Genomic DNA, 57,671 nt, shown 5'->3' with positions numbered 1-57,671 from the left:
TGAATTTGAGAGCCGCTCAGATTACCTAGACCACGAACTTCAAATCATGAAGCCTCGTCGTTTTGGCCTAAACCTTCCAGGCCGCGATTTCCGCTTTGAACTTGAAGACCTTGTTCCTGCACTTGCTGGCACCATTGGTATCATCGCAATGTATTCTGCAGTAATGATGTCTTGGGCTGATGGCCTCACTCAAGCTTGGGAACACGTAAACCTTGGTAAAGAATTTGCGATTGAAGTAGCTCGTGTAGAAATGCTTATCCCTGCACTGCTGTTCTGTATCCTTGCTTCTGGTTTCTTTAATCCAAAAGCCAACCTTGCCGGTAACCACGGCCCAATGATCCCTCTTATTGGTACCATCGCTCTAGCTGGTGCTCACCCTCTTGCATTGGCTATCCTTATCGGTATTTTCGGTCTAATCCTAAGCTTCCTAAAAGGCGGCTCCAAGCTAGTTAACCTGACTTCAGAAGGTACTGCTGGTGGCTTGCTCATTTTCTTAGGCCTAACCGGTACTATGAGCCAAATCAACTCAATTCAAGCATGGGCGGTTGGTCTTCAATCTTCTACTGTTGAAGCGGGTAGCATGGGTTACGTGGGTCTTATCGTTCTTGCTATTACTATTGCTATTTACGCTTTCCTAGCAAAAGTGAACAAGCGTTGGTTAGCTATCCCAGTCTGTGCGTTTACAGGCCTTGCTATTGCATTAGCATTAGGCGCTGGTTTCGATATCGTGTTCGAAACTGAAATGGGTATTCCAAACCTAAACCCTGTTTACTGGTGGGGTTCGACTTCTGAAGGTTGGATGCTTGGTTTGCCAAACATTGAACACTTTATCGCTTCTTTACCGTTCGCAATTCTTGCAGTAGCAATGTGGTCACCTGATTTCTTAGGCCACCGTATCTTCCAAGAGTTGAACTACCCTAAACGTTCTGAAAAAGTTCTGATGGACGTAGATGACACAATGACTATGTGTTCAGTTCGTCAAATGGTTGGTACTGCAGTGGGTGGTGGTAATATCACTTCTTCTTGGGGTACTTATATGATCCCAGCTGCAATCGCGAAACGTCCCATTCCTGGTGGCGCAATCTTACTTGGTTCGCTATGTATCATTGTTGCAATTCTTGGTTTCCCGATGGACGTTGCGGTATGGCCACCAGTGATGCGTGTTGCGCTACTTGTCGGTGTATCTCTACCTCTACTGGAAGCGGGTATGCAAATGGTTAAGGATTCGAAAGATTCTCAAGCCGCTGGTATCTGTATCTTTGGTTCTGCAGTTGTTAACCCAGTATTAGCTTGGGCGTTAACTATGCTTCTTGATAACAACGGCCTAATTGGTGATAAAGAGCGTGCGAAGCGTCTATCATTTGTAGACAAAATTGTTATCCCAGTTGGCGTTTTAGTTATCTGTCTAGTAGCAATGCTTGCAGTTGGTATGCTAGAGAGTCAGTATGGCCTAACATCTTGGCTATAACCTCTTTTACTATACAAAAGTAGTATTAGGATTAAAAAAAAGTTTGGGTAGCAACCCCTGTTACTCAAATTTTTTCAACTTTTGTTGGTATTTATTGATTTAGTTTAAGGTTTGCAGAAATTTTTTAGCGTAGTCTTAATTACATAGAGTAAAGACAACATATAAAGAGTAGTGACAATATATATAATCATATGAAGCGAATATGCTCATACATATTGTTATTAATAAGAGTGTACTACCCTTACCAGGGGCACTGGCTCAACAGTGTTAATGTACGTGTTTTTTCTACTAAAAAGGTAGGTATGTCATGGCAGAGCAATTTGCTAAAGCTTGGGAAGATTTTGCTGCAGGTGAGTGGCAAAGCGAAGTAAACGTTCGTGATTTCATTCAAAAGAACTACACGCCGTATGAAGGCGACGAGTCTTTCCTAGTTTCTGAGGGTACTGAAGCAACTAACAAGCTTTGGTCTTCGGTAATGGAAGGTATCAAACAGGAAAACGCAACTAAGGCGCCTGTAGATTTCGATACTTCTGTTATCTCTACCATCACAGCTCACGATGCAGGTTACATTGAGAAAGATCTTGAAACTATCGTTGGTCTACAAACTGAGAAACCACTAAAACGTGCCATCATCCCTAACGGTGGTGTACGTATGGTTGAAGGTTCTTGTAAAGCATACGGTGAAACTCTTGACCCAATGGTTTCAAAAATCTACTCAGAATACCGCAAAACACACAATGCTGGCGTTTTCGATATCTACACGCCTGATATCCTAAAATGTCGTAAGTCTGGTGTTCTGACTGGTCTTCCTGATGCATACGGCCGTGGTCGTATCATTGGTGACTACCGTCGCGTAGCTCTATACGGTATCGACTTCCTAATGAAAGACAAGCAAGCTCAATTTGCTTCTCTTCAAGAGCAATTCGAAAACGGCGAAAACCTAGCAGAAACAATGCAACTGCGTGAAGAAATCTCTGAGCAACATCGTGCTCTAGGTCAAATCAAGCAAATGGCAGCTAAATACGGTTTCGATATCTCTGAGCCAGCTCAAACTGCTCAAGAAGCTATTCAGTGGACTTACTTTGGCTACCTAGCTGCTGTTAAGTCTCAAAACGGTGCTGCAATGTCTCTAGGCCGTACTTCGACCTTCCTAGACATCTACATCGAACGTGATATCGCTGCTGGCAAAATCACAGAAGACCAAGCTCAAGAAATGATCGACCACTTCGTAATGAAGCTACGTATGGTTCGTTTCCTACGTACTCCTGAGTACGATGAGCTATTCTCTGGCGACCCTATCTGGGCAACAGAGTCTATGGGCGGTATGGGCATCGACGGTCGTACGCTAGTAACGCGTTCGAACTTCCGTTTCCTTAACTCTCTATACACTATGGGGCCTTCTCCAGAGCCAAACATCACTGTTCTTTGGTCTGAGCAACTACCTGACGGCTTCAAACGTTTCTGTGCGAAGGTATCTATCGATACTTCTTCTATCCAGTACGAAAATGATGACCTAATGCGTCCTGACCTTGATTCTGATGATTACGCTATCGCTTGTTGTGTATCTCCAATGATCGTTGGTAAGCAAATGCAGTTCTTCGGTGCTCGTGCTAACCTTGCGAAAACAATGCTTTACGCAATCAACGGCGGTATGGACGAAAAACTTAAGATGCAAGTTGGTCCTAAAGAATCTCCAATGACTGACGCTGTTCTTGATTACGATAAAGTAATGAACCGTCTAGATCACTTCATGGACTGGTTGGCTAAGCAATACGTGACTGCACTAAACAGCATTCACTACATGCACGACAAGTACAGCTACGAAGCGTCTCTAATGGCTCTTCATGACCGTGACGTTCGTCGTACTATGGCTTGTGGTATTGCTGGTCTATCTGTTGCAGCTGACTCACTGTCTGCAATCAAATTCGCGACTGTTAAACCAATCCGCGACGAAGATGGCATCGCAACTGACTTCGAAATCGAAGGCGATTACCCTAAATACGGTAACAACGACTCTCGTGTAGATGACATTGCTTGTGAACTCGTTTCTACGTTCATGAACAAGATCCGTAAGCTTAAGACTTACCGTAACTCTATCCCTACACAGTCAGTTCTTACTATCACGTCTAACGTGGTATACGGTAAGAAAACAGGTAACACTCCAGACGGTCGTCGTGCTGGCGCTCCTTTCGCTCCTGGTGCTAACCCAATGCACGGTCGTGATGAGAAAGGCGCTGTAGCTTCACTAACGTCTGTCGGTAAACTACCGTTTGCTGACGCACAAGATGGTATCTCTTACACTTTCTCTATCGTGCCAAACGCACTAGGTAAAGAACAAGACAGCCAACGTGCTAACCTTGCAGGCCTAATGGATGGTTACTTCCACCACGAAGCTGGCATTGAAGGTGGTCAACACCTGAACGTGAACGTTCTTAACCGCGAAACTCTTGAAGACGCAGTTAAGCACCCTGAGAAATACCCTCAGCTAACGATTCGTGTTTCTGGTTACGCTGTACGCTTTAACTCTCTGACTACAGAGCAGCAAGCTGACGTAATCGCACGTACATTTACTGAGTCTCTATAAGCTCACGCTCAATAGACAGTAAAAACTATTAGCCTCGCCAATGTGCGGGGCTTTTTTATATCTACCCTAAATCTCATCAATACACCCTCGCCTAAGAAAGATTAGATTGGCCACAAAAAGCGCACTCGCATTCACTTTTTTCTACAAATCCACTCAAACTACGGTACTATTTCTGTTCATCATTTTAGAGTAACTGCTACATGAAATACCTTCGTTATTTACCACTGATTCTCCTCTCTTGTTCATCACTGGCATCTGAACGCTCTACGTTAACTTTTGCGTTAGACAACGATGGTATCTTTGGTGTCGACCAAGACTACACCAACGGCTTATTTCTGGGTTACACATCATCAAGTATTACTCCGTACAATTGGGGGAAACCATTAAGTCTTTCTTATTGGGGCGTAAACTCTCTAGATAAGTGGGAGATCACCATTGGCCACAAAATGTATACCCCTTCTGATATTGAATTGGAAACACCATCAGCCAATGATCGCCCATATGCAGGTTTCCTACACACAGAATTCAACTACATCAGCTTAAATCCGCAGCAAGCCCAACGCTTTAACATCACGTTTGGTACAACGGGTGAACGTGCACTTTCTGAAGACGCTCAAAAGCTAGTCCACTCGATCACGAAATCAGACGAACCTATGGGTTGGGAATATCAAGTTGATAATGAGTACGCCGGTAGTGTGGGGTATCTGAGTCATTTCAACCTAATGCGCAATCAAGCGTTAGTAAACACTGACTTCGAAATCTCTAACGTTTCAGAAATCAACGTGGGTAACTTTAGAAGTGATATTTCAACAGGCTTCATGTTCCGTTGGGGTACAGACTTAGGTGGCAACTTTGGTGCAGCCAACATCACTACAGAAAACCCATTCAAACCGGGCATGATCGGCGCGTCAAACACGGGTTGGTTTACCTATGCTGGCCTTGAAGGTCGTTACCGATTTAACGACCTGACTATCGAAGGCAATCGTTCAGGTGTGGACGAGTATGCGAATAAAAACAACGAAGACCCTGCTATCTACGATGTTACATTAGAGAACATACAAGCGACAGCCGTACTGGGTTTTGCTTGGTATAACCAACACGTTGGTGCATCCTTGGCGCTAACGGCAAAAACGCCTGATTACAAAGAAGCGAAAGAGTCAGTGTACACCACGGGTGGCATCACCATGTTTGCTTTCTTCTAGGTACCATAAGGCCTTTTTTCCTTTACTTTTCCAGTTTAAGAAAGGCAATCATCTTCGTCGATGATTGCCTTTACTTTTAAAGACCTCGTTACCATTTGACCCTATTTTATGTACCGTTTTTGTAATAAAATAAGGGGCATAAATTCCTCTACGAGAATAGCTCATGTCTACAACTGGTCGTATTCACTCATTCGAATCTTGTGGTACTGTCGATGGCCCTGGTATCCGCTTTATTGTGTTTCTTCAGGGCTGCTTAATGCGTTGTATGTACTGCCATAATCGCGACACATGGGATCTTCATGATGGAAAGGAAGTAACGGTCGAAGAGATCATCAACGAAGCAAAATCGTACCGTCATTTCATGAAAGCCTCTGGTGGTGGTATCACCTGTTCAGGTGGTGAGGCAATGTTGCAACCTGAGTTTGTCCGTGACTTTTTCCGCGCTGCTCAAGCTGAAGGTATTCACACTTGTCTCGATACTAATGGCTACATTCGAAAGCACACTGAAGTGATCGATGAAGTTCTAAAAGCCTCAGATTTAGTGATGCTGGATATTAAACATATGCGAGATGAGATTCACCACGACTTCATTGGTGTATCGAATAGACGTACGCTTGATTTTGCACGCTACCTACACAAGATCGGAAAAACCACTTGGATTCGTTACGTGATTGTTCCGGGTTACACCGATACTCCAGAAGATGCTCACCTTTTAGGTGAATTCATTAAAGACATGGATAACATTGAAAAAGTAGAACTACTTCCATATCACAAGCTTGGTGCTCACAAGTGGGAAGCACTTGGCCATGACTACCCTCTTGAAGGTATACAACCTCCAAGTAAAGAGAAAATGGACGAGATTGTAGCCGTACTTAGTCAGTATCATCCAAACGTCAAATACTAATCTAAGCTTACGTTGATAGTGATTTCAAACGCCTCAATTTCGATTGGGGCTTTTTCTTTACAACTTTTGTTTATCAATTAAAAAATCATATTAAATCCGTGTTGAGATCATGTTTCCACTCGTAGGAATGCTGTTACTCTTACTGCAACAAAAGAATACAACATTTAGTTTTTAGTGAGGCTCCTCCCATGGAAATGACCAATGCTCAGCGTCTAATTCTATCGAATCAATACTACTTAATGTCTCAAATGGATCCTGAGAATTCAACTAAATACCAACGTCTACAAACGATTGTAGAGCGCGGTTACGAACTCCAAATGCAAGAGCTTAACAAAGAATTTGGTTGTTTAACTGAAGCAGAGTGTCGTGAAATTATCGACATCATGGAAATGTACCATGCAATGCAAGAGTCGAACAAAATGCTTGCAGAACAAGAGCGTGCTGAAGTAGACCAACGTCGCCTGCAGTTCTTAGGTTTTGATATCGCTTCTGAAGCGCAGATCGTACATTACGTGCGTTTCCTTGTTGATTCTGAAGGTCTTTACCCTCAATTCGACAAAGCCGATCACCGCTTCAATAGCCAAATGCCAATGCTAGAGAAATACCGTCGCATGCTAACAACATGGCGCAACTGCCCTCGTCAGTACCACCTATGTGCAACAGAGCTGTCTCAAATCTTTAGTGCTTAAGCTTAATAGACAACACTAGATAGCAGCGACACCAACTGATTTGCAACATCGATATATACAAAGAAGGGTTACTCAACTGAGTAGCCCTTTTTATTACTTGAATCTTAAATACTAGGCTTGAACCCGCTATTGCTTACTGCCCTACTCATATAATCATTTGAGAATTGATTCCACACTGACGTTTCTCGCGCCTTCCACTTTTCATGTGTTGTCACTGCCATTTATATGGTTGTCTCACATCGGCTGTTTTAACTAAAGATTTTTTCACTGCTTCGACCTATTTAGCAATCAATTTATGATAACGCAGCGCACGATAAAGAGGCTCATTCGAAAAAGAAACATCAAGCTCGATTATACGTCTAATGCACATAAATCCAGTTCAAGAATTGGAAAGCTGCCTAAAATCATAAAACAAACGGCTAGCCCCTCTCGAATGCAAAATAATTTGATTTTGCTCGCTTCAAGTTGCCTATTGCTTTCGCCAAGCTTTCCACACGCAAAATTATAAATAAATACATAATTGTTAAGCAAAATTGTGGAAGCGGGTCTAACCTTAAAATGTAGGAAGAGCCTATTTTTCAATCGCTCGTCAGTTTTGACTGGTTAACAAGGGGAATGTGACTATGAGTATTTTTGACCACTATCAATCACGTTATGAAGCGGCCAAGGAAGAAGAGCTGACATTGCAAGAATTCTTGGGGCTGTGTAGAGACGATAAAAGTGCTTATGCTAACGCTGCTGAGCGCTTACTGCTGGCTATTGGAGAACCGGAGGTGATTGACACAGCTCAAGACCCTCATCTAAGTCGTATTTTCTCCAACAGAGTGATAGCACGTTACCGTGAATTTGAAGATTTTTATGGGATGGAAGACGCGATTGAGCAGATTGTTTCTTACCTAAAGCATGCCGCACAAGGCCTAGAAGAACGTAAACAAATCCTTTACCTACTTGGCCCCGTGGGCGGTGGTAAATCTTCTCTTGCCGAAAAGCTCAAAGCACTAATGCAAAAGTTACCCATCTATGTGTTGTCTGCCAACGGTGAACGAAGCCCTGTGAATGATCACCCCTTCTGCCTATTTGATGTAAACGAAGATGGTGATTTACTGAAGAACGAATACGGCATTGAGCAGCGTTACCTCCGTTCTATTATGTCTCCGTGGGCAGCAAAACGTCTGCACGATTTTGGCGGTGATATTTCCAAATTCAAGGTCATCAAACTACGCCCTTCGATTCTCGATCAAGTAGCGATCGCGAAGACAGAGCCAGGTGATGAAAATAATCAAGATATCTCATCTCTTGTTGGTAAAGTTGATATTCGCAAGCTTGAGCACTTCTCTCAAGATGATCCTGATGCCTACAGCTACTCTGGTGCGCTGTGTAAAGCAAACCAAGGTTTAATGGAATTCGTAGAGATGTTTAAGGCGCCGATTAAAGTCCTACATCCTCTCTTAACGGCAACACAAGAAGGTAACTTTAACGGTACCGAAGGACTTTCTGCATTACCGTTCGATGGCATGATCTTAGCTCACTCGAATGAGTCAGAATGGCAAACTTTCCGCAACAACAAAAACAACGAAGCTTTCCTAGACCGTGTGTACATTGTAAAAGTGCCTTACTGTCTACGTGTTTCTGAAGAAGTGAAGATCTATCAGAAACTGCTTGAGCACAGTGAATTGTCTAAAGCACCTTGCTCACCTAGTACACTAGAACTGCTATCACAATTCAGTATTCTGTCTCGACTCAAAGAGCCAGAAAACTCATCACTGTTCTCCAAAATGCGTGTCTACGACGGCGAAACACTGAAAGATACCGATCCAAAAGCGAAGAGTTACCAAGAGTATCGAGACTATGCCGGTGTTGACGAAGGTATGTCAGGGCTATCGACGCGCTTCGCCTTTAAGATCCTTTCTCGTGTGTTCAACTTCGACCAAGCAGAGGTGGCAGCTAACCCTGTTCACCTATTCTACGTCATCGAACAGCAAATCGAGCGTGAGCAATTCCCTCAAGAAACCGCCGAGAAGTACCTCGAGTTCTTGAAAGGATATCTAGTGCCTCGATACGTAGAATTCATCGGTAAAGAGATTCAAACCGCATATCTAGAGTCTTACTCTGAGTACGGTCAGAATATTTTCGACCGCTATGTCATCTATGCTGACTTCTGGATTCAAGACCAAGAGTACCGTGATCCAGAAACAGGACAGCTATTTGATCGCGCTTCTCTGAATGCTGAGCTAGAAAAAATCGAAAAAACAGCTGGAATCAGTAACCCTAAAGACTTCAGAAATGAGATTGTGAACTTTGTGCTTCGTGCCAAAGCCAATAATAACGGACAAAACCCCGTTTGGACAAGCTACGAAAAACTGCGCACTGTGATTGAGAAAAAAATGTTCTCTAACACAGAGGAACTACTTCCTGTTATTTCGTTCAATGCTAAAACCTCTACGGATGATCAGAAAAAACACGACGACTTCGTTGCTCGTATGATGGAGAAAGGCTACACCGAAAAACAAGTTAGGCTACTATCTGAGTGGTACCTAAGAGTTCGCAAATCCTCATAACTAAACTGTACAGAGCAGTTCAAGTGAACCGCTCGTACAACCTAAATAAAAGTAGGATCGCGACATCAGCTGAGAGGGAGTTCTTATGGCACAATTTATCGATCGGAGGCTCAATGGCAAAAATAAGAGCGCTGTAAACAGGCAGCGCTTCTTAAGACGCCATAAAGAGCAAATCAAAGAGTCTGTGGCCGATGCAGTCAACCGACGCTCAATCACCAATACTGAAACGGGTGAAGACGTCACTATTCCTCATAAAGACATCAAAGAGCCAAGCTTTCATCAAGGTCAAGGCGGCGTAAGAGAACGCGTACATCCAGGTAATGACCAGTTCATTACTGGCGATAAAATTGAGCGCCCTAAAGGTGGGGGCCAAGGTGGTGGTTCGGGGCAAGGGGACGCGAGCCCTGATGGCGAAGGCCAAGATGAATTTACCTTCCAAATTTCAAAAGATGAATATCTTGATATTCTATTTGAAGATTTAGCCCTGCCTAATCTAGAAAAGAATCAAGTCAATAAAATCACCGAATGGAAAACACACCGCTCTGGTTACCAAAGCGCGGGGATTCCATCCAACATTGCTATCGTGCGTTCACTGCAGCAGTCTCTAGCTCGAAGAACCGCGATGACAGCTAGTAAAAAACGCGAGCTTAACCTACTGATGGAGCAACTTGACCAAGTTAAAATGACGGAACCGGCACAACCTTTCGAAGAAAGTCGCTTAAAAGAAGAGATCGCCGAGCTACGCAAAAAAATTGAAAACGTGCCCTTCATTGACACCTTCGACTTACGTTTTAAAAACTATGAGAAGCGCCCTATTCCATCTAGCCAAGCGGTGATGTTCTGTTTGATGGATGTGTCAGGCTCAATGGATCAAGCCACCAAAGACATCGCAAAACGTTTCTACGTACTGCTGTATCTGTTCCTCAATCGCACTTATGAAAATGTCGATGTGGTGTTTATTCGTCATCATACTCAGGCGAAAGAAGTCGACGAACATGAGTTCTTCTACTCGCAAGAAACGGGCGGCACTATCGTTTCCAGCGCACTAAAATTAATGAAAGAAATTGTAGCTGACCGTTACCCAGCAAGTGAATGGAATATCTACGCCGCTCAAGCCTCTGACGGCGATAATTGGGCTGATGACTCCCCTCGCTGTAAAGAACTGTTGGTGAATAAGCTTCTGCCTATCTGCCAATATTACTCATACATCGAAATAACACGCCGCTCTCATCAAACGCTTTGGCACGAATACGAAAAACTCGAAAACAGCTTTGACAACTTTGCGATGAAAAATATTAGAACAGTGGATGATATTTTTCCTGTGTTTAGAGAGCTATTCCAAAAAGAAACAGCGTAAGGGGGCTTGCCATGACAGCGAAATCAAACGTTGTAGAAAAGAACGAAGCTACGCAGAAGAAAAGCGAGAAGATGCTACCTGACGGACCCGATTGGACGTTCAACCTATTAGAGCAATATCACGTTGAAATTAAGCGTGTGGCGCAGCATTACCGTTTAGATACTTACCCGAACCAAATTGAAGTAATTACCTCAGAACAGATGATGGACGCTTATTCCAGCATTGGTATGCCCATCAATTACAACCACTGGTCTTTTGGTAAAAAATTCATTCAAACCGAACAAAACTACAAGCACGGCCAAATGGGCTTAGCATACGAAATTGTCATCAATTCAGATCCTTGCATCGCTTATCTGATGGAAGAGAACACCGTCACTATGCAGGCACTCGTTATGGCTCATGCTTGTTACGGCCATAACTCTTTCTTTAAAGGCAACTATCTGTTTCAAACATGGACCGATGCCAGTTCCATCATCGACTACCTATTGTTCGCTAAAAAATACATTACTGAGTGCGAAGAAAAATACGGTGTTGCAGAAGTCGAGCAACTTCTCGATTCTTGTCACGCACTGATGAACTACGGCGTAGATAGATACAAACGTCCAGAGAAGATTTCAATCGCAGAAGAAACCGCAAGACAGGAAGAGCGAGAGGCTTACCTGCAATCTCAAGTCAATGAGTTATGGAGAACGGTGCCTAAAAGTCAAGACAAAGAAGAAAAGGAAGCGATTCGTTTTCCTAGCGAGCCTCAAGAGAACATTCTCTACTTCATCGAAAAAAACGCTCCACTGCTTGAACCTTGGCAACGTGAATGTGTCCGTATCGTCCGTAAAGTCAGCCAGTATTTCTACCCACAGAAACAAACCCAAGTAATGAATGAGGGTTGGGCAACCTTCTGGCACTACACCATCCTTAACCACCTTTACGATGAAGGCTTAGTAAGTGATAAGTTCATCTTAGAATTCTTACACAGCCATACTAGCGTGGTCGCACAACCGGCTTACAACAGCCCTTACTTCAATGGCATAAATCCTTATGCGCTTGGGTTTGCGATGTTTAGAGACATCCGACGCATCTGTGAAGAACCAACCGATGAAGACAAAGAGTGGTTTCCTGAGCTAGCCGGAAGTGATTGGTTAGAAGCCGTGCATTTTGCTATGCATAACTTCAAAGATGAAAGCTTTATCAGCCAGTATCTTTCTCCAAAAATCATTAGGGACTTTAAGCTGTTCTCTGTGCTCGACGATGACCATAAGAACACTATTGAAGTCAGCGCTATCCATGATGATCCAGGCTATAGTTTGATTCGAGAGAAGCTCGCTGCACAATATAACTTAAGTAACCTTGAACCTAATATTCAGGTACTAAATGTAGATGTCCGTGGTGATCGCTCGATGACACTGCAATATAGGCCTCACGACCGGATTCCTCTTGATAAAGGCTATGATGAAGTCATGAAACATCTATACCGCTTATGGGGCTTTGATGTCATTTTGGAAGAGCTCAACGATACGGGTCATAGAGAGATCCTGACCACTTGTCCCAAACGTAATGATTATGGAACCAAGATTTAACGCTTAACTCGCTAACGTTGACACTCTATATGTAAAAAGACATTCAGAAATGGTGCTGGAAAAGGCTTGAAAACCAAGCAGAATTTTTCGATAAGTAGTTACTCTACAATCAAATATTCTAGTGAAGTTATCGAGCCTTTTAACAAGCTAAGAAGAGCAATTATTTACTACGATTGGTATAAACTTAAACAATCGGCTTTTGACCGCGTTCTATCAGCTTCATCAGCACGCTGTCTGCAGATTTACCTGCAACGCCAGCTAGCTTGTCTGATAGTTTTTTCTTCTGTACGTAGTGAATCGCTAGAACCGTCTTGTCTTTGCATGCTGCTACGACTAAATCATCAGAAGTGCTGATCTCATCCACCAGCCCAAGTTCATGAGCTTGTGTACCGAACCAGTGTTCGCCCGTTGCAACCTTATCAAGGTCTAGCGCTGGACGGTGGTCACGAATAAAGTCTTTGAATAAGCCGTGTGTCTCTTCTAGCTCTTCTTTAAACTTCTCACGTGCTTTATCGCTGTTCTCACCAAACATAGTTAGCGTGCGCTTGTACTCACCCGCCGTTAACTGTTCGAACTCAATATCGTGCTTTTTAAGCAGTTTATTGAAGTTAGGCAATTGAGCGATAACGCCAATAGAACCAACAATAGCAAAAGGTGCAGATACGATTTTGTCTGCAATACATGCCATCATGTAACCGCCACTTGCTGCGACTTTATCTACCGAGATAGTCAGAGGTAAACCTGCCGCTTTAATACGATCAAGTTGAGAAGAGGCCAAACCATAGCCGTGAACCATGCCACCGCCAGATTCAAGCTTAAGCAATACTTCATCACCTTCACGAGCCACAGCTAGAACCGCCGTTACTTCTTCACGTAATGAAGCCACTTCTTTCGCATCAATGCTGCCGTTAAAATCAAGAACGAATAGATGTGGTTCACGCTTGCTATCAAGCTCCCCCTCTTTCGCTGCTTTCTTCACTTCTTTACCGCGTGACTTTACTTTCTCTTTTTCTGCTTTCTTTTCTGCTTTATCACGTGCTTTGATGAAAGTATCATCATGCAAATGGTGCTCTAATTGTTCAATAGTCTGTTTGTGATGTTCCGATAGGTTAGTGATTTCCAGCTCACCTTTAATTGCGCTTGATTTACCACCCACCGATTTAGCAATCACTAAAATGGCAATGATGGCGATTACAACGGTCGCAATCTTGGCTAAAAACAAGCCGTAGTCCAACAAAAATTCCAATGTCATATCCCCTATTGTATGAATTAGTGTATTGTAACCATCTTGTCACGATTACCAAGAATTTCTCATCATTCCTGCGGTTATCTGTGTAATTAAACATCAATGGAATGACGAACATAATAAAAGAAAGAAGGATAAGCACAGTGGATTACCCAATCTCTACAGATGCCCTCAAAGATAAAGTAATTTTGGTTACAGGTGCCGGTGCTGGCATTGGTCGCCAAGCCGCACTAAGCTTCGCTCAACATGGTGCAACTGTCATTCTGTTAGGCCGTAATGTCAAAAACCTTGAATTGATTTACGACGAAATCGAAAGCGCTGGTTACCCACAACCTGCGATTATCCCATTGGATTTAAAAGGCGCGACAAAACAGAACTACGTTGATATGGCTGAAACCATTGAATCACAGTTTGGTCGTTTAGACGGCCTACTGCATAACGCAGGTGTGCTTGGTACGTTAAGTCCATTCGATCAAATCGATGAAGAGACCTTTGATGGTGTCATGCAAATCAACGTTAAAGCTGAGTTTCTAATGACTCAAGCACTGCTGCCTGTCATTAAGAAAGCGGAAGCGGGTCGTATTGTCTTTACCTCTTCAACGGTTGGCCACTCTGGCCGCGCGTTCTGGGGCACTTACGCGATTTCAAAGTTTGCAACAGAAGGTATGATGCAAATCCTAGCGGACGAGCTTGAAGACACGAACATCCGTGTTAACGCAATCAATCCGGGCGGCACTCAAACACGCATGCGTGCAAAAGCGTACCCAGGAGAAGATGCGAATAAGCTAAAAACGCCACTCGACATCATTCCACTGTACCTGCACTTAATGAATCCAAGTGTGACAGACATTAATGGTCAATGTATCGATGCTCAACCTAAGTAACTGATATCATTAACCAACAGTAAAAAGTCGCTTCCATAGCGGCTTTTTTTGTATCTAAATCAACCATCTAATATTTAATTCACCTGATTTTCATCATTTCTCTTTGCATCTTTTTCATTGTTAAATATACTGTATAAATATACAGGTATTTAATTATGCATGAACTAATAAAAAGCTTACAAGACCGCCAGCTAATCTGGAAAGGGTTACAATCAACAACGCAAGGAAGTACCACTTCAACAGGCTATCCTCAATTGGATAAACAGCTTGATGGAGGCTTTCCAATGCACGGCGTTATTGAGGTGGAATCACAACAAGGGATCGGCGAACTTCGTCTACTCACGCCTTATTTAGCTCAACAAAACTCACAGAAACTGGCCATTTTCATCAACCCACCAGGGAAGATCTGTGCCGAGTTTTTCAACGAACAAAATATTCCACTAGAGAACATCCTAGTCATCCAACCTCAGCGTGCTCTCGATGCACTATGGGCCGCAGAACAATGCCTCAAGAGTGGTGCTTGTCATTCTGTATTGCTATGGGGAGCCAATCTAGAAATCCACCAAACCAAGCGCCTGCAAGCAGCAAGCGAAACGGGTAAGTGCCTGCAATTTCACTTTAAAGCCACCAGCCATAATCAGTTGTCCCTACCCGTTTCTTTAAGCATGAAACTCTCTTCTCACGCGCAGGGGTTAAAGGTTGAGGTCACGAAGAGAAAAGGCAGCTGGTCGTATGGCAGCTTTATTCTCGACATGAGCCAAAACTGGCCGTTACTCACAGAAAAAGTCATCAATCAAAACAGCTCGACTCACGCTTTGTCTAGTAATACGGTGCCGGCTTTCCCTATTGCGAAGCAAGGCTAACGTATGTTGTGGCTTTATCTACACTTTCCATCTCTGCAGTTAGATACCTTGTTTAACTCTAATGAATTAGGTTTGAACGGAGCATCACACGCTCAGCCTATTATCATTGTCGATGAAAAAGATCATCGCGTGCTACAGGCTAACCAAGCCGCACTGCAATCAGGCATCACACTAGGCATGGGGCTCGGGTCTGCAGCGGCACTTTGCCACAACTTACACGTCCACCCTTACAGCATTGAGCTAGAGAAAAATAAACTGAAAGAGATCGCTCAATGGGCATATTTAGTTACATCAGATATGGCATTACTGCCGCCCAATGGTTTATTGATTAAAGCCTCTAACATGCTGTCGTTTTACAACGGGCTAGATAATTACTGGCTCGAACTCAAAAGCCATTTAGAGTTACTCAACATCCAGTTCAGCTTTGCCACAGGTTATTCGCCGCTTTCTGCAATCCTTTTGGGTAAACAATCAATCAACCAAGTCACTAATAATGTTGAACAAATGAAAGCATGGGCCAATCAGCAAACATTGAGTTCTAGCGAGCTGCCAACTAAGCAAGTGGAGCGTCTGAACCGCGTCGGCATTAACTTAGTGGAAGACCTATTAAAGTTGCCTTTGCAAGAAGTCGCACGTCGCTTTGATATCGACTTGGTCAACTATGTTGGTCGCCTTAATGGGCAGTTCAAACACCTGATTGATTTCTATCATCCACCAGAGAGTTTTCAACAATATTTGGAGTTACTGTTTGATATTGAAAACATCCTGTTTATCGAAAAGCCTTTGCTGAAATTGTTGAATCAGCTCGAGTGTTTTTTGAAGCTGCGCGACCGAGTGGCTTTCGAGTTGACGCTGACTTTGCATCTAAGGGATAAAGACGATCACCCTGTCTCTTTTTATTCAGCACAGGGCGATTATCTTGCAAGCAAATGGGCGAGCCTTACCCATCTAACTTTAGAGTCACTAAAGCTCACGGCACCGGTTCAGGGGCTGACACTCAGCTTGATTCGTCATGGAGAACCCCAAATGGCCTACCATGATCTTTTTGATGGCAATACCGGAACGCTTGCTGCGCTAGACCTACTTTCACTGTTACAGGCGAAGCTTGGGCAAGCCTGTATTCAAACTCCTAAAATGCAGCAGGATCCTAGGCCAGAAAAAAACAATCAATATTCACAACCAACACTAAGTCATGTGGCAAAAAAGGCTCTGACTCCCCAAAAGGCCAATCAACAAACCACAACAGCTATCAATATTAATCAACAGCGACTCAGGCCGAGTATTCTGCTGCCTGAGCCTGAAGTATTAACAGAGAGCGTCACCTTGTCTCAAGGCCCTGAACGCATTGTGTCTGGGTGGTGGGACGGAGAGAAGATCATTCGTGACTACTTTATCGCTTACAGCAAAAACGGGCGGTGGTTATGGGTATTTAGAACACCAGATAAACAGTGGTTCTTGCACGGTTTGTTCAGCTAGTCAGTAAGACAGTTTGGTAAGTCGTTCTTGCCACTGGTTCCATTTAAACGCCCCTTTTCAATCATGTTCACTCTCAATGATTAAGTGAGGTTACGTTATGTCTCAGCAATACTCAGAGCTTTTCTGCCAAAGTAATTACTCCTTCCTTGAGGGAGCTTCGCACGCAGAAGAGCTTGTTTTACAAGCCGACTTCTTACGTTACAAAGCATTCGCGGTCACCGATGAGTGCTCGGTAGCGGGCATCGTGAAGGTTCACTCTGCAATCAAGCAACATAAACTGTCGCTCAAGCAAATTGTCGGGAGCATGTTTTGGTTAAATGACGAGTGCCAAGTTGTCTTGTTATGCCCAAATAGAACGGCCTATGCCGAGCTGTGCCGTATTATTACCAACGCGAGACGTCGTAGCAGCAAAGGACATTATCAGCTCTCTGAATGGGATATCATGTCGGCTAAGCATTGCTTCATTCTTTGGTTACCTCAACAGAAAAATGAAGATTCACATTGGGGACAATGGCTTTCTCAGCATCACTCCGGCCGGCTGTGGATTGGCCTACAACGACACCTAAAACAAACCGACCAGCAGTACATGGATTACTGTGTTGAACTATCACAACATCATCAACTGCCAATAACAGCTTGTGGTGGCGTGCTGATGCACAACGCTAATCGTTTGCCCTTACAGCACTCACTCACTGCGATAAAGTACCAAAAAACCATTACCGAAGTGGGCAGTCACTTACTCGCTAATGCCGAGCGCTGTTTACGAAGTATTGATAAGCTCTCTCATATATTCAAAGCTGAGTGGCTAAAAGAGAGTAACCATATCTCTAAGCTGTGCGAATTTGATTTAGACAGCTTACGATACGAATACCCCAGTGAACTGATTCCTCAAGGTGAGACACCCATGAGCTATCTACGCATGTTGGTCGAGAAAGGAAAACGAACTCGCTTCCCGCAAGGCGTGCCTAACGACATTCAACAAATCATAGAGAAAGAATTGGGGCTAATTGACGCGCTTGACTACCCTTTCTTTTTTCTCACGATCCACGACATCGTCATATTTGCCAAAAGCCAAGGGATTCTTTACCAAGGTCGAGGTTCAGCGGCCAATTCCGTAGTCTGTTACTGCTTAGAAATCACCTCTGTCGATCCAAGACAGATCTCGGTGTTATTTGAGCGCTTCATCAGTAAAGAGCGCGATGAGCCGCCCGATATTGATGTCGATTTTGAGCACGAACGACGTGAAGAAGTCATCCAATACATCTATCAAAAATACGGTAGAGAACGCGCTGCGCTTGCCGCAACGGTCATTTCATATCGCTTCAAAAGTGCAGTAAGAGATGTCGGTAAAGCGTTAGGACTACAGGAAACCCAACTTGATTACTTCATAAAAAACACCAACCGCAGAGACAAAAGCTTAGGGTGGCAGGCACAATTAACTCAATTAGGACTACAACCCGACTCTTTAAAAGGTCAGCAGTTTATCCATTTGGTCAATGAAATCATCGGTTTTCCACGTCACTTATCTCAACACGTCGGTGGCTTTGTGATTTCTTCTGGGCCTTTGTATGAACTGGTTCCTGTCGAGAATGCCGCGATGCACGAACGAACCATAATTCAATGGGATAAGGATGATCTAGAAACCTTGGGACTGCTTAAAGTCGATGTGCTTGCACTGGGTATGCTCTCTGCGATTCGTAAATGTTTTGACCTAATCAAACGCATTCATGGTCGCTCGCTAACGATCGCAGAGATCACACGCCTCAAAGACGATCCTCAGGTTTACGGCATGATTCAACGGGCAGACACGGTCGGTATCTTCCAAATTGAGTCACGAGCGCAAATGAGCATGCTACCAAGGCTTAAACCGAGGACTTATTACGACTTGGTGATTCAAATCGCTATCGTACGTCCAGGGCCTATTCAAGGCGATATGGTTCATCCGTTTCTCAAGCGTCGAGATGGCATTGAGCCAATCAACTATCCATCTAAAGATGTGGAATCGGTACTGTCGCGCACCTTGGGTGTACCGATATTCCAAGAGCAAGTGATTAAGCTCGCGATGGTGGCCGCAGGCTTCACCGGTGGTGAAGCAGATCAACTCAGACGCGCGATGGCCGCTTGGAAAAAAAATGGCAACGTCTTTAAGTTTAAAAACAAGCTTATCGAGGGCATGCAAAAGCGTGGCTATGAGACAGAATTTGCCGAACAGCTCTTTAAACAGATATGCGGTTTTGGTGAGTACGGTTTTCCTGAAAGCCACTCCGCTTCGTTTGCGGTGTTAGCGTATTGCTCAGCTTGGTTGAAATGCTATTACCCAGAGTGTTTCTACGCTTCTTTACTGAACAGCCAACCCATGGGCTTTTACAGCCCTTCACAATTGGTACAAGACGCACAACGACACAATGTGGTGATACTTCCGGTATGTGTGAACGCCTCGCAAGACAACCACATAGTCGTTGAACATCAGAATGGTTTAGCGATTCGCTTAGGGCTACGACAAATCAAAGGGTTCAGCGAGCATGGGATTCAAAGCGTACTCGCCAATCGCCCACAATCCGGTTATCGCCACCCTAGTCAGGTTAAACAGTTATCGATGAATAAAAAAGATATCGAGCTACTGGCCTCCGCAAATGCACTGAATAATGTCTCGGGAGACCGCTTCCAGACTCGCTGGGCAATGATGGACTCAGCCTCTGACCTGCCTTTGTTTAACCAAGTCGATGACTATGCAGAAGATGATAATGACGAGCTCTCATTGCATCAACCCAGTGAGATGCAAGATCTACTCGAAGATTTCACCAGTGTCGGGATTTCATTAAACAAACACCCAATCACTTTGCTAGAAGAAGCGAATCGATTAGGTCGATTTACCCATATGAAAGACTTAATACAACAAAGACACAAGTCCATGGTCACCGTTGTCGGATTGGTCACAGGTAAGCAATCACCTGGTACCGCGGCAGGTGTCACCTTTGTCACTCTGGAAGACAGCACTGGCAACATCAATGTTGTGGTATGGGGAGCTACCGCACGAGCTCAACAGAAAGCCTACCTCACAGCCAAAGCATTAAAAATACAGGGAATATTAGAAAAGGAAGGCGAAGTAATGCATGTGATTGCTGGGAAGCTCATCGATATTACCGATGAAATTGTTGGTTTGAAAACTAAATCACGGGATTTCCATTAGCGACTCAGATAGCCGTTTCATAAACGCTAAAAGCGAAAAAGGGAAGCATCTGCTTCCCTTCAGTTCAGTTCAGTTCAGTTCAGTTCAGTTCAAATTATTGAATCATACCTCAACGCTATCCGCCGTAAGCCTTTTCTTAAAGGCTCTATAAACCATTAGCAGTATTACTTACAAAATCTGGCGCATTCGTTCTTGAGTCACTTCAACTAATAGGTCTGGTTGGAATTTAGAAATGAAGCGATTACACCCTACTTTCTCAACCATTGCTTCATTGAAACTACCACTTAATGAAGTATTTAGCGTAATGAATAAGTCACGCATTCTTGGATCACTACGAACCTCATGAGTCAGTTTATAGCCGTCCATTTCAGGCATTTCAGCATCGGTAATCATCAACAATATTTCCTGATTAATGTCTTTACCTTCGTCACACCATCCCTTAAGCAGATTCAAAGCTTCTAAGCCATCGCAACATTCAATAATATTCAGGCCGAGTTGTGACAAAGTGCCTTTAATCTGGTTACGTGCTGTTGAAGAGTCATCAACAATAAGAACGTTACGTCCAACCATCTCATTGGCGAGCTGCTCGTCTAAAACCCCTTCAGAGATAGAAACATCGTAATCAATGATCTCAGCTAGTACCTTTTCAACATCGATGATCTCAACAATTTTATGTTGATCTTCTTCTTGAATATGCGTAATCGCTGTTAGGTAGTTTGCACGCCCTGCTGTCTTGGGTGGTGGCTGGATTTCAGTCCACATCGTATTCACAATATTACGAACTTGTCCAACCAAAAAACCTTGAACGGTTCGGTTGTACTCCGTAATAATCAAATTACTTTCTTGAGAGTCGGCACGTGATGGCGGAAAGCCTATCGCACTACGTAAATCAATTACAGGGACGGATTCACCGCGCAAAGAAGCAACGCCAGTAATATTATGATGGGAGCCTGGAAAGCGAGTGAGTACTGGCAATTTTAGGACTTCTTTCACTTTAAACACGTTAATCGCAAATAGTTGACGACTATTTAAACTGAATAATAAGAGTTCCAGACGGTTTTCACCTACCAGTTTGGTTCTTTGATCAACCGAATTTAAAACTCCAGACATACAACACCTTAGTGACAAATAATAACTTTGGCTACAATAGCCTACTTCAATAGGATAACACAAAGCGCCAATCACAGAATACTTAAACTAAGTACCAAAAGTACTGCAATACGAAGCTTAGGTGTATGGTTGGAGTAGACTATAACAGTAGTAAAGAAGCTAACCTTCAATAACTTTCATCAATAGCTGACCATCGTACAAAGCCTGCTTGATAAGCGCAGCACCCGGCATGGTCGCCTGCTTATAAAAACGAGACTCCACCAACTCTAAGTCTTGATGGTAAACCGATAAACTCTGCTCTTCGATACACTTTTGAATCTCAGGGTATAGGACACTTTTTGCTTGGTTAATAACACCGCCAACCAATATTTTCTCTGGGTTGAATAGGTTAATCACAATTGCAATCGCCGCACCTAGGTAGCGACCTAACTGCTCAATCACTTCAACGGCTAACTCATCTCCACCTGCTGCTGCCGCGCAGATTTGCTCAATGGTGACATCTTCAAACACAGACAAGGTTGATGCTTCACCATTTGCGAGTCTTGCTTTCACTTGGTCACGTATCGCTTGTGAACTCGCTACCGTTTCTAAACAGCCTCGGTTACCACAATGACAAAGCTTGCCTTCTTTATCGATCTGGATATGCCCCAGTTCACCGATATTGCCATGACGCCCTTGCAAAACGCGTCCATCAAGAATAATCCCGGCACCTAAACCATGGTGAATCGAGATAAGAACAGAGTTGTCGTTGTCTTGTGAATTACCAAACAGCTTCTCTGCCAATGCCCATGCTCGGGTGTCATTGGCAATAAAGACTGGCAAGCCCGTTTCTTTATAGATCTCCGGCCCTAACGCTAAATTTTCAACATTATAGTGTGGCATCTGCAACACTATACCTTGCTCAGAATTCACAAGGCCAGGTAGCGTAACCGCAATGCTGGTTACCCTATCGAGTTGTTCAGCATAGGTTTGGAAGAATTCATCAATCTCATGCAATAAGCGAGCAAGCACATCGTCTTGGTCACGTTCATGAATATCGATTTTAGTATCGATAAGAACATCACCACCCAATTCATGCAGAGCAATTGTCAAGTATCCACGACCAAGACGCATCGACAGAAACTGCCAACCTTCGTTATTGGTTTGCAGACCGACAGCCGGACGCCCACGAGAGGTGGCTTCTTGAACCGTCGTTTCATGAATAAGGTGAGCTTCAATGAGTTCACGGGTAATTTTAGTAATACTCGCCGGAGCCAACTCACTTTGCTTGGACAAATCGATACGAGAAATAGGACCTTTAAGGTCAATTAGTTTATATACACGACCAGCATTGACCTGTTTGATATGATCAATATGGCCCGGTTGAGCCATGTACATTTTACGCTCCAAAAATCATCAACTGGATAATTTTTTTACTTTGCGAAGTAATTGTGAAGTCACTTGGTATATCGCCGTGACCAGTATCACGTATATACATGAATCTTTGTGTATCGAGTCAAATAGTTCGAGAAGAATTATCATCCAAATTGAGAAATTAAGACTTAATTTTCGAAAAAAAACATCACGACTGAGGCTTGAATTCAATCATTGTGGATAATTGGAGAAATACCTTCCTAGCTCCCAATAAATTATCAATTAATGCATATACTTAATTCAGCCTTAAATCAGATTACAGTCCTCACTCTAGGAGTATTCATGACAGCCGCATTAAGAAAAACGAAAATCGTCACCACACTAGGCCCTTCAACAGATAAAGGTAATGTGCTTGAAGCTATCATCAAAGCCGGTGCCAATATCGTCCGTATGAACTTCTCTCACGGCAGCAGCGACGATCACATCCAACGCGCAGAACAAGTTCGAGCGATAGCTAAACGGCTCGGCACTCAAGTCGCCATTTTAGGAGATTTGCAAGGTCCAAAGATTCGTGTGTCGACATTCAAAGATGGCAAAATCCAATTAGCCGTCGGAAACCAGTTCACTCTAGACAGTAACCTAGGTTTAGGTGAAGGCAATCAAGAAGCCGTTGGCCTCGATTACAAAGAGCTGCCAAACGACGTATCAGCTAACGACATCTTATTACTCGACGATGGTCGTGTTCAATTAAAAGTGACCAGTGTCGAAGGGTGTAAAGTCCACACTGAAGTGATCATCGGAGGCCCTCTCTCCAACAACAAGGGTATTAATAAAAAAGGGGGGGGCTTATCCGCAGAAGCGCTGACAGAAAAAGACAAGCGCGATATCGTAACCGCAGCACAAATCAAAGTGGATTACCTAGCGGTGTCTTTCCCTCGCAATGGCGAAGATATGCATTACGCGCGTCAACTCGCACATGAAGCCGGCTTAGAAGCTCATCTTGTGGCTAAAGTGGAGCGAGCAGAGACAGTCGCCACTATTGAGAATATGGATGACATCATAATGGCCTCAGATGTGGTCATGGTGGCCCGTGGTGACCTAGGAGTAGAGATTGGTGACCCAGAGTTGGTTGGAGTACAAAAACAGCTTATACGTCGTGCAGGGGCGCTTAATCGAACAGTGATCACCGCAACTCAGATGATGGAGTCGATGATCTCCGCTCCAATGCCAACTCGGGCAGAAGTCATGGATGTAGCGAATGCCGTACTTGATGGGACGGATGCCGTAATGCTTTCCGGTGAAACAGCAGCAGGCGATTACCCTGTCGAAACCGTGAAATCAATGGCAGAAGTCTGTATTGGCGCTGAAAAGATGGCGGGTATTAACAACCACTCCAATTACCGTCTTGATCGTACCTTTGTAACGGCTGAAGAAACCGTTTCGATGGCGACCATTTACTCTGCGAACCATATGGAAGGAATTAAAGGCGTGGTCACTCTCACTGAATCCGGACGCACAGCACTGATGATGTCACGCCTCAGCGCCGATATGCCCATCTACGCACTATCTCGTAACGAAAGCACACTTAACCGTTGCACATTGTACAGAGGGGTTACCCCAATTTACTTTGAAACAGAAGCCAAAGACAGCCTTGATATTGCGCTCTCTACGCTCGCCTGCTTGAAAGAAAAAGGATATCTCACATGTGGCGATCTAGTGATCATCACACAAGGGGACATTATGGATGTAGCCGGATCGACCAACTGTATGAGAATTCTGCCTGTAACCTAACTCTAAAATCTTCAAGTTTGTTCAATCATCTAAAGCCCGAAGGCTAATTATTCAGTGTTTAAAGTTTTGGTTTTCGAGAGCCAATAAAAAAGAAAGGGTTATCGGACCAAGTTCAATAACCCTCTCCATTTCAAAAAACTTTTCTACAAGTATTATTTTCCGGCAGCATCGGTTACCAAATGTGGCGTATGTGAGCTACGAGCGTTGTCAGTGGAAGAATAAGTTTCAACAAAACGATAGCCAGCTTCTAACCCCAATTCGTAATCATGCAGTAAATCATCTTTATGACTCATTAATGAGCTCGATTTAAGCGTTTGACTAGGTGCTATCTGAACCACAAAAGTATCATCGGGAGGTGAGTTAAGGAAGTTCTGAGTCAACGAGTAAGTTTGGTAATGAACCATCAACATATCAGCTAATCCTGAATCAAATTTATCACCAATCAAATGACTTAAACGATAGATATCATCAGCACCAAATAACCATCGACCGCCATTTAGAAGATCTAAATGTACCCTATCTCTCTTTTGTTCTTTTGAGCTCAAGATTTGTTGTTGAAAAAACGATGTCCAATCGTTTTTCCATTGGTCCACTTTTTGTTGCCAATGACCGTGAACGTTATTAAACGAACCGCGAAACCATTCAAGTTCTTCTAAAGATAGCGTCTTATTTTTTACAGGTAAAATTGGCTTGCTATGGACCGGATTTAGTTCAAACGCAGGCTCAGTTCTAATTACGACGATAGAACGAGCATTGCGTCGCCAAGCTTCTTGTACAGGAATAGATGCTGACACACCACCATCCACATAAGAACCGTTTCCAATACGTATTTCATCATTATATAGACGTGGAATGGCGCACGTGGCAACCATTACCTTGTACCAATCTTCACTTAATACAGGAAAGTAGTAATCTTGAAGATCTTTCGAATCGGTGACCGCGGCAAAGAGTTGACGATCACCCAACGTTTGTCTTCCCAAATCAAGGTCGAGCTTATATGGATAGGCCATGATTTTCTCTAAGGCCCACTCTAACCCCAACTTTTTTCGATGTCGTATATAAGAAAATAGGTTAAAGAACTCTGGAGAAGTAGTGAGTTCGAGGACAAAAGAACGACTTAAGCCTTTATTACGACATAGGTAAGCGCATAAATTGAGAGCGCCAGCAGAAGTGCCAAAAAACTCATCGAAAGGGTCAAAGTTAGAGATCAGGAACGCATCCAGTACCCCTGAGGTGAAAATGCCTCTCTGTCCGCCCCCTTGAGCAACCAGTGCAGTTTTTCCAGCAATAAACTTAGCGTAGTAATCCAAATCTATTGCTGTATCAATATTGGTTATAATACCACTATTCATTTATTCCCTGAGTATAAAACCCGGCCTCTCCACAAATAGTATTAACTACCAATCGCGATAAAGCCGAATGAAAGAATGATTGTGTAAATTAACACTGTTATTTGTAGGGCGTTTTTCAGATTATGGTCCATAGACACCTCTGGCTTATTATTAATTTGTCGAGTCACTGTTTAATTATTATCAGGTGTGTGAAGTATCTTCAAGAATCGTCGAAATTAGTCGCACAATATTGATGTAACCATCACAATTAGTAAGTGTATGGATAAGGATATACTCATGAATAACAAAGCAAATATGATGGCGCTTATTGCGCTTTTCTCCGTATCGAGTGTGTATGCTTCGCCGGAGATCATCATTACCCCGATGGTGGGTTATACCGGTGGCGGTAGTGTCGAAGACCAGGATGGTAAAAACTACGACATGAAACCGTCTGAAAACTACACCTTTGCGATTGAAACGCCACTTGATAAAGGTCGCATCGGCTTTTTCTATTCTAACCAGAGCTCAGAGCTAGAAAAACTCAACCTAAGCTCCTCAATTCAATACCTACACTTTCAAAGCAGTATTTACTACCCTGCTTCTCCGGTGTTGTCTGGGTACCTAGGTTTGGGGATTGGTGCATCTTACGTGGATGTAGACTGGGCGAAAGATAAATTTGGATTCTCAACCTCTATCTTTGGTGGCTTAGAGTACAAATTTAGTGAGCGCTTAGCACTTAATACGCAAGTGCGTTGGCTAGGTACTGTGGTCGACAACGACACGTCTGGAGTTTGTAACGTACCCAGCACGGGGCAAGACTGTATTATCCGATTTGATACCGATTGGATGAACCAATTCCAAGCGAATATCGGACTGAGCTTTACTTTCTAAACCAAACCGTTTTTAAGCCACGCTTTCTAGTCTACTCAGTTCGCATGAGGCATAAAGACAAAACAAAAAAGCCAACTTCATGCGATGCTGGCTTTTTCACTATAAAAACAGTTTAAGTTCACTTTAGAACTTATAGGTGACACCCAGAGCACCGCCGATTTGCAACTCGACGCCTTTGTACATGTCTAGCTCAGGGTGAACTTGTGCGTAAGCATTCCAACCTTCGTAAAAATTAACTTTCACTCCTAACGGTACTCTTAAACCAAAATCGTCATTCCATTCAGCCCAAGCACCTGCACCTACGTACCAATTTAACGGAACTTCCGTTTTAAACTGACCACGTTTCCAAATGTAGTCGAATGCCGCGCCGTCGTTACCGATGGTTGCACGGTACTTCTGGTCAAACTCCACAACGGCACTCAAACCTTGATCAATAGCTAGACCAGCTTCTAAATTTGGATCTGCGGCATGAACAAACGAGGCTCCACTGAAGCACATAAGGCCGAACAAGTAACGATGTTTCATAATATTTCCAGACTGTCTTACAAAAACGTTAGGTTACGTAAATAATAGACAGAGGTGTCATCATTAAGTTAAATGACAACAGATCCCCAGAGTGGGCAAGTTGAACATCAATGCATAGAGTTAAGCGATAACAGATTGATCAGGAAGGGTTAACTTAGAAAGTGTTTCATCAAGCAAAAAAAAAGGAGACCTTTCGGCCTCCTTTCCATTTATTGAATCAGTGGATTAACCGTTGTTACGGATCCACTCATCCATGTCTGTCTTAAGGTTGTCAGACTTAGTACCGAAGATAGCTTGAACGCCACCAGAAACAACAACAACACCTGCTGCACCTAGTTTCTTCAGTTTGTCTTGGTCAACAACTGCTGTATCAGCAACTGCAACACGTAGACGAGTAATACAAGCGTCAAGACCCGTGATGTTCGCTTTACCACCGAAGGCAGCAACTAGCTCACCAGCAAGTTCAGAACCAGTCGCAACTGACTCTTCTTCAGACTCGTCTTCACGACCTGGAGTTTTAAGGTCTAGAGCTTTAATCACGGTGCGGAATACGATGTAGTAAACAACCGCATAAACAAGGCCAAGCCCAACAAGAAGAAGCATATTCTCAGCGCGTGGAGATTGAACGACAAAGTCAATGAAACCATTTGAGAATGTGTGGCCGTGAACAACACCTAGTGCGTTAGTTAGCATGTATGCAACACCAGCAAGTACAGCGTGGATAGCATAAAGCACTGGAGCAACAAATAGGAATGCAAATTCAATCGGTTCTGTAATACCAGTAAGGAATGAAGTTAACGCAGCAGAAGCCATGATACCCATTACTTTAGCGCGGTTTTCAGGTTTTGCTGCATGTGCAATTGCAACTGCAGCAGCAGGAAGACCGAACATTTTGAATAAGTAACCACCAGCTAGTTGACCGAAACCATTACCAGCAGCGCGAGATGCGTCATCAGCTGTAAGGAAACAAGTCATGATACCATTTACCTGCTCACCAGCGTTGTTCACACAAGAACCCGCTTCGTAGAAGAATGGTACGTTCCAGATATGGTGAAGACCAAAAGGAATAAGAGAACGTTCGATTACACCGTAGATACCAAATGCCATTACTGGGTTTTGGTTTGCAGCCCAATCAGAGAATGTCGCAATTGCGCCACCGATTGGAGGCCAAATTACAGAAAGAACTAAACCTAGAGCGATAGATACAAAACCAGTAACGATTGGCACTGCACGCTTACCAGCGAAGAAGCCTAGGTATTCTGGAAGTTGAATACGGTAGAACTTGTTGAAAGCCCAACCTGCAACACCACCAGCAAGGATACCACCAAGTACACCAGTCTCAATGCCATCAACACCCATTACCGTTGCCATTACTTTTAATGTAGCAACCATAATGCCGTAACCAACAACAGCAGCAAGGCCTGCTACACCGTCATTGTTTGTAAAACCAAGTGCAGTACCAACAGCAAATAGCAGAGCCATTTGACCAAAGACTGAACCACCCGCTTGTTCCATTAAGTGAGAAAGCACTTCTGGAAGAAAACTAAAGTTTGCTGCGCCGACACCTAGCAAAATACCCGCAACCGGAAGAACTGATACTGGTAGCATCAGAGCCTTACCGACTTTTTGCAAGTTGGCAAAAAGGTTCTTAAACATGTTTATGCTCCTGATAAAGATAAAATAATTATATGGGTTCTAACGGCACACCCCCGTAGCCTATATGTTAGCACCCCGCGAAAATGTAACCATGTATTGCATTATATTTTCTGCCGCTAAATATATATTGATGGGTAACTAACTTTCTAGTCACTTACGAAATTTAGTTTCAAAACACGTCTTGGATCACATGTCAAATCTAGAAATGAAATGCTTTTCAACTATACAAGCAATTGAAATATAAGAATTTATTTTAACACCTCTATTATTTTACTAAGTGAATAAAATAAAGGTAAATGTTATTTTTAGTAACAAAATTACAAATACTATAAATAACGCTCTCAAGTTCAACATAATTAGTAAACATTAAAAAAAAACGCACTTTTGGTGATCAAAAACACAAAAAGGGAGCTTTTGCTCCCTTTTATTTACCGACCTAGTTTTTTATCACAAAAAAAGTTTCTGGTAATTTTTGGTTGTTTGTTCAGCAACCTCTTTCATCGATAAACCTTTCAACTGCGCAATATAGGCTGCCACTTCTACGACATATGCGGGCTGATTCTGTTTACCACGATATGGAATGGGTGCCAAGTATGGAGAATCCGTCTCGATCAGTAACCTGTCTAGTGGTAAGTTCTTAACAACTTCTTTAAGTTCAGTAGCCTGCTTAAAGGTCACAATACCTGAAATTGATATGTAGAAGCCTAACTCCATTGCCGCTTCAGCGAACGCTTGATCTTCGGTAAAGCAGTGAATCACACCACCACACTTCTCTGCGCCACCATCATGTAAAATAGCAAGAGTATCTTCACGCGCGTTACGTGTATGGATGATCAAAGGCTTATTAAGCTCTACGGCCAACACAACATGCTGTTTAAATCTCAGCTGTTGTAACTCAGCCGTCTCAGGTTGATAGTGGTAATCTAAGCCTGTCTCACCAATCGCAACGACTTTTGGGTTGCTCGCGTATTCACGCATTCTCTCGAAACAGAAATCACTCTCTACATCGAGAGGATGAACGCCACAAGAGGCTTTAACGTTATCAAACGGCGAGATCATCTCGAGCATATTTTCAAACGAATCCAGCGTCACACCAACAGACAGCAGCTGGTCTACGTTTGCTGCTTTCGCCTTGTTCACAACGTCTTCTACACTTGTGTGTAAATCTTGATAATCCAGTTTGTCTAAATGACAGTGGGAATCTACGAACATGTTTCCTCGCAAGTGGCTATCAGCCAATTCATTATGAGTAGCTCCATATTGAGCCCAGGATGTTGCTTTAACTGCTCAATCAATATAAGCAGTTTATTCGATGCATCGTAAGCACTTTGGTAAGACATCACTTCAACCAGTGCTTTCGCACTCGGAGTGATAGACTGATTCGCCAAACCAAAATGCAGCTTCTGTACATCTGACAATAAATGCCAAAGCCAGCCAAGTTGAACCAAAGGGTCTTTGCTAAGCTCTGTAGAGAACTTTAGCATGTCAGGTTGAGTACCCTTGACGACATTCACAAAGCCATCGAGCACTTTTGTTGACGCTTCAACGCCACCTTGATCAAACATCGCTTTTGCTTTTAAAGGTGCATTGTCATTAAGAGCTAAAATATACTGCGGAACCGCTTTACCTACTTCACCATCTAACCACGCTGATCCTGCCTCCAATTGTGGGCTAACTACATTAAACTGTTGGCAACGGCTTAGGATGGTAGGCATTAACCGATTACTACTACGCGTTGAAAGGATAAAAATACAATTACTTGAAGGTTCTTCTAATGTTTTCAAAAGCGCGTTCGACGCAGATTCGTTCATGGATTCAGCGGGATTAAGCAAGATGACTCGTAAACCACCCAACTGAGAAGACTCTTGGGCCCAGCGATTACTCGCACGCACTTGATCAACCGTGATCGACTTACCTTCTTTCTCAGGCGCAATCACGTGGAAATCAGGATGACTTCCCGATTTCATCAGTTCACAACTATGACAAAATCCGCAAGACTCACTTTCGTAATTAGTACACATTAATGCCGCGGTAAGTTGTTCAATCAAAGCATCAACGCCAAGCCCTTCTGGTGAATTAACAATCACCGAATTAGGAAAACGCTCCGCATCGAGACTTTTTTTCCACTCACTCCATACGGGAGTGAGCCAAGAATACACTTCAGCCATGACCACCTACTGTTTGTCGAGCCAAGAACTGAGCGCTTGTTTAATATCGTCAGCCACTTGCTCTATCTCTTGTTGTGCATTAATCACAAGAACCGTTTCGTCTTGTGCTGCGATCTCTAAGTAACGCTCTCGAGTACGGTCGAAGAATGAGATATCCATCTTTTCGATTCTATCTAGCTCACCACGACCTCGAGCACGCTCAAGTCCTACTCGCGGGTCTAAGTCCAAGTATAAGGTGAGATCTGGTTTAAAGCCGCCTAGAGTGGTTGCTTTCAGTGATTCCATAGTCGTGCGTGCTATCTGACGACCACCACCTTGATAAGCCTGAGAAGACATATCGTGGCGATCACCCAATACCCACTTACCACTGTCGAGTGCTGGCTTGATAACGTTTTCTACTAATTGAACGCGTGCTGCGTACATCAGCAGTAATTCAGTCATATCTTGAAGCTTCTCGCCTTCGTGCTCTTCTTTAACCAATGAACGCATCTTTTCAGCTAAGACAGTACCGCCCGGCTCGCGAGTATTAACAATATCCTCAACACCCGATGCTTTTAATGTCTCAACGATGGCATTAATTGCTGTACTTTTACCTGCGCCTTCAAGGCCTTCAACCACGATAAATTTCGACTGATTCATAATTATTTCTTTATCTGTTTTTTCTTAATTGCTTTAAGTAAGCTCGCACGGCACGGTTATGCTCTGTCAAACTCTTTGAAAATACGTGACCGCCCGTTCCACTCGCAACAAAATACAGGTAGTTGCTCTTCTCTGGATTCAGAGCTGCATGAATAGATGCTTGGCCCGCCATGGCGATAGGCGTTGGTGGCAAACCACTCATTGTATAGGTGTTGTATGGTGTTGGAGTCCGTAAATCTTTCTTACGAATATTGCCCTTGTACCTATCGCCCATACCGTAAATAACCGTAGGATCTGTTTGTAGACGCATACGCTTGTTCAAACGGTTAACAAAAACAGAAGAAACACGCTCACGCTCCGAAGCAACAGCGGTCTCTTTCTCAATGATAGACGCAAGAATCAAAGCTTCATAAGGTGACTTAAGAGGCAGTTTTTCGGTCCTGTTTTCCCACTCGTCATTAACCACGTTCATGAGGTCACGATGAGCACGCTTCAGCAAATCTAAATCGGTCGTACCGTAGGTATAATGATAAGTCTCCGCTAAGAAAAGACCTTCTAGCTTTTCATTTTCAATACCCAGCTTTTCAGCAATCTCTTTTTCAGACACACCACCTAGCGTTTGTTGGATGAATTCGTTGTCTTTTAGCTGCACAAGCCATTCATCAAAACGACTGCCTTCAACAAAGGTAATGGTAAACTGGTGTTCTTTCCCTTCTACAAGCACCTGTAGCGCTTGCTCTAAGGTTAAACTCGGTTCAAGCAGGAAAGTACCCGCTTTTACATCAACCAGCTCAGGATGTAACTTACGGATTAATTTCTCATAAGGAGAAGCCTCAAACAGACCCTCGTTAATCAACTGGGTTAGAACGCGGTTAAAGCTGCTACCTGAAGCAACAGTCACGACTTGTGGTTTTTCTAATTGAATAACTTGTTTCAGGTTATCTTGCGCTTGGTTGTAAACATAAAAACCAGCAGCTCCGGCTGCGATTAAGCACAAGATAATAAAAATAAATAACTTTTTGATCACGAGTTTAGTTGTCCTTGAAGGCTACGAGTAACGGTTCCAATGTTAAATTGGGTTTCACTAATACGGGTAACGGGGGCAATCCCTAAAATGGAGTTGGTCATGAAAACCTCATCAGCTTGCATGAGTTGAGATAAGCAGTAGTCACTCATAGTAACGGAAAATTCCGCTTGATTCAGCGCGGTTAACACTTGCTTACGCATAACACCAGCGACGCCACTTTGCGTTAGTTGAGGTGTGTGAATCGTCTGCCCTTTTCGCCAAAACAGATTAGCCATAGTGGTTTCAATGACATTACCAAAGATATCAAGCACCACACCATCGACTTCATTAGCTTGATCCATTTCATCTTTCATCAAGATCTGCTCGAGGCGATTATTATGCTTATGCCCAGCAAGCAATGGGCTCAAACCCAACGCTTGCTGGCAGATACCGAGTTCAACACCTGAGTCTTGCCACGCTGAATAATGACTGGGGTAATCGAAGGTACTGATGGTGATTGTCGGCTTGGCGATATTCTTGGTACTGTAGCCACGCCCACCAGCGCCACGGCTAACATGCAGCTTGATCCCTGCTTTTTGATTATGAGGCTTGTTTGCGTTATCGAGCTTGCCTGAACTATCAAGGTTCTTTTTGCCATGAAGAGCGCTATGTTGGATGTATTGAAGTGCAGTATCGAGCCAAAGACTAACAACATCCCAATCAAGAGCAGAAATGCGCAGCGCTGTAAGGCACTCGTCGACACGGTGCTGATGATCGTGAAAATGTTGTACCTCACCATTACTCACGAGCATTGTCGTAAAACAGCCATCTCCGTACTGAAATGAGCGATCCAAAATATCGATAGTTTGCTGGCTTTCTCCATCAACCCAAAACATGTTTTTCCCCATAAAAAGAAACGGCTCAATGCTAAAGCATCAAGCCGTTTAAAAACAAGTCTAATTGTGACTATCTACGAGTGTTTGCGTCTTTAATAAGATGATTAAATCTTTTTGAAGATCAAACAGCCGTTTGTACCACCGAAACCGAATGAGTTACATGCAGCATATTCCATGTTGCTAACTTCACGCGCAGTGTGAGGTACTAAGTCAATATCTAAGCCTTCTTCAGGATCATCTAGGTTGATTGTTGGTGGAACAATTTGGTCAACCAGAGACATTGCCGTGATGATAGCTTCAGCAGAACCAGCAGCACCTAGAAGGTGACCTGTCATTGATTTCGTAGAAGAAACCAATACTTGCTTGCTGCCTGCTTCGCCAAGAGCACGCTTGATGCCCTTAACTTCCGCTACATCACCTGCAGGAGTCGAAGTACCGTGTGCGTTTACATAACCGATTTGTTCACCAGTAATGCCAGCATCACGCATAGCCGCTTCCATTGCTAGTGCGCCACCTGAGCCATCTTCACTTGGAGATGTCATGTGGTAAGCGTCACCCGACATACCGAAGCCAACTAGCTCACAGTAAATCTTAGCGCCACGAGCTTTCGCATGTTCGTACTCTTCAAGAACCATCATGCCTGCACCGTCGCCAAGAACGAAGCCGTCACGGCCTTTGTCCCATGGACGAGAAGCTTTTTGAGGCTCATCGTTACGAGTAGACAGTGCTTTAGCCGCACCAAAACCGCCCATACCTAGTGGCGTTGATGCTTTTTCAGCACCACCCGCCAGCATTGCGTCAGCATCGCCGTATGCAATCATACGAGCCGCGTGACCAATGTTATGTAGGCCAGTCGTACATGCAGTAGAAATCGCGATGTTTGGACCGCGTAGGCCACGCATGATAGACATGTGACCAGCAATCATATTCACGATCGTCGACGGTACGAAGAACGGGCTGATCTTACGAGGGCCTTTTTCAGTTAGAGCTTGGTGACCTGCTTCGATCAAACCAAGACCACCAATACCAGAACCGATAGCAACACCCACACGTGGAGCGTTTTCTTCAGTAATAGTTAGGGCTGAATCATCTAAAGCTTGAATACCTGCTGCGACGCCGTACTGGATGAACAAGTCCATCTTACGAGCATCTTTTTTAGTCATATACTCTTCGCAGTTAAAGTCTTTAACTAGACCTGCAAAACGAGTTGAGAAATTGGTTGCATCAAAATGATCGATATTAACGATACCACTTTGACCAGCTAGCAGGGCTTTCCAAGAAGATTCTACAGTGTTGCCTACCGGTGACAACATACCCATGCCAGTGACAACTACACGACGCTTGGACACGATTTTACACTCCGGGGATTGAGGTGATTTAAGATGAGGATAGATGAGTTAGATAAAACACAGGCGGTCGAGGTGACCGCCTGGGAGAGATTATTACTGAGCGCTAGTTACGTAATCGATAGCTGCTTGAACAGTAGTAATTTTCTCAGCTTCTTCATCTGGAATTTCAGTGTCGAATTCTTCTTCTAGAGCCATTACTAGCTCAACTGTGTCTAGAGAATCTGCACCTAAGTCATCAACGAAAGAAGCTTCGTTTTTAACTTCAGCTTCGTCTACACCTAGCTGTTCAACAATGATTTTCTTTACGCGTTCTTCGAGGTTGCTCATTTTTTCTTTTCCTTTACAGAGTTCGCTTTATGCGATGTTTTCCGTAGTTTATTCAATCTATTGAAAGTTGCAAGGTCAACTTTTCTGGTCAAACCACAATTTTCACGATTTTAACCGAAATTACGTATGATCTTGACTTAAATCATGCACAAATGTTGCACATAATTTACACCATGTACATACCGCCATTGACGTGAAGTGTTTCACCTGTGATATAAGCTGCCGCAGGTGACGCCAAAAATACCACAGCTTCAGCGATTTCGCGAGGGTCACCTAGTCGACCTGCTGGTACATTCGCCAAAGTTGCTGCACGTTGGTCATCATTTAGCGCTTTAGTCATGTCAGTTTCGATGAAACCAGGAGCTACAGTGTTCACTGTAACGCCACGAGACGCAACTTCACGAGCCATTGATTTAGTAAAACCAATTACGCCTGCTTTTGCAGCTGCGTAGTTAGCTTGACCAGCGTTACCCATAGTACCGACTACAGAACCAACGTTAACAATACGACCTTGACGCTTCTTCATCATGCCACGCAATACAGCTTTAGACATGCGGAAAATAGGCGTTAGGTTAGTATCAATGATGTCATTCCACTCATCGTCTTTCATACGCATCAGTAGGTTATCACGAGTGATACCAGCGTTGTTAACTAGAATATCAATTGCACCAAATTCATCGTTGATGGTTTTCAGTGTAGCAGCAATTGAGTCAACATCTGTTACATTAAGAGCAAGACCTTTACCGCTCTCACCTAGGTACTCACTGATTGCAGCAGCGCCGCCTTCAGAAGTAGCCGTACCGATAACTTTAGCACCACGCTCAACTAAAAGTTCAGCGATTGCACGACCGATACCACGGCTTGCGCCTGTAACGAGTGCAACTTTGCCTTCTAAATTCATCATAACTTCTCTATTAAGTGATTAATTACCTAGCAGCGTCTAGTGATGCAGTGTCATTAACTGCAGCAGCTGTCATAGTTTTTACGATTCGTTTTGTTAGACCAGTAAGAACTTTACCTGGACCTAATTCTAGTAGCTTCTCAACGCCTTGCTCGTTCATTGCTTGTACGCCTTCGGTCCAACGGACTGGGCTGTATAGCTGACGAACAAGTGCCTCTTTAATTTTCGCAGGGTCTGTTTCAGCAACAACATCAACGTTATTGATAACCGGCAATGCTGGCGTGTTGAACTCTAGCGCTTCTAGAGCCACTGCTAGCTTGTCTGCTGCAGGTTTCATCAGTGCACAGTGAGACGGCACAGAAACAGGTAAAGGAAGTGCACGCTTAGCGCCCGCTTCTTTACATAGTGCACCAGCACGCTCTACTGCTGCTTTGTTACCTGCGATAACAACTTGGCCAGGAGAGTTAAAGTTAACTGGAGACACAACTTCGTCTTGCGCAGCTTCTTCACACGCTTTGGCAATCGCTTCATCGTCTAGACCGATGATTGCGTACATTGCACCAACACCTGCAGGAACCGCTTCTTGCATCAGTTGACCACGTAGTTCAACCAGCTTGATCGCTTCTTTAAAGTCGATAACGCCAGCACATACAAGTGCAGAATATTCACCTAGGCTGTGACCTGCTAGATTTACAGGTTGCTCTAGGCCAAGCTCTTGCCATACACGCCAAATTGCAACAGACGCTGTTAATAGAGCCGGTTGAGTGCGAAAAGTTTCATTTAGATTTTCTACTGGACCATCTTGAACCAATGCCCATAGATCGTAACCAAGTGCTTCTGAAGCTTCAGCAAATGTCTGTTTTACAACATCATACTGTTCGCCTAGGTCAGCAAGCATACCGATAGCTTGAGAACCTTGGCCTGGGAATACGATAGCAAACTTGCTCATTGTAATTTTCCTTTAAGCAAAGCAAAAAATTGAATAAGGCACATAAGTTATGTGCCTTGTTTGTTGATTATCGCTTGGGGTTAGAATTTAACTAACGCAGAACCCCAAGTGAAGCCGCCGCCAAATGCTTCAAGTAGAAGCGTTTGACCACGTTTAATTCGCCCGTCGCGAACAGCCTCATCAAGGGCCGTAGGTACGGTAGCTGCTGACGTGTTGCCGTGCTTATCAAGAGTAATCACTACTTGATCAAGCGACATCGTCAGCTTTTTAGCGGTTGCCGAGATAATACGGTAGTTCGCTTGGTGTGGAACTAACCAATCAAGCTCTGACTTATCCATATTGTTCGCCGCTAATGTGTCTTTAACTAGCTTAGAAAGCTGAGTTACCGCCACTTTAAATACTTCGTTGCCCGCCATGTGCAGCCATTTGTCTGCATCACCGCCACGCTCTGGTACTTCTAAGCTTAGAAGCTCACCGTATTTACCGTCAGAGTAAATATGAGTAGACAAAATACCTGGCTCTTCGCTTGCGCCTACAACCACCGCGCCTGCTGCATCACCAAATAGGATGATAGTAGAGCGGTCAGTCGGATCACAGGTTTTTGACAGTGCATCAGCACCAATTACCAAAACGTTCTTACACATGCCAGTCTTGATGTGTTGATCAGCAACAGACAGTGCGTAGACAAAACCAGAACACGCCGCAGCCAAATCAAACGCAGGGCAGCCTTTGATACCAAGCTTGCCTTGTACCTGACAAGCCGAAGACGGGAATGTATGGCTACTGCTGGTTGTCGCAACGATGATTAAATCAATCTCTTCTTTGTCGATACCTGCCATTTCAATGGCATTTTCAGCAGCGTAAAACGCCATATCAGCAACGGTTTCGTTTTCCGCTGAAATACGACGCTCTTTAATACCAGTTCTAGCAACGATCCACTCATCGCTAGTCTCTACCATTTTCTCTAAGTCTGCGTTAGTACGCACCTGAGATGGCAAGTAGCTGCCAGTACCTAAAATTTTGCTATACATGAAGACTAATAATGCCTCTCGAGTAAAACCGCTTCCAAACGATCGCTAATGCGGCTGGGGACTTGTCGTTTGACCTCGTGTACTGCTTCACCAATCGCGTTGACGACTGCAGACACATCAGCACTTCCATGACTTTTAATGACAATGCCGCGCAATCCTAACAAACTTGCGCCGTTATACTGGTCGGGGTTCAAGGTTTTTAATTCAGTAAATAGCTCAGAAAACAGCATTCTGGCTATCCAACCCTTTATTGTTGAAGCCATCATGCGCGTTTTTAGCTTATCAATAAAGAGCTGAGCCGTACCTTCGCACGTTTTTAAGCAGACATTGCCCACAAAACCATCACATACGACGACATCAGCAGCATCTTGAAGTAATTGATTACCCTCAATATAGCCTATGAAGTTCACAGACTGAGTATTAGACAACATTTCAGCGCATCGTTTTACAAGGTCATTGCCTTTAATTTCTTCTGCACCGATATTCAAGATAGCGACACGTGGTGCGCGACCTAAATGTTGTTCTGCTAATGCACTGCCCATGACAGCAAACTGAAAGAGTGAATCTGCGTCACTAGAAACGTTCGCCCCTAAATCAAGCATCCATGTGCGATTTCCGGATGCAGTAGGCAAAGCTGAAACCAATGCAGGCCTATCAATACAGGGAAGAAGTTTGAGTCTGAAACGGGATAAAGCCATCAGTGCGCCAGTGTTACCACCACTCACACAAGCATCAGCCTGTGATTCGGCAACCAGATCGATAGCGACACGCATAGAGCTACCCTGACTATTACGTAAGGCTAGTGAAGGTTTTTCAGAATTGGAAATGACTCGATCACAATGCTGGATACTCAAACGAGAATCAGGCATTCGACCTAATGAAGATAATTGAGATGTGATCGCGTTTCGATCACCTATTAGAATGACTTTTAGCTCTGGGAAATACGACAGTGCCTGCACGGCGGCAGGCACTGTTACACGAGGACCGAAGTCCCCGCCCATTGCATCAAGCGCAACGGTTAGATTTTGCAAAGGTCAACCTTACTTGTTGATAACCTTTTTGCCGCGGTAGAAACCTTCGGCAGTCACGTTGTGACGTAGGTGAGTTTCACCTGAAGTTGCGTCTACAGAAAGTGCAGCTGTAGTTAGCGCATCGTGTGAACGACGCATGCCACGCATTGAACGTGATTTCTTGCTCTTTTGTACGGCCATTGACCCTACTCCTATGTAAATTCTTAAAGAAGTAATTACTTCTTTAAGCTTTTTAAAACATCAAATGGATTCGGCTTTTTGTCTTCCTCAATTTCTTCAGGAAGTTCACCAAACACCAAGTTATTTGAGTTAACGCTACATTTCGCATCGTCGTGCATTGCTATTTGTGGCAATCCAAGGATGAACTCGTCTTCAACTAATTGAATCAGGTCTAACTCACCGTACTCGTTCAAATCTACCAAATCGTACTCTTCCGGTGCTTCCTCTTCACTTTTCTCACTGTAAACAGGAGTATAAGTAAATTGGACATCGCACTCATGTGCGAAAACCTCATTACAACGTTGACACTCTAAATCGACTTCGACGTTAGCTTTACCAGAGATAACGACTAATCGTTGTTCATCAAGCCCAAATGACATTGAGACTTGCGCGTCACGTTTTACGCCTTCAGTTGCTTCAGTTAAACGCTTCAAAAGACTGACCTGAATGATACCATTCACATCGAGTCGTTTTTGAGCCGTTCTTGCCGGATCAACTGTACGCGGTATTTTTTCCTTTTGCATAGGGCGCGAATCTTATCTTCCAAATCATGTTTAGTCAAAGGAAATGGCAAAAAAAATGTACTTTCCTGCCTTTCCTATTCAGAGCATTATGAATAGCAGGACAAGTTACGTTATCCTGAGATAAATGCTTCCTTGAATTGTAAATTAAAATGAGAAATTACCAACTAGTTTTAGCCTCTACATCACCATTTAGGCAAGAGATCCTCAAAAAACTACAGTTAAGCTTCATTACAGCTAAGCCAGACTGCGATGAAACGCCGCTTCCAGAAGAGACACCTCAACAGTTAGTGATGCGCCTTGCCGAGGCCAAAGCTAAGTCTTGTACTGTGGAGCAACCTAGCTTAGTCATTGGCTCTGATCAGGTTTGTGTGATTGATGGAGAGATCATAGGTAAGCCTCATACTCGAGAAAAAGCGATCGAACAGTTATCTCGTCAAAGCGGCAAGAGCATTACTTTTTATACTGGGCTTTCGGTTTGGAACAACGAAACCAATGAAGCTGACACGCGTCTCGACACCTTTGTAGTGCATTTCCGCGATTTAACCGAGCAGCAAATCATTAGTTATGTCGAGAAAGAACAGCCTTATTACTGCGCAGGTAGCTTTATGTGTGAAGGGTTAGGCATCGCGTTGTTTAAGCAGATGGAAGGGAAAGACCCAAATACTTTGATCGGCTTACCGCTGATCGATCTCGTCGATATGTTAGAAACGCAAGGAATGAGTGTGCTGTAACGGATACACTCTCTTTGTTATAGATTCCCTATTCCTTCCTTCGTCAGTCTAGGGGATGACGGAACACGCAATTTTATCTAACCAGCTAATGATTATAGAACGTGATTTTAAGAAGTCGTCATCCTCAAGAGCGAGGAACGAGCGAGTTGGGGATCTTCTACAACAGATAAAACAAAAAAGGTTGACGATATTCGTCAACCTTTTCCATTTGATGCGTCTGACACTCAATTCACAAAAATTTATGATTTCGTATCTCGTATCTTCTTAGAGCTTACGTAAACCCGTTAGGGCTTTCTCTAGCCTTCTTTCCATTGGCGCCGAGATATCCATCTTCTCTTCACTACCTGGGTGTGTAAACTTGATGTTTGCTGCATGTAGGAACAAACGATCAAGACCAACCTTGCCCGTGTAAGCGTCAAAACGACGATCACCATAGCGATCATCCCAAGCAATTGGGTGTCCAGTATACTGAGCGTGCACACGGATTTGGTGTGTACGGCCTGTAATCGGGCTAGCCTGAATCAACGTTGCCTCTTGGAATTTCTCTAAAACCTTAAAGCGGGTTTCAGAAGCTTTACCATTCGGGTTCACTCGAACAATGCTATTCACTTCATTTTTTAACAAAGGCGCGTTAACGACTTTACAGCTGTTCTTCCATTCGCCCATGACTAAAGCGAAGTAGTATTTCTGAACCGTTTTTTCACGGAACTGTGCTTGAAGGTGTCTTAGCGCCGAACGCTTCTTAGCAACAAGCAAAATGCCAGACGTATCTCTATCAATACGGTGCACTAATTCAAGAAAACGAGCATCAGGGCGAAGAGCACGTAATGCTTCAATCGCGCCAAACTTTAATCCGCTACCACCATGAACAGCAGTGCCAGACGGTTTATTAAGAATTAACATGTGATCATCTTCATAAATGATGCACTGTTCTAATTCTGAAACCTTGTTGAGTTTCGTGCTCGGCACGTTCTCTTCTGTTTTCTCTTCAATAGTAACCGGAGGAATACGGACTAAATCGCCAGCTTTTAGCTTGTACTCAGCCTTGATGCGTTTTTTATTTACGCGGACTTCGCCTTTACGCACGATTCGGTAAATCATGCTTTTCGGAATGTTTTTTAATTGGTTGCGTAAGAAGTTATCAATACGCTGACCAGCCATATCTTCGTCAATGTCGACGAATTGGACTTGGGTTCTAATTTCGCTCATTGCGCTATTGTATCACTGTCACTTTTGATAATTGAGATTTTCTTAAGCCTATTCCAAACTTATTTATCCAGAAGACCTAACACTCATTCCTTAAGTAGTGGTCAAAGTTTGATATTTCTTTGATTCTTCGAACAAAAAAGCACCAGGATTCGTGCAAATTGAAATATCAGTTGATAAATTATTTATAGACAGTGAGTTAGAGCTATCAAAACCCAAACAAAAACTGTTTTTTTTACCGCATTACTACAAAGCAGATTGCTGTGTTTACCGACCACTGCTATAGTTCACAGCTGCTATCAATGGTTTGATTAATATTTAAACAGTTAACCATTCATAAGCAAGTAAATGAGTAGATAACTCAGATTAGACAGTGCTGCAATCGGCGTAAGACACGGTCAACTGAGCTCCTTATCGCTCTACTCACGTAAACTCATGTTGAGTATTCACCGCCACATCGCGGATCATAGGTTAACTCCCTATGATGACTGACGTGCCCCAGAGCATCCCTCTCCAGCCGGGAGGCTGCACCGATAAAGCCATGGGATCTGGCACCATGAGAAACGAAATAAAGCGATAAGAACAATGATGAAAATAAGAAAAGACAATGAGAATTTCTAAATGAAAAGAATGTTAATTAACGCAACTCAAAAAGAAGAGTTGCGTGTCGCTTTGGTTGACGGCCAGCGACTGTTCGATCTCGATATCGAAAGTCCAGGTCACGAGTCAAAAAAAGCGAATATCTACAAAGGACGTATTACCCGTATTGAACCAAGCCTAGAAGCGGCATTTGTTGATTACGGCGCAGAACGTCACGGTTTCCTCCCTCTTAAAGAAATTGCCCGCGAATACTTCCCTGAAGGTTATACATACCAAGGCCGTCCTAGCATTAAAGAAGTGCTAAAAGAAGGCCAAGAAGTAATCGTACAAGTAGAGAAAGAAGAACGTGGTAGCAAAGGTGCTGCACTGACAACTTTCATCTCTTTGGCTGGTAGTTACTTAGTTCTTATGCCTAATAACCCTCGTGCTGGCGGTATTTCTCGTCGTATCGAAGGTGATGAACGCACTCAACTGAAAGCAGCATTAAGCACTCTTGAGCTTCCTCAAGGTATGGGTTTAATCGTGCGTACAGCTGGTGTTGGCAAAAGCGCAGAAGAGCTAGAGTGGGACCTGAATGTTCTATTGAACCATTGGGGCGCTATCAAGCAAGCTTCTGATTCAAATGCAGCTCCTTTCCTAATTCACCAAGAGAGTAACGTTATTGTTCGCGCAATTCGTGACTACCTACGTCGTGATATTGGCGAGATTCTAATCGACAGCAATACTATTTTTGAACGTGCACAAGCGCACATTCAATTAATACGCCCAGATTTCATGAATCGCGTTAAGAAATACGATGGTGAAGTTCCACTATTCAGCCATTACCAGATTGAAAGCCAGATCGAATCTGCTTTCCAACGTGAAGTTCGCCTTCCATCTGGTGGTTCTATCGTAATCGACCCAACAGAAGCTCTGACTTCTATCGATATTAACTCTGCTCGTGCAACAAAGGGCGGCGATATCGAAGAAACAGCGCTAAACACTAACCTAGAAGCGGCCGATGAAATTGCACGTCAATTACGTCTACGTGACCTAGGTGGTCTTGTTGTAATCGACTTTATCGATATGACTCCGGTTCGCCACCAACGCGAAGTAGAAAGCCGTCTACGTGATGCCGTTCGTTTAGATCGCGCACGTGTTCAGATTGGTCGTATTTCTCGCTTTGGTCTTCTAGAGATGTCTCGCCAACGTTTGAGCCCATCACTAGCAGAAGCAAGCCACCACATTTGTCCTCGTTGTACAGGTACTGGTGTTGTTCGTGATAACGAATCACTAGCACTGTCTGTTCTACGTCTAATTGAAGAAGAAGCTCTAAAAGACAACACTGCGCAAGTTCTTGCTGTAGTCCCTGTTCCTATCGCTTCTTACCTATTGAACGAAAAACGTCGCTCAGTAAATCACATCGAGAAGAACCAAGAAGTTAAGATCACTGTTGTACCTAACTCTGACATGGAAACACCACATTTTGAGGTTATCCGTGTACGTGAAGGTGAAGAGTTCGATCTACTGTCTTACCTACTGCCTAACAAGCTAGAAGCTCTAAAAGAAGCGGAAAGCAAAGAACCAGCAGAACAGACTGTTCGTCCTAAAAAGCTCGAAGAGCCAGCTCTGAAAGGTTTTGCAGCTCCAGCTCAATCAGCACCATCTCCATCTTCGGATCCAGCACCTAAAGCGGTAGAGAAGAAAGCTGAACCAGCAACGACTCAAGAACCAGGCCTGATTGGTCGTTTCTTCAAAGCAATCGGTAGCTTCCTCTTTAGCTCTGCAGCTCAAGAAGAGAAGCAAGAAGCACAAGAAGAGAAAAAAGAAGAAGAAAAACCTAAAAACAATCGAAACAACGGCAATCGTCAGCGCCGTGATCGTAACGATAACCGTCGTCGCAACCAACGTGGTGAACGTAGCGAGCGTGGTGACAATCGTAACGAAAACCGTGACAACAAACGTCGTCGTAAGCCAGCTCGTGACGAGAAGCCTGAAGAGCAGAAAGAAGTAGCTCCACAGCAAAATCGTCAGCCTCGTAAGCCTAAGCAAGATCGTCGTAACAAACCACGCGATGAGCATAAGCAACGCGAAGAGCAAGCTCCATCTAAATTAGCAGAAGAAGGTCTACAGCTAGCGGCAGAAGCTCAAGCTGATAAACCAGAAGTGCCTAAGGCTAAGCCTGAAGCGAAAGCGGCTAAGATTAAAGAGCGTCGTCAGCGTCGTAAACTGAACAAGCAAGTTCGTGTTAAAGACCAGCAAGCTCAAGCTGAAGATAATGCTTCAAAAGAGCAGGTTATTGCTAAAGAACAATCTGTTTCAAAAGAACAGTCAGTAGCTCAAGAGCAAAAAGTTGCGGAACAAGTAGAAGCAACTCAAGCGAATGCAGAGCAAACTGAACAGGAAGAGCCGAAACAACGTCGTAACCGTCGTTCTCCACGTCACCTACGTGCAAGTGGTCAACGTCGTCGTCGCGGTCGTGATCGTCGCCCTAACCCATTCCGCCTACGTAAAGGTGGTGTAGCTTCTCCAGAGATGGCGATGGGTAAAGTAATGCCTCGCTTCATTCCAAAACCTCACCACAAGCAGGCAAAACCTGAAGTAGCTGAAGTTCAAGTAGCAGTTGAAGCTCAAACATCTGTTCAAGAGCAGAATGTTGCTCTAGAGACGGTACCACAAAGCAATGTAGCAATGGCTGGCGGCTTCGCATGTCCAGAGCTTGCAATGGGTAAAGTTATCATCCGTCGTGAAGATGCTGTTATTGCTGAAGAAGTGGCTACTGAACCTAAGGTTGAAGCTCCTGCAGTCGTTGAAGAGGCACCTGTGGTTGTTGAAACTGCGAAAGTTGAAGCTCCAGTGATTGCAGAAACGACGAAAGTTGAAGCGCCTGTTGTAGCAGAAGCTGTGCAAGCAGAAGCAGCACCAGTTGTTGAAGCTGAAGCGCCTAAAGCTGAAAGTGCAAAAGTTGAAGAAGCACCTGTTGTGAAAGCAGAAGCTCCAAAGGCAGCGGTTGCTAAAAAGCAAGCAGGTTCACCAATGACTAAAGCTCCTGGTCCACAAGAGATCAAAGAGATTGAAGTTGTTGCAGCTCCGTTCCGCGCTGAGCGCTTTGTATCGAAAGGTGCAGGCAGTCAGGCAGCGTCGAACAAAGCTGGCGCGGCGATGACTAAGCCAAACTACTAGCGATTACTGATAGATAATCGCAAGTAAATAGAATCAAAGGCTGCTTATTAAAGCAGCCTTTTTCATATCTACTAATCGAATAAAAATTAACAGATATATTACTCAAAGTTAGGTTCAACCTTGAACTTAATCACATTTTTGGGTAGCATTCGCGCACTTATCTTTTCGACACTTCGCTATTGCCGCTCTTTTCCATCACTGTTTGGCTACGCAATACACCCGTGTCGGTAAATCCATCTTAAGCATAGCTGAGCAAACATGTTCGAATTCCCACAATTTTCAAAGCACTCTGTAAAGAATGACGTGCTTTCAGGTCTAACAGTAGCCCTAGCTCTGGTACCTGAAGCTGTAGCATTCGCCTTTGTTGCTGGCGTTGACCCAATGGTTGGTCTATACGCTGCATTCATCGTAGGTTTAATCACTTCTGTCTTTGGCGGCCGTCCAGGTATGATTTCTGGTGCAACTGGTGCAATGGCCGTTGTAATGGTGAGCCTAGTGGCAACCCATGGTGTTCAATACCTATTCGCAGCCGTTATGCTGGCTGGCCTTCTGCAAATTGCAGCAGGTGTATTTAAACTAGGTAAATTTATCCGTATCGTTCCACACCCAGTAATGATTGGTTTCGTGAACGGTTTGGCCATTGTTATCTTCCTAGCTCAGCTTGGTCAATTTAAAGCGCCAGACGTAACAGGTGCGTTGACTTGGTTACCAAGCGGTCAAATGACACTGATGTTAGGCCTTGTGGCACTCACTATGGCTATCATCCACTTCCTACCTAAACTGACAACAGCGGTACCATCTTCATTGGTTGCTATTGTGACGGTAACGGCTTTGGTTGTTGGCCTTGATCTTGAAACTCGTACTGTTGTCGATTTCCTACGTACTATGTCTGGTGACGAAGCAGCAACACTAGCAGGCTCTCTACCAACATTCTCTATTCCAGCAGTGCCGCTTAGCCTAGAAACGCTATACATTATCCTGCCTTACGCCGTGATTCTTGCAGCGATTGGTCTAATTGAATCACTACTGACGCTAACCGTACTAGACGAAATGACAAACACTCGTGGTCAATCTAACCGTGAATGTGTTGGTCAAGGTATGGCTAACGTGACGTGTTCAGTCTTTGGTGCGATGGGTGGTTGTGCGATGATCGGTCAATCGATGATCAACGTAAACTCAGGTGGTCGTGGTCGTCTTTCTGGCATCGTTGCTGCCGTTGCACTACTGATGTTCATCCTATTCGGCTCTGCGCTTATTGAAATGATTCCTCTAGCAGCACTAGTGGGCGTCATGTTTATGGTTGTTATCGGTACGTTTGAATGGGCAACCTTCAAGCTTGCACGTCGCGTACCTAAGCAAGACTTCTTCGTTATCGTCCTTGTTACAGTTGTAACTGTAATGACGGATCTTGCGGTTGCTGTATTTGTGGGTGTTATTGCCTCAGCACTAATGTTTGCGTGGCAACATGCTAAGCATATCTACGCAGACACATCTGTAAACGGCAAAGGCTCTAAAGAGTACAAAGTTAACGGCCCAATCTTCTTTGGTTCAACGGCTAACTTCCTTGAGTTATTTGACGCATACAACGATCCACAAGATGTTATCGTTGATTTCGCCAATTCACGCGTTACTGACCACTCTGCTATTGAAGCGATTGATACGATTGCTGAGCGTTACGCAGCACAAGGTAAAACGCTTCACCTTCGCCACCTAAGCCAAGACTGTGTCACAATGCTACACAAAGCAGGTAGTTTGGTTGAATCAAACGTTGCAGAAGATCCAATCTACAAAGTAATGTCTAAGTAATCTTAGCCATAGCTTAAAGCTAGATTTAAGAAGGTCGACATTGAATGAATGCCGGCCTTTTTTATATCTGTGATTTACTGATGACTCAGATGCTTAATATAACTTAGACATCAGATCGAACGCAGAATCGGTTCACTGGACTCTTCAATTAAATCCAAAACCAATTCAAAGCCATTCCCTTCCCCATAATATGGGTCGGGTATCTCTTGATACTGCGACTCGCCAAAACTCAAAAACAGCGCAATCTTGTATTGCAGGTGCACTGGACATTGGCTCATTAAGTCGTCTAAATTGGCCCTATCTGCAGCGAGTATCAGGTCAAATTCTTCGAAGTCATTGTCAACCACTTTACGAGAAGTAATCCCCTTAAAGCTGTAGCCTCGCTCCTCTCCTGCAGATCTCGAACGCGAGTCCGGCGAGTTACCTTGATGAAAACCAATCGTCCCCGCAGAGTCGACCACAACGTCAATATCCAGCTGTTGAGCTTTCTTCCTTAGCACCGCTTCTCCTGTTGGCGAACGGCAAATATTCCCCATACAAACTACGAGTATCTTTTTCATCCCTAATCACCTGCTCTTCCGATGGTTTTTGATATCGTTAAGTTAGGCTATGATAGGTGCAATCACAACTTAAAAGGATTTGTTATGTCGACTGAAGACAACAAAGAACAACGCCACAAAGCAAGACAACAGAAAGTAAAAGAACAAGTCGATGCTCGTGTCGCTGCAGCACAAGAAGTAAAAGGCCTATTGTTGGTCATCACTGGTAACGGTAAAGGCAAATCAACATCAGGCTTCGGCACCATTACTCGCGCAGTGGGTCACGGTAAGAAATGTGCCGTTGCTCAGTTTGTTAAAGGCACTTGGGATAACGGCGAAAAGAACGTTCTCCAAAAACTCGATGTAGAGTTCCAAGTCATGGGCACAGGTTTTACGTGGGAAACTCAAAACAAAGCTCAAGATATCGAAGCCGCACAGCGCGTATGGAAAGAGTGTCAACGCATGCTGGCTGACGAGTCGATTGATGTAATTCTGTTTGATGAGCTAACCTACATGGTAAGTTATGGCTACATCGAACTCGATGAAGTTGTTGAGGCGTTGAATAACCGTCCGAAGATGCAGTCTGTAATCATTACAGGCCGTGGGGCTCACCGTACTCTAACAGAAATGGCAGATACGGTATCTGAAGTTCGTAACGTGAAGCACGCTTTCGAATCTGGAGTCAAAGCGCTACAAGGCGTTGACTGGTAATAGCCTTCAACTCTGAGATCCCCGACTCGGTCATCTCCCCTATCGTCATTCCCTAGAGCGAGGGACAAGTATTATAAGCATCCAAACAAAAGCGCCATTCCTACAGTAGGAATGGCGCTTCTTTTCTATACGAGTTAGAAACGTTTAGTTAAAGAAACCTTTCAATAAACCATCTACCGCTTCTTTGGTTTTCTCGTCTTTGATCTTATCCGTTAGCTTGTTCACACCACGGTCAATCTCTTTCTGTGCTTTCTGTTTCAATACATCATCAAAAACAAGTGCAAATTTCGGGTCTGCCCACTGGCCAGTCACCTTAATTGGGATAGTCACATCTTTCAGGTCGTCAATGCTCTTACCGCCCTGACCTTCAAGCGAACCCACAATTGATGTACGAACAAGGAAATCGACCGTTTCATTAATGAAGTTCGCTTTACCTTGGCCAGTAACGCGCAGTAGTGGCGACTGTGCCGACAAGTCGTTCGTTGAAACCCAACCTTTGTCGACCTTCAGCGTCGCTTTCATTGCACTGAAATCCGTTTTTTGAGCTTCTCCTTTGCTTTCGACTTTTTCGCCTTTTATCTTGGCGTAGTTCTCTCGAATCAGTTGAGCAACGTTGATACCATTTACCGCACCATCTTCAAAGTTAATCACGATTGTGCCAACTAAGTTTTTCTTAATGCCAGTCGGAGTCAGGCTTTTACCTTTAACGTTAACATCGATATTACCGGTACCTTCCAGCGTATCGTTATTCGCAACATCAACCAGTAACGGTTGTACCTTCACGCCTTTGATTTTCTTCTTAGCCGTATAAGTCGCCGGTGTTTTACGTGCGTCTAACTTAGCTGTTGCAGAAATAGAGCCTTGGTAAAGGTTCGATGTGAATGAGGTTAGCTCTGCGATACCACGGTTAACCGAGAATGATGTTTTAACATTCTGCATTTTCGCATTGCTCGCCTTGAACTTATCAATCGTGATATCACCTTTCACATCTAACGTTTTCAGAGCCGACAGATCAGGTTCCACTTCTTTCGCAGGTGCAGAGCTACCTGAGTTTGACTTTGAACCACCAGCAGAACCAGAAGGAGCCGTGCTCGCCGTTTCTGTTGTGTTACCTAGGCCTAAGAACTCATCAAGGTCGATGTTCGGGCTATGAAGAGAAAAACGAACCTTTGGAATTTCAGACAGGGTTACGTCAGCTTTACCATCTAGCGCGATAGAGTTTGCTTGCAGCTTTTCTAACACAAAGCTCAAATGGCTCTTCGTTAGATCAAAGGTCAAATCAGACAGCATATCGACTTTCATTGGAGACTGAGGAAGCGTGTCGCCTTTGAATGTTGAGTCTAACGTTAACCTGTTCAGTGTCACTTTTGAAATCGCGCTATCGACGATTAGTTCACCGCTACCTTTCAGGTCTAAGTCAAGACCTGATGCTTTACCTACCACTGCGTAAGTCAGTTGGCTTACCTTATCGAACTCAAATATATCTAAACCAATTTTTGCGGAGTCAATTGATGTAGCAGGGTCATTAAACTTGGCGTTTAGATCAATATTGCGCAGCGCGTAACTCGCGAAGCCTTCCGCTAGTTTAAATTCAGCACTGCCGTTTGCAGAAAATTTCTGTTGATTGTTTTCGCCAGAAGCGGCAAAAGTCGCGGTTGTCCATGTATCTACTGCGAACTCAGATAAATTCAAAGACACATCGTATAACTTAGTGAATGAACCGGCTTGCTTGTCGTCCATTTCAAACAGTGCGTTTGAGATGGTGACACCTGCAAGATTGATCGTCCAATTAGAAGCTTCAGCCGCACTTTTTTCTTGAGGTACTGAGGCTGATTCAGCCGTTGTATCTACTACCGGCTCTGACTCTTGAGGTGCTGCCGCTTGTGTTAGTGCATCGATATTCTTACGGCCATCTTTAAGCGTTTCCAAATAGAACTCTGCGCCGTCTAGAGTAATGTTGCCAATCTCTAATTGATTGCTAAATAGCGGAGTAACCGAAACATCAACGCCAACGGTATCAACCTTAAATAAGTTCGGTTGGGTAAACCCTTCAGGATTACGTAATTCAGTTTGACCAAGTTCAAAGCCAATCGATGGGAAAAATTGCCAGCTGATATCGCCCTCGATCACTAGCTCTAGGCCGGTGTGTTTCTGGGCTTGTTCGACAATTAATGGCTTAAATTGGTTAGGATTCACTAACAACACTAGTGCCAGAACTGCTGCAATGACAACAAATACTGGTACGGCTACGAAAATGAGTAGTTTCTTCATCCGCATATTCCTTGCTTAGATTCCAAAAAGAAAGTGGCACTATAAAAGTGCCACTGATTCGGTAAAAAATAAAGCTAAGTGAGTCACTTAGGCTAAAGTTTTATTCGATTAAGACTTCAACAACTTCGCAATGTGCGCTTTTAACACATCAATCGCAATACGATTTTTACCACCACGAGGAACGATGATGTCTGCATGTTGTTTCGAAGGCTCGATAAACTGCATGAACATTGGACGCACTGTTTTTTGATATTGTTTAAGTACAGTATCCATTGTACGTCCACGCTCTTCTACATCACGTTTAACACGACGTAATAGACAGATGTCTAACGGTGTATCCATAAAAACACTTGCGTGCATTAGGTTACGAAGACGCGGGTCTGTTAATAGCAGAATACCTTCTAAAATGATCACTTTCTTAGGTGTAAGTGTAGTCGTTTCAGAAGTACGTGTGTGCTCAGTGTAACTGTATTCAGGAACTTCTACGGCATTGCCACTCATTAGCTGCTGTAGATGTTCACATAAAAGATCATGATCTAATGCATTTGGGTGATCGTAGTTAGTTTTAACACGCTCTTCCATACTCAAGTGACTTTGGTCGCTGTAATAGCAATCTTCCGTGATAACACCAATTTGATGGTCGCCTACTTTTTCGCGCAGCTCATTATAAATCGTACTAGCAATCAGACTTTTTCCTGAAGCTGAAGCGCCAGCGATACCTACGATGACACATTGATTATTATCAGACATTAATTTTGCACCCGATATGGTTTGGTGGTGGGAATAGATAAACTGCCTGATTATAGGGGCTAAACAACATAGATTCTAGTCGCCATTCTAGCTAATTGCAGTCAAATTGATGATATCAATGCATTTCATGAATACAATCGTTTGCTTTCAAACAGCTCCCTTATAACTATTTGCGCACCCCAATAATTATTTGTCCAACTTCAAACAGCTATGTTGGTAACCTAGATACTTTTTGCATTGATCCGCGCTATTCAACCATCGAAAAGTTAATCGCTTCTGGTCTCGCTTTTCCCGTCCAGAACATTTTCGCAGCGATATTTTCAGCAAGTTCTAGATAGTGACGCGTATGCTCACTATCCGGACGACGTATTACCGTCGGGCAACCTGCGTCAATGTCTTCTCTCACATCAATATGCAATGGAATTTGCGCCAAGATATCGAGGTGAAACTCTTCTGACATCGCTTCTGCGCCACCAGCACCAAATATATGCTCTTTCTCACCACAGTGACTGCAGATATGGTAGCTCATATTTTCTACTAGTCCTGCTACTGGCACACTTACTTTATCAAACATAGCGACACCTTTACGTGCGTCGGCTAATGCCAAATCTTGCGGTGTAGTCACCACAACAGCCCCTGTCACAGGAATCTGTTGTGACAATGTTAACTGAATATCCCCCGTGCCCGGTGGCATATCGATGACTAGGTAATCCAACTCTGGCCATACCGTTTCATTAACAAGTTGGCCTAATGCCTTGGCCGCCATTGGGCCACGCCAAATGGCAGCATCATCTTTCGATACAAGGTAACCAATGGAGTGAGTGAAAATACCGTGCACTTCAATTGGCATCATCCACTTGTTATTTTGAACTTCTGGTTTCGCGTCTAATTGGCCAAGCATCATCGGCACAGAAGGGCCATAGATATCTGCATCCAATAAACCCACTTTTGAACCAGACTTAGATAAAGCCAAAGCAAGGTTGACTGAAGTCGTCGATTTACCCACCCCACCCTTTGCAGATGTCACGGCGATGATGTTCTTCACGCCCTTCAATGGTGTAGCAACCGTGGTTTCTAACGCAGATGGCTGCACCTTCACTTGAAATTGGAAAGTACTCACAAGCTTTTGCTCAATCTGGGCATTAATCCAATCTTCAAGATCAACAGCAAGCTGGTTGGCAGCGAAAGGCAATGTGATAACAAATGATCCACGGGGATCAACAGAGACGATATTTTGGTGTAACGCCCACTCGGGAATGAGGATAGGTGACTCGAACTCATTCAACCATGAACAGAAATCTTGCTTAGAAGTAAAGTTACGCATTGGAGCTCCTTTTTTATTTATGCTATCACCCACGAGATAAAGACTGAACCCCTAAAAAACTAATGGAATCCTGTATCTGACTCCTTGGCGTAACACACGTTATAAAGTAGTATTACCCATCAAATTTATACCTATCAATAAAAGCGAATATTAAGTATGGCAAACGATCCAATAACTCTTGATCCAAGGAAATTACTGGTTACTTGTGCCCTTCCGTACGCTAACGGTTCGATTCACCTAGGTCACATGCTTGAGCACATCCAAGCTGACATCTGGGTTCGTTACCAACGCCTGCGTGGCAACACTGTAAACTTCATCTGTGCTGACGATGCCCACGGCACACCAATCATGCTTAAAGCACAACAGATGGGTATTACACCAGAAGAGATGATCGCTGCAGTAAGTGAAGAGCACCAACAAGACTTCGCAGGCTTCGATATTAGCTTTGATAACTACCACAGTACACACAGCGAAGAGAACCGTGAACTGGCTTCTCATATCTACCTTGAACTTAAAAAGAACGGCTTTATTTCTAGCCGTACTATTTCTCAGCTTTTCGACCCTGAGAAAGAGATGTTCCTACCAGACCGCTTCGTAAAAGGTACTTGCCCTAAGTGTAAGTCAGAAGACCAGTATGGTGATAACTGTGATAACTGTGGTGAGACATACAGCCCAACTGAACTGATTAATCCTAAATCAGCGGTTTCTGGCGCAACTCCAGTAATGAAAGATTCTGAGCACTTCTTCTTCGACCTACCTCAGTTCGAAAGCATGCTAAAAGAGTGGACTCGTTCTGGCTCTCTACAGAATGAAACTGCAAACAAAATGCAGGAATGGTTTGAGTCTGGTCTGCAACAGTGGGATATCTCACGTGATGCACCTTACTTTGGCTTTGAAATCCCAGGCGAAAAAGACAAGTTCTTCTACGTTTGGCTAGATGCTCCTATCGGTTACATGGGCTCATTCAAAAACCTTTGTGACAAGCGCGATGACCTAGACTTCGACGAATACTGGAAGAAAGACAGCACAGCTGAACTTTACCACTTCATCGGTAAAGACATCGTTTACTTCCACAGCCTATTCTGGCCAGCAATGCTTGACGGCGCGGGCTTCCGTAAGCCAAACAACGTATTTGTACACGGCTACGTAACGGTTAACGGTGCTAAGATGTCTAAATCTAAAGGCACATTCATTAAAGCAAGTACGTACCTAAATCACTTAGACCCTGAGTGTCTACGTTACTACTACGCTGCTAAGCTAAACAGCCGTATCGATGATTTAGACCTTAACCTTGAAGACTTCACTCAACGTGTAAACGCTGATGTAGTAAACAAGATTGTTAACCTAGCGTCTCGTAACGCTGGCTTCATCACGAAACGTTTTGAAGGCAAACTTGCTGCTGAATTTGCAGAACCTGAGCTATACAACGAATTCGTTGCTGCTGCTGAGCGTATCGGTGAGCTATACGAAACTCGTGAGTTCAGCCGCGCTATCCGTGAAATTACTGCACTAGCAGATAAAGCTAATCAGTACATTGACGAAAAAGCACCTTGGGTTCTTGCGAAAGAAGAAGGCAAAGAGAAAGAGCTTCAAGAAGTTTCTTCTGTCGGTATTAACCTATTCCGCGTGCTAATGGCTTACCTGAAACCAGTTATGCCAGAGCTTGCGGCGCGCACTGAGGCTTTCCTAAACGAAGAGCTAACGTGGGAAGCGATTGCTACACCGCTAACTGATCACGAAATCACTAAGTTCAAAGCGCTGTTTAGCCGTATTGATCCGAAGAAAGTGGAAGCAATGATCGAGTCTTCTAAAGAAGATGCAGCCGCAGAAGCAGCTGCGAAAGAAAAAGCAGAAGCTGAAAAAGAGCAAGCAAGCCAAACTGAGCTAGACAAAGAGCCAATCGCAGACGAGATTGAGTTCGATGCCTTTGCAGCAGTCGATATGCGTATTGCTCGTATTATCTCATGTGAAGAAGTACCAAAAGCGAACAAACTACTGAAGTTCCAACTGGACATCGGTGGTGAAACTCGCCAAGTATTCTCTGGCATCAAGTCAGCATACAAACCTGAAGAGCTAGAAGGCAAGCTAACCGTAATGGTTGCAAACCTAAAACCTCGCAAGATGAAGTTTGGTATGTCTGAAGGCATGATCCTAGCTGCTGGCCCTGGTGGCAGCGACCTATGGATCCTTGAGCCACACGAAGGTGCTCAACCTGGTATGCGTGTAATGTAATTCTGGCTTCAGTCAGATAACAAGCACTCATAGCGAAATCCCTAATGTACTTTTAACTTGAATAAGTTAATAAGCATTGGGGATTTTTTATATCTACCGAAAATAAGCGTTCTCTGTTAGAGTCGCCGTCAACTATGCTATGTAGAGTAGAAATTGGTTTGTCGACGATAACGGGCTAACCAACACCTCTTTACTCTCCAAACCCTTTTTAGGAATCCCCAGTGACTAACAACGAAATCTTGCGTCGTATTCAACACGCACTAAACCTTAAAAATGCACAAATCATTAAAGCTATTGAGCAAGCTGAGGTGACTGTTGCTCATGACCAAGTAATTAACTGGCTAAAAGACGACAATGACAAGTCATGCTCTAAGATGAAAGACAAAGAGTTAGCGGTATTCCTAAATGGTTTCATCAACCTTAAACGTGGTAAAAAAGAAGGTGCTCAACCTAAACCTGAAGTTGATCTAACTAACAACATGATTTTCATGAAGCTACGTATTGCATTAAACATGAAAGCAGAAGATGTACTGGACATATTAGAAGTCGTCGGCATTAGCTTGAGCAAGCACGAGATTGGTGCGTACTTCCGTAAACCAGAAAACAAAAACTACAAGGTATGTGAAGACCAACTACTTTGTGATTTTCTAAATGGCGTCCAATTTACAAACCGCCCAGATTCAGAAGAGTTTGTAGCTTAAGTTACTAACATCCTCTCTTCAGAAATACAAAAGCGGCGAGATAATTTGATTATCTCGCCGCTTTTTCGTTTTCTTTATGTCACTTACCGAATAAACCTAAAATTTATCAGATTAGCGTTTACCGGATTAACTATCGTCTTCAGTGAAGTTAGTTGGCAACGTTGTTTTCATTTCATTCCAAACCTGCGCGCTTGCGATGCCGTAATTACGGATCACCAGTGGCAAGTTTTCTCGTTGACCACTCTCACAAATAACGAACAACTCTTTATAAAAGTTTATCGCCAAACGTCGAGCTTCTGGGTTGGAGAAGTAGTAACTACCAATGCGGTCATAGAATTTACGTACTCCGTTGAAAATCAAACCATAAATTTGATTACCTGAGTGGAACGCCAAACGTTGAAAAAGCATGTAGTCATAGAAGTTGAAAGTCTTCGCGATTAAGATCGTCTGACGTTTCGCTTCATCTTTCTCTGAATCTTCTTTGACTGCTTGCTTAATCTTGTCGGCGTATGGTGATGACTCTAAGAACTCATCCCACGTTGGTGCCGCAAGTAGCGCTTCACAAGATTCAATCACGTTGCTAATAGTACGCTCTGAAGCTTCTTTGTTTGCTTTGAATGCATAACGCATAAAGATCGGGCTGATATTAGTACGAGCAGCAAGTAAGTCTTCGACCATTTTACTTGCGTTATCAACATCCAACGTCATTAACGTATCTAGAATATGAAGACCTGAGGTTTCCATAAACTGGTTTACTTTGGTTGGTTTGCCGTGTTGGATTGTCAACCAACCATCACGAGCAAGACGCTGAAGCACTTCACGAAGCGTGGTGCGTGTTACACCAATCAGTTCAGAAAGCTCACGCTCAGCGGGTAAGATAGAGCCAGGAGCAAAACGGCCATTCCAAATACTTTCAATGATATACTTTTCTGCAAAACCTGCCGGGCTCTTCGCCTTAATGACCATCTACACTTCAATCCAATTAAATTATTCTGTTCTAATTTACTCATCATACCACTAGTCACACCTAGCGGAAACACCCTCAAAAACTTAACTCACTCATATCAAGTAATAGAGTTAAAACTCTAAAGATAAACACACGTTTGCACCCAAGCTTTAGAAAGCAAGTGACCATAAACAACCATTCTAACAACTCATTAACACAACAAAATTTCTTTAAAATCAATGATATTGGTCATAATTTAAGAGCCATTAAATTGCAATATTAAGTTGTAAAAATCACACATAAACCGCTTTTATTCTGTGATTTTCAATCATTTCGATTAAATATTGATTCTAGTCGGTTTTTATTAAATTTTAAGTGATATGCTCGCACTACTTTGATCGCGTTTCTCAACAAAAAAGTGGTATTTTTAGCACTACAGAACTTTTCCTGTTGACTAAATGTTATCTAAGAGTAGAGTTTCGCTCAAAAATAAGCAGTGCTTGAGTTTCTAAGGGAGTGACTTGGCAAGACCACAGAACGTTACATGGAATGTAGTTTTTCTAAGTCACTGTTAGCTATAGTTTTTAATTGCTTCTATAGCTCGATTTTCAAAATGTTGTATTGCTTGTCTATTCATAATCAACATAAAAGAGTATTAACATGCCGATGTCTCTCGGAAACGCTTTTATCAAGAACTTCCTTGGTAAAGCTCCTGATTGGTATAAACTTGCCATCATTTCCTTTTTAATCATCAATCCATTTGTTTTTTTCCTAGTTGACCCATTTGTTGCGGGCTGGCTATTAGTGGTTGAGTTTATTTTCACTTTAGCAATGGCTTTGAAATGCTATCCTCTTCAACCAGGAGGTTTACTGGCGATTCAAGCGGTCGCCATAGGCATGACCAAACCTGAAATGGTATACCACGAGCTACAAGCTAACCTTCCTGTATTACTCTTGTTGGTATTCATGGTTGCTGGCATCTACTTCATGAAAGAACTGC

The 57,671-nt window shown here is 43.6% G+C and carries 47 protein-coding genes (2 of these 47 cut by a window edge); 21 read left to right on the top strand and 26 right to left on the bottom strand.

Features of this window, described 5'->3' with window-relative positions:
• The 8 genes from ACED48_RS11745 to ACED48_RS11710 all read left to right on the top strand — a co-directional run.
• Nucleotides 1-1,468, top strand: the 3' portion of a protein-coding gene (locus ACED48_RS11745) for a DUF3360 family protein (protein WP_017055011.1). 74 nt of this gene lie to the left of the window's left edge; 1,468 of the gene's 1,542 nt are visible here — the last part of the coding sequence; the start codon falls outside the window, past its left edge; it ends in the stop codon at nucleotides 1,466-1,468.
• A gap of 307 nt (nucleotides 1,469-1,775) precedes the next feature.
• Nucleotides 1,776-4,052, top strand: coding sequence for a formate C-acetyltransferase (pflB, locus tag ACED48_RS11740; RefSeq protein WP_017055010.1), 2,277 nt, complete (start codon nucleotides 1,776-1,778; stop codon nucleotides 4,050-4,052).
• Nucleotides 4,053-4,252: 200 nt separating this feature from the next.
• Complete coding sequence (locus ACED48_RS11735) at nucleotides 4,253-5,254, top strand: lipid A deacylase LpxR family protein (RefSeq protein ID WP_017055009.1); 1,002 nt, start codon at nucleotides 4,253-4,255, stop codon at nucleotides 5,252-5,254.
• A gap of 163 nt (nucleotides 5,255-5,417) precedes the next feature.
• Nucleotides 5,418-6,158: a pyruvate formate lyase 1-activating protein gene (gene pflA / locus ACED48_RS11730; RefSeq protein WP_017055008.1), complete on the top strand. Its 741-nt coding sequence runs from the start codon at nucleotides 5,418-5,420 to the stop codon at nucleotides 6,156-6,158.
• Nucleotides 6,159-6,346: 188 nt separating this feature from the next.
• Complete coding sequence (locus ACED48_RS11725; protein ID WP_017055007.1) at nucleotides 6,347-6,847, top strand: YfbU family protein; 501 nt, start codon at nucleotides 6,347-6,349, stop codon at nucleotides 6,845-6,847.
• Nucleotides 6,848-7,470: 623 nt separating this feature from the next.
• Nucleotides 7,471-9,405 carry a PrkA family serine protein kinase gene (locus ACED48_RS11720; protein WP_017055006.1) on the top strand — a complete coding sequence of 645 codons (1,935 nt, stop codon included), beginning with the start codon at nucleotides 7,471-7,473 and terminating at the stop codon, nucleotides 9,403-9,405.
• Nucleotides 9,406-9,490: 85 nt separating this feature from the next.
• The gene (locus ACED48_RS11715) at nucleotides 9,491-10,762 is read left to right on the top strand and encodes a YeaH/YhbH family protein (protein WP_017055005.1); all 1,272 of its coding nucleotides are present in this window, start codon (nucleotides 9,491-9,493) and stop codon (nucleotides 10,760-10,762) included.
• 11 nt (nucleotides 10,763-10,773) lie between these two features.
• Nucleotides 10,774-12,336: a SpoVR family protein gene (locus ACED48_RS11710; protein ID WP_017055004.1), complete on the top strand. Its 1,563-nt coding sequence runs from the start codon at nucleotides 10,774-10,776 to the stop codon at nucleotides 12,334-12,336.
• Nucleotides 12,337-12,520: 184 nt separating this feature from the next.
• Here ACED48_RS11710 and sohB read toward each other — a convergent pair whose 3' ends face one another.
• Entirely contained in the window at nucleotides 12,521-13,588 is a 1,068-nt protein-coding gene (gene sohB / locus ACED48_RS11705) for a protease SohB (protein ID WP_032547853.1), read from the bottom strand.
• 137 nt (nucleotides 13,589-13,725) lie between these two features.
• On the opposite strand from sohB, the gene ACED48_RS11700 reads away from it, so the two are divergent.
• The 4 genes from ACED48_RS11700 (at nucleotide 13,726) to ACED48_RS11685 (ending at nucleotide 19,995) form a co-directional block, all read left to right on the top strand.
• Nucleotides 13,726-14,466: a YciK family oxidoreductase gene (locus ACED48_RS11700; protein ID WP_016792973.1), complete on the top strand. Its 741-nt coding sequence runs from the start codon at nucleotides 13,726-13,728 to the stop codon at nucleotides 14,464-14,466.
• Between the two features lie 155 nt (nucleotides 14,467-14,621).
• Complete coding sequence (gene imuA / locus ACED48_RS11695; protein ID WP_017055002.1) at nucleotides 14,622-15,329, top strand: translesion DNA synthesis-associated protein ImuA; 708 nt, start codon at nucleotides 14,622-14,624, stop codon at nucleotides 15,327-15,329.
• 3 nt (nucleotides 15,330-15,332) lie between these two features.
• A complete protein-coding gene (locus ACED48_RS11690; RefSeq protein WP_017055001.1) occupies nucleotides 15,333-16,805 on the top strand; it encodes a DNA polymerase Y family protein in 1,473 nt (490 codons plus the stop codon).
• Between the two features lie 97 nt (nucleotides 16,806-16,902).
• On the top strand, nucleotides 16,903-19,995 hold the full coding sequence (locus tag ACED48_RS11685) for an error-prone DNA polymerase (RefSeq protein ID WP_017055000.1): 3,093 nt from the start codon (nucleotides 16,903-16,905) through the stop codon (nucleotides 19,993-19,995).
• A 168-nt stretch (nucleotides 19,996-20,163) separates the two neighbouring features.
• Here the strand turns inward: ACED48_RS11685 and ACED48_RS11680 are convergent, their stop codons facing one another.
• Both ACED48_RS11680 and ACED48_RS11675 read right to left on the bottom strand, forming a co-directional pair.
• A complete protein-coding gene (locus tag ACED48_RS11680; protein ID WP_017054999.1) occupies nucleotides 20,164-21,105 on the bottom strand; it encodes a chemotaxis protein CheV in 942 nt (313 codons plus the stop codon).
• 159 nt (nucleotides 21,106-21,264) lie between these two features.
• Nucleotides 21,265-22,482 (bottom strand): ROK family protein, encoded by a 1,218-nt coding sequence (locus ACED48_RS11675; RefSeq protein WP_017054998.1) that lies wholly within the window; start codon nucleotides 22,480-22,482, stop codon nucleotides 21,265-21,267.
• 318 nt (nucleotides 22,483-22,800) lie between these two features.
• Here ACED48_RS11675 and pyk point away from each other — a divergent pair, with 318 nt between their 5' ends.
• Complete coding sequence (gene pyk / locus ACED48_RS11670; protein ID WP_017054997.1) at nucleotides 22,801-24,249, top strand: pyruvate kinase; 1,449 nt, start codon at nucleotides 22,801-22,803, stop codon at nucleotides 24,247-24,249.
• A 152-nt stretch (nucleotides 24,250-24,401) separates the two neighbouring features.
• Here pyk and ACED48_RS11665 read toward each other — a convergent pair whose 3' ends face one another.
• Together ACED48_RS11665 and ACED48_RS11660 are read right to left on the bottom strand one after the other, a co-directional pair.
• Nucleotides 24,402-25,601 (bottom strand): patatin family protein, encoded by a 1,200-nt coding sequence (locus ACED48_RS11665; protein ID WP_017054996.1) that lies wholly within the window; start codon nucleotides 25,599-25,601, stop codon nucleotides 24,402-24,404.
• A 41-nt stretch (nucleotides 25,602-25,642) separates the two neighbouring features.
• On the bottom strand, nucleotides 25,643-25,732 hold the full coding sequence (locus tag ACED48_RS11660) for a YnhF family membrane protein (protein WP_099049783.1): 90 nt from the start codon (nucleotides 25,730-25,732) through the stop codon (nucleotides 25,643-25,645).
• A gap of 145 nt (nucleotides 25,733-25,877) precedes the next feature.
• On the opposite strand from ACED48_RS11660, the gene ACED48_RS11655 reads away from it, so the two are divergent.
• Entirely contained in the window at nucleotides 25,878-26,471 is a 594-nt protein-coding gene (locus ACED48_RS11655) for an outer membrane protein (RefSeq protein ID WP_017054995.1), read from the top strand.
• A gap of 123 nt (nucleotides 26,472-26,594) precedes the next feature.
• On the opposite strand, the gene ACED48_RS11650 is transcribed toward ACED48_RS11655, so the two are convergent.
• The 15 genes from ACED48_RS11650 to yceD all read right to left on the bottom strand — a co-directional run bounded on the left by ACED48_RS11650 (nucleotide 26,595) and on the right by yceD (nucleotide 39,692).
• Nucleotides 26,595-26,996, bottom strand: coding sequence for a hypothetical protein (locus ACED48_RS11650; RefSeq protein ID WP_017054994.1), 402 nt, complete (start codon nucleotides 26,994-26,996; stop codon nucleotides 26,595-26,597).
• A gap of 225 nt (nucleotides 26,997-27,221) precedes the next feature.
• Nucleotides 27,222-28,652, bottom strand: a complete 1,431-nt coding sequence (gene ptsG, locus ACED48_RS11645) for a PTS glucose transporter subunit IIBC (RefSeq protein WP_017054993.1) — start codon at nucleotides 28,650-28,652, stop codon at nucleotides 27,222-27,224.
• A 447-nt stretch (nucleotides 28,653-29,099) separates the two neighbouring features.
• Nucleotides 29,100-29,864, bottom strand: a complete 765-nt coding sequence (locus ACED48_RS11640; protein ID WP_017054992.1) for a TatD family hydrolase — start codon at nucleotides 29,862-29,864, stop codon at nucleotides 29,100-29,102.
• Nucleotides 29,855-30,820, bottom strand: a complete 966-nt coding sequence (locus ACED48_RS11635) for a DNA polymerase III subunit delta' (RefSeq protein WP_017054991.1) — start codon at nucleotides 30,818-30,820, stop codon at nucleotides 29,855-29,857. The genes ACED48_RS11640 and ACED48_RS11635 overlap by 10 nt, the downstream gene beginning before the upstream one ends.
• Nucleotides 30,821-30,826: 6 nt before the next feature.
• Nucleotides 30,827-31,459 (bottom strand): dTMP kinase, encoded by a 633-nt coding sequence (gene tmk, locus ACED48_RS11630; RefSeq protein ID WP_017054990.1) that lies wholly within the window; start codon nucleotides 31,457-31,459, stop codon nucleotides 30,827-30,829.
• 10 nt (nucleotides 31,460-31,469) lie between these two features.
• A complete protein-coding gene (gene mltG / locus ACED48_RS11625) occupies nucleotides 31,470-32,486 on the bottom strand; it encodes an endolytic transglycosylase MltG (protein ID WP_017054989.1) in 1,017 nt (338 codons plus the stop codon).
• On the bottom strand, nucleotides 32,483-33,361 hold the full coding sequence (gene pabC, locus ACED48_RS11620; protein WP_017054988.1) for an aminodeoxychorismate lyase: 879 nt from the start codon (nucleotides 33,359-33,361) through the stop codon (nucleotides 32,483-32,485). The genes mltG and pabC overlap by 4 nt, the downstream gene beginning before the upstream one ends.
• 104 nt (nucleotides 33,362-33,465) lie before the next feature.
• A complete protein-coding gene (gene fabF, locus ACED48_RS11615; RefSeq protein ID WP_010437291.1) occupies nucleotides 33,466-34,710 on the bottom strand; it encodes a beta-ketoacyl-ACP synthase II in 1,245 nt (414 codons plus the stop codon).
• 93 nt (nucleotides 34,711-34,803) lie between these two features.
• Nucleotides 34,804-35,037, bottom strand: coding sequence for an acyl carrier protein (gene acpP / locus ACED48_RS11610; protein ID WP_004737381.1), 234 nt, complete (start codon nucleotides 35,035-35,037; stop codon nucleotides 34,804-34,806).
• A 166-nt stretch (nucleotides 35,038-35,203) separates the two neighbouring features.
• Complete coding sequence (gene fabG, locus ACED48_RS11605; RefSeq protein ID WP_029626769.1) at nucleotides 35,204-35,938, bottom strand: 3-oxoacyl-ACP reductase FabG; 735 nt, start codon at nucleotides 35,936-35,938, stop codon at nucleotides 35,204-35,206.
• Nucleotides 35,939-35,963: 25 nt separating this feature from the next.
• A complete protein-coding gene (gene fabD / locus ACED48_RS11600; RefSeq protein ID WP_017054986.1) occupies nucleotides 35,964-36,887 on the bottom strand; it encodes an ACP S-malonyltransferase in 924 nt (307 codons plus the stop codon).
• Between the two features lie 80 nt (nucleotides 36,888-36,967).
• Nucleotides 36,968-37,918 carry a beta-ketoacyl-ACP synthase III gene (locus ACED48_RS11595; protein ID WP_017054985.1) on the bottom strand — a complete coding sequence of 317 codons (951 nt, stop codon included), beginning with the start codon at nucleotides 37,916-37,918 and terminating at the stop codon, nucleotides 36,968-36,970.
• Between the two features lie 5 nt (nucleotides 37,919-37,923).
• Complete coding sequence (gene plsX / locus ACED48_RS11590) at nucleotides 37,924-38,949, bottom strand: phosphate acyltransferase PlsX (protein ID WP_017054984.1); 1,026 nt, start codon at nucleotides 38,947-38,949, stop codon at nucleotides 37,924-37,926.
• Nucleotides 38,950-38,958: 9 nt separating this feature from the next.
• Nucleotides 38,959-39,129, bottom strand: coding sequence for a 50S ribosomal protein L32 (gene rpmF / locus ACED48_RS11585; RefSeq protein ID WP_004737376.1), 171 nt, complete (start codon nucleotides 39,127-39,129; stop codon nucleotides 38,959-38,961).
• Nucleotides 39,130-39,164: 35 nt separating this feature from the next.
• Complete coding sequence (gene yceD, locus ACED48_RS11580) at nucleotides 39,165-39,692, bottom strand: 23S rRNA accumulation protein YceD (RefSeq protein ID WP_017054983.1); 528 nt, start codon at nucleotides 39,690-39,692, stop codon at nucleotides 39,165-39,167.
• 149 nt (nucleotides 39,693-39,841) lie between these two features.
• Between yceD and ACED48_RS11575 the strand changes: the two genes are divergently transcribed.
• The gene (locus ACED48_RS11575) at nucleotides 39,842-40,423 is read left to right on the top strand and encodes a nucleoside triphosphate pyrophosphatase (RefSeq protein WP_017054982.1); all 582 of its coding nucleotides are present in this window, start codon (nucleotides 39,842-39,844) and stop codon (nucleotides 40,421-40,423) included.
• 264 nt (nucleotides 40,424-40,687) lie between these two features.
• Here the strand turns inward: ACED48_RS11575 and rluC are convergent, their stop codons facing one another.
• Nucleotides 40,688-41,632, bottom strand: coding sequence for a 23S rRNA pseudouridine(955/2504/2580) synthase RluC (gene rluC, locus ACED48_RS11570; RefSeq protein ID WP_017054981.1), 945 nt, complete (start codon nucleotides 41,630-41,632; stop codon nucleotides 40,688-40,690).
• 618 nt (nucleotides 41,633-42,250) lie between these two features.
• Here rluC and rne point away from each other — a divergent pair.
• Both rne and ACED48_RS11560 read left to right on the top strand, forming a co-directional pair.
• Complete coding sequence (gene rne, locus ACED48_RS11565; protein ID WP_017054980.1) at nucleotides 42,251-45,391, top strand: ribonuclease E; 3,141 nt, start codon at nucleotides 42,251-42,253, stop codon at nucleotides 45,389-45,391.
• Nucleotides 45,392-45,649: 258 nt separating this feature from the next.
• Nucleotides 45,650-47,197, top strand: coding sequence for a SulP family inorganic anion transporter (locus ACED48_RS11560; protein ID WP_017054979.1), 1,548 nt, complete (start codon nucleotides 45,650-45,652; stop codon nucleotides 47,195-47,197).
• A gap of 110 nt (nucleotides 47,198-47,307) precedes the next feature.
• Here ACED48_RS11560 and ACED48_RS11555 read toward each other — a convergent pair whose 3' ends face one another.
• Nucleotides 47,308-47,757 carry a low molecular weight protein-tyrosine-phosphatase gene (locus tag ACED48_RS11555; RefSeq protein ID WP_017054978.1) on the bottom strand — a complete coding sequence of 150 codons (450 nt, stop codon included), beginning with the start codon at nucleotides 47,755-47,757 and terminating at the stop codon, nucleotides 47,308-47,310.
• Nucleotides 47,758-47,841: 84 nt separating this feature from the next.
• Here ACED48_RS11555 and cobO point away from each other — a divergent pair, with 84 nt between their 5' ends.
• The gene (gene cobO, locus ACED48_RS11550) at nucleotides 47,842-48,447 is read left to right on the top strand and encodes a cob(I)yrinic acid a,c-diamide adenosyltransferase (protein ID WP_017054977.1); all 606 of its coding nucleotides are present in this window, start codon (nucleotides 47,842-47,844) and stop codon (nucleotides 48,445-48,447) included.
• Nucleotides 48,448-48,591: 144 nt separating this feature from the next.
• Here cobO and ACED48_RS11545 read toward each other — a convergent pair whose 3' ends face one another.
• From ACED48_RS11545 to apbC, 3 genes are all read right to left on the bottom strand, one after another.
• Complete coding sequence (locus tag ACED48_RS11545) at nucleotides 48,592-50,718, bottom strand: AsmA family protein (protein ID WP_017054976.1); 2,127 nt, start codon at nucleotides 50,716-50,718, stop codon at nucleotides 48,592-48,594.
• Between the two features lie 108 nt (nucleotides 50,719-50,826).
• Nucleotides 50,827-51,468, bottom strand: a complete 642-nt coding sequence (udk, locus tag ACED48_RS11540; protein WP_017054975.1) for a uridine kinase — start codon at nucleotides 51,466-51,468, stop codon at nucleotides 50,827-50,829.
• Nucleotides 51,469-51,715: 247 nt separating this feature from the next.
• The gene (gene apbC / locus ACED48_RS11535; protein WP_017054974.1) at nucleotides 51,716-52,792 is read right to left on the bottom strand and encodes an iron-sulfur cluster carrier protein ApbC; all 1,077 of its coding nucleotides are present in this window, start codon (nucleotides 52,790-52,792) and stop codon (nucleotides 51,716-51,718) included.
• 171 nt (nucleotides 52,793-52,963) lie between these two features.
• On the opposite strand from apbC, the gene metG reads away from it, so the two are divergent.
• Both metG and ACED48_RS11525 read left to right on the top strand, forming a co-directional pair.
• Complete coding sequence (gene metG / locus ACED48_RS11530) at nucleotides 52,964-55,024, top strand: methionine--tRNA ligase (protein ID WP_371692168.1); 2,061 nt, start codon at nucleotides 52,964-52,966, stop codon at nucleotides 55,022-55,024.
• A gap of 221 nt (nucleotides 55,025-55,245) precedes the next feature.
• On the top strand, nucleotides 55,246-55,725 hold the full coding sequence (locus tag ACED48_RS11525) for a DUF1456 family protein (protein ID WP_017054972.1): 480 nt from the start codon (nucleotides 55,246-55,248) through the stop codon (nucleotides 55,723-55,725).
• A 126-nt stretch (nucleotides 55,726-55,851) separates the two neighbouring features.
• Here ACED48_RS11525 and fadR read toward each other — a convergent pair whose 3' ends face one another.
• Nucleotides 55,852-56,691, bottom strand: coding sequence for a fatty acid metabolism transcriptional regulator FadR (gene fadR, locus ACED48_RS11520; RefSeq protein ID WP_017054971.1), 840 nt, complete (start codon nucleotides 56,689-56,691; stop codon nucleotides 55,852-55,854).
• A gap of 640 nt (nucleotides 56,692-57,331) precedes the next feature.
• Between fadR and nhaB the strand changes: the two genes are divergently transcribed.
• A protein-coding gene (gene nhaB / locus ACED48_RS11515; RefSeq protein ID WP_017054970.1) for a Na(+)/H(+) antiporter NhaB crosses the window boundary here: on the top strand, nucleotides 57,332-57,671 show its beginning. Its footprint extends 1,253 nt past the window's final position; only the first 340 of its 1,593 coding nucleotides appear in the window; the start codon lies at nucleotides 57,332-57,334; its stop codon lies off the right edge, out of view.

The sequence above is a fragment of the Vibrio sp. 5S239 genome, from assembly GCF_041439575.1.
GTDB classification, from domain to species: domain Bacteria; phylum Pseudomonadota; class Gammaproteobacteria; order Enterobacterales; family Vibrionaceae; genus Vibrio; species Vibrio kanaloae.
This window is presented reverse-complemented; position numbering and strand designations above follow the sequence as displayed.

Bases quoted from the DNA above. Each gene is read 5' to 3' on its own strand.
- ACED48_RS11675 (WP_017054998.1), bottom strand. From the start codon at position 22,482: ATGTACATGGCTCAACCGGGCCATATTGATCATATCAAACAGGTCAAT.
- fadR (WP_017054971.1), bottom strand. From the start codon at position 56,691: ATGGTCATTAAGGCGAAGAGCCCGGCAGGTTTTGCAGAAAAGTATATC.
- ACED48_RS11640 (WP_017054992.1), bottom strand. From the start codon at position 29,864: ATGTTCGTAGATTCCCACTGTCATTTAGACAAACTGGATTATCAAGAT.
- ptsG (WP_017054993.1), bottom strand. From the start codon at position 28,652: ATGTTTAAGAACCTTTTTGCCAACTTGCAAAAAGTCGGTAAGGCTCTG.
- ACED48_RS11735 (WP_017055009.1), top strand. From the start codon at position 4,253: ATGAAATACCTTCGTTATTTACCACTGATTCTCCTCTCTTGTTCATCA.
- fabG (WP_029626769.1), bottom strand. From the start codon at position 35,938: ATGAATTTAGAAGGCAAAGTTGCACTCGTTACAGGCGCAAGCCGTGGT.
- rpmF (WP_004737376.1), bottom strand. From the start codon at position 39,129: ATGGCCGTACAAAAGAGCAAGAAATCACGTTCAATGCGTGGCATGCGT.
- ACED48_RS11595 (WP_017054985.1), bottom strand. From the start codon at position 37,918: ATGTATAGCAAAATTTTAGGTACTGGCAGCTACTTGCCATCTCAGGTG.
- pflB (WP_017055010.1), top strand. From the start codon at position 1,776: ATGGCAGAGCAATTTGCTAAAGCTTGGGAAGATTTTGCTGCAGGTGAG.
- ACED48_RS11545 (WP_017054976.1), bottom strand. From the start codon at position 50,718: ATGAAGAAACTACTCATTTTCGTAGCCGTACCAGTATTTGTTGTCATT.
- pflA (WP_017055008.1), top strand. From the start codon at position 5,418: ATGTCTACAACTGGTCGTATTCACTCATTCGAATCTTGTGGTACTGTC.
- ACED48_RS11685 (WP_017055000.1), top strand. From the start codon at position 16,903: ATGTCTCAGCAATACTCAGAGCTTTTCTGCCAAAGTAATTACTCCTTC.
- pyk (WP_017054997.1), top strand. From the start codon at position 22,801: ATGACAGCCGCATTAAGAAAAACGAAAATCGTCACCACACTAGGCCCT.
- ACED48_RS11665 (WP_017054996.1), bottom strand. From the start codon at position 25,601: ATGAATAGTGGTATTATAACCAATATTGATACAGCAATAGATTTGGAT.
- ACED48_RS11660 (WP_099049783.1), bottom strand. From the start codon at position 25,732: ATGGACCATAATCTGAAAAACGCCCTACAAATAACAGTGTTAATTTAC.
- fabD (WP_017054986.1), bottom strand. From the start codon at position 36,887: ATGAGCAAGTTTGCTATCGTATTCCCAGGCCAAGGTTCTCAAGCTATC.
- sohB (WP_032547853.1), bottom strand. From the start codon at position 13,588: ATGACATTGGAATTTTTGTTGGACTACGGCTTGTTTTTAGCCAAGATT.
- ACED48_RS11715 (WP_017055005.1), top strand. From the start codon at position 9,491: ATGGCACAATTTATCGATCGGAGGCTCAATGGCAAAAATAAGAGCGCT.
- imuA (WP_017055002.1), top strand. From the start codon at position 14,622: ATGCATGAACTAATAAAAAGCTTACAAGACCGCCAGCTAATCTGGAAA.
- tmk (WP_017054990.1), bottom strand. From the start codon at position 31,459: ATGAATCAGTCGAAATTTATCGTGGTTGAAGGCCTTGAAGGCGCAGGT.
- rne (WP_017054980.1), top strand. From the start codon at position 42,251: ATGAAAAGAATGTTAATTAACGCAACTCAAAAAGAAGAGTTGCGTGTC.
- yceD (WP_017054983.1), bottom strand. From the start codon at position 39,692: ATGCAAAAGGAAAAAATACCGCGTACAGTTGATCCGGCAAGAACGGCT.
- ACED48_RS11680 (WP_017054999.1), bottom strand. From the start codon at position 21,105: ATGTCTGGAGTTTTAAATTCGGTTGATCAAAGAACCAAACTGGTAGGT.
- apbC (WP_017054974.1), bottom strand. From the start codon at position 52,792: ATGCGTAACTTTACTTCTAAGCAAGATTTCTGTTCATGGTTGAATGAG.
- pabC (WP_017054988.1), bottom strand. From the start codon at position 33,361: ATGTTTTGGGTTGATGGAGAAAGCCAGCAAACTATCGATATTTTGGAT.
- ACED48_RS11690 (WP_017055001.1), top strand. From the start codon at position 15,333: ATGTTGTGGCTTTATCTACACTTTCCATCTCTGCAGTTAGATACCTTG.
- udk (WP_017054975.1), bottom strand. From the start codon at position 51,468: ATGTCTGATAATAATCAATGTGTCATCGTAGGTATCGCTGGCGCTTCA.
- ACED48_RS11555 (WP_017054978.1), bottom strand. From the start codon at position 47,757: ATGAAAAAGATACTCGTAGTTTGTATGGGGAATATTTGCCGTTCGCCA.
- ACED48_RS11655 (WP_017054995.1), top strand. From the start codon at position 25,878: ATGAATAACAAAGCAAATATGATGGCGCTTATTGCGCTTTTCTCCGTA.
- acpP (WP_004737381.1), bottom strand. From the start codon at position 35,037: ATGAGCAACCTCGAAGAACGCGTAAAGAAAATCATTGTTGAACAGCTA.
- ACED48_RS11710 (WP_017055004.1), top strand. From the start codon at position 10,774: ATGACAGCGAAATCAAACGTTGTAGAAAAGAACGAAGCTACGCAGAAG.
- ACED48_RS11575 (WP_017054982.1), top strand. From the start codon at position 39,842: ATGAGAAATTACCAACTAGTTTTAGCCTCTACATCACCATTTAGGCAA.
- ACED48_RS11725 (WP_017055007.1), top strand. From the start codon at position 6,347: ATGGAAATGACCAATGCTCAGCGTCTAATTCTATCGAATCAATACTAC.
- rluC (WP_017054981.1), bottom strand. From the start codon at position 41,632: ATGAGCGAAATTAGAACCCAAGTCCAATTCGTCGACATTGACGAAGAT.
- ACED48_RS11635 (WP_017054991.1), bottom strand. From the start codon at position 30,820: ATGGCTGAAGTGTATTCTTGGCTCACTCCCGTATGGAGTGAGTGGAAA.
- ACED48_RS11720 (WP_017055006.1), top strand. From the start codon at position 7,471: ATGAGTATTTTTGACCACTATCAATCACGTTATGAAGCGGCCAAGGAA.
- cobO (WP_017054977.1), top strand. From the start codon at position 47,842: ATGTCGACTGAAGACAACAAAGAACAACGCCACAAAGCAAGACAACAG.
- ACED48_RS11650 (WP_017054994.1), bottom strand. From the start codon at position 26,996: ATGAAACATCGTTACTTGTTCGGCCTTATGTGCTTCAGTGGAGCCTCG.
- ACED48_RS11560 (WP_017054979.1), top strand. From the start codon at position 45,650: ATGTTCGAATTCCCACAATTTTCAAAGCACTCTGTAAAGAATGACGTG.